The sequence below is a fragment of the Collinsella sp. MSK.8.10 genome, assembly GCF_019041915.1.
Taxonomy (GTDB): Bacteria; Actinomycetota; Coriobacteriia; order Coriobacteriales; family Coriobacteriaceae; genus Collinsella.
In genome coordinates, this window is sequence record NZ_JAHPYF010000008.1 from 57,672 (window position 1) to 115,342 (window position 57,671).

Annotated in this window: 43 protein-coding genes, 1 tRNA gene and 1 other RNA gene (2 of these 45 cut by a window edge); 13 read left to right on the top strand and 32 right to left on the bottom strand. The window is 59.8% G+C overall.

All coding sequences use genetic code 11. From position 1 onward, the window contains the following. A protein-coding gene (locus tag KTF55_RS08770) for an LTA synthase family protein (RefSeq protein ID WP_217108353.1) crosses the window boundary here: on the top strand, positions 1-1,719 show its 3' portion. 582 nt of this gene lie to the left of the window's left edge; only the last 1,719 of its 2,301 coding nucleotides appear in the window; its start codon lies beyond the left edge, outside the window; the stop codon is at positions 1,717-1,719. 548 nt (positions 1,720-2,267) lie between these two features. Here the strand turns inward: KTF55_RS08770 and KTF55_RS08775 are convergent. The 4 genes from KTF55_RS08775 to KTF55_RS08790 all read right to left on the bottom strand — a co-directional run bounded on the left by KTF55_RS08775 (position 2,268) and on the right by KTF55_RS08790 (position 11,561). Beyond that, on the bottom strand, positions 2,268-6,356 hold the full coding sequence (locus KTF55_RS08775) for a fibronectin type III domain-containing protein (RefSeq protein WP_217108354.1): 4,089 nt from the start codon (positions 6,354-6,356) through the stop codon (positions 2,268-2,270). A gap of 801 nt (positions 6,357-7,157) precedes the next feature. Continuing rightward, the gene (bilS, locus tag KTF55_RS08780) at positions 7,158-7,709 is read right to left on the bottom strand and encodes a flavodoxin family protein BilS (protein WP_217108355.1); all 552 of its coding nucleotides are present in this window, start codon (positions 7,707-7,709) and stop codon (positions 7,158-7,160) included. A 126-nt stretch (positions 7,710-7,835) separates the two neighbouring features. Then, a complete protein-coding gene (locus KTF55_RS08785; protein WP_217108356.1) occupies positions 7,836-9,695 on the bottom strand; it encodes an ABC transporter ATP-binding protein in 1,860 nt (619 codons plus the stop codon). Beyond that, on the bottom strand, positions 9,696-11,561 hold the full coding sequence (locus KTF55_RS08790) for an ABC transporter ATP-binding protein (RefSeq protein ID WP_217108357.1): 1,866 nt from the start codon (positions 11,559-11,561) through the stop codon (positions 9,696-9,698). It abuts the gene before it with no gap. Between the two features lie 210 nt (positions 11,562-11,771). On the opposite strand from KTF55_RS08790, the gene KTF55_RS08795 reads away from it, so the two are divergent. Continuing rightward, entirely contained in the window at positions 11,772-12,839 is a 1,068-nt protein-coding gene (locus KTF55_RS08795) for a hypothetical protein (RefSeq protein ID WP_217108358.1), read from the top strand. A gap of 300 nt (positions 12,840-13,139) precedes the next feature. After that, a complete protein-coding gene (locus KTF55_RS08800) occupies positions 13,140-14,129 on the top strand; it encodes a hypothetical protein (RefSeq protein ID WP_217108550.1) in 990 nt (329 codons plus the stop codon). 350 nt (positions 14,130-14,479) lie between these two features. Here KTF55_RS08800 and ffs read toward each other — a convergent pair. Together ffs and tadA are read right to left on the bottom strand one after the other, a co-directional pair. Further along, an RNA gene (gene ffs, locus KTF55_RS08805) (signal recognition particle sRNA small type) lies at positions 14,480-14,575 on the bottom strand. 454 nt (positions 14,576-15,029) lie between these two features. Further along, complete coding sequence (gene tadA, locus KTF55_RS08810; RefSeq protein WP_217108359.1) at positions 15,030-16,811, bottom strand: tRNA adenosine(34) deaminase TadA; 1,782 nt, start codon at positions 16,809-16,811, stop codon at positions 15,030-15,032. A 51-nt stretch (positions 16,812-16,862) separates the two neighbouring features. On the opposite strand from tadA, the gene KTF55_RS08815 reads away from it, so the two are divergent. After that, positions 16,863-16,952: transfer RNA gene (locus KTF55_RS08815), tRNA-Ser, on the top strand. A 3-nt stretch (positions 16,953-16,955) separates the two neighbouring features. On the opposite strand, the gene KTF55_RS08820 is transcribed toward KTF55_RS08815, so the two are convergent. Next, the gene (locus tag KTF55_RS08820) at positions 16,956-17,540 is read right to left on the bottom strand and encodes a TetR/AcrR family transcriptional regulator (RefSeq protein ID WP_158549345.1); all 585 of its coding nucleotides are present in this window, start codon (positions 17,538-17,540) and stop codon (positions 16,956-16,958) included. A 211-nt stretch (positions 17,541-17,751) separates the two neighbouring features. On the opposite strand from KTF55_RS08820, the gene KTF55_RS08825 reads away from it, so the two are divergent. Further along, on the top strand, positions 17,752-18,303 hold the full coding sequence (locus tag KTF55_RS08825; RefSeq protein WP_082421874.1) for a LemA family protein: 552 nt from the start codon (positions 17,752-17,754) through the stop codon (positions 18,301-18,303). A 479-nt stretch (positions 18,304-18,782) separates the two neighbouring features. Here KTF55_RS08825 and KTF55_RS08830 read toward each other — a convergent pair whose 3' ends face one another. Further along, positions 18,783-19,835, bottom strand: a complete 1,053-nt coding sequence (locus tag KTF55_RS08830; protein ID WP_035138743.1) for a branched-chain amino acid aminotransferase — start codon at positions 19,833-19,835, stop codon at positions 18,783-18,785. 289 nt (positions 19,836-20,124) lie between these two features. Further along, entirely contained in the window at positions 20,125-20,772 is a 648-nt protein-coding gene (locus KTF55_RS08835; protein WP_117746503.1) for a DedA family protein, read from the bottom strand. A gap of 223 nt (positions 20,773-20,995) precedes the next feature. Here KTF55_RS08835 and cysE point away from each other — a divergent pair, with 223 nt between their 5' ends. Next, the gene (gene cysE, locus KTF55_RS08840; protein WP_217108360.1) at positions 20,996-21,700 is read left to right on the top strand and encodes a serine O-acetyltransferase; all 705 of its coding nucleotides are present in this window, start codon (positions 20,996-20,998) and stop codon (positions 21,698-21,700) included. 110 nt (positions 21,701-21,810) lie between these two features. On the opposite strand, the gene KTF55_RS08845 is transcribed toward cysE, so the two are convergent. From KTF55_RS08845 to KTF55_RS08860, 4 genes are all read right to left on the bottom strand, one after another. After that, positions 21,811-23,805, bottom strand: a complete 1,995-nt coding sequence (locus KTF55_RS08845) for an ABC transporter ATP-binding protein (protein ID WP_217108361.1) — start codon at positions 23,803-23,805, stop codon at positions 21,811-21,813. 1 nt (position 23,806) lies between these two features. After that, positions 23,807-25,531: an ABC transporter ATP-binding protein gene (locus KTF55_RS08850; protein ID WP_217108362.1), complete on the bottom strand. Its 1,725-nt coding sequence runs from the start codon at positions 25,529-25,531 to the stop codon at positions 23,807-23,809. After that, the gene (locus KTF55_RS08855) at positions 25,531-26,031 is read right to left on the bottom strand and encodes a MarR family winged helix-turn-helix transcriptional regulator (protein ID WP_217108363.1); all 501 of its coding nucleotides are present in this window, start codon (positions 26,029-26,031) and stop codon (positions 25,531-25,533) included. The genes KTF55_RS08850 and KTF55_RS08855 overlap by 1 nt, the downstream gene beginning before the upstream one ends. A 181-nt stretch (positions 26,032-26,212) precedes the next feature. Continuing rightward, complete coding sequence (locus KTF55_RS08860; protein WP_006235631.1) at positions 26,213-26,503, bottom strand: hypothetical protein; 291 nt, start codon at positions 26,501-26,503, stop codon at positions 26,213-26,215. A gap of 294 nt (positions 26,504-26,797) precedes the next feature. Here KTF55_RS08860 and KTF55_RS08865 point away from each other — a divergent pair, with 294 nt between their 5' ends. Next, the gene (locus tag KTF55_RS08865; RefSeq protein WP_217108364.1) at positions 26,798-27,319 is read left to right on the top strand and encodes a nitroreductase family protein; all 522 of its coding nucleotides are present in this window, start codon (positions 26,798-26,800) and stop codon (positions 27,317-27,319) included. Between the two features lie 64 nt (positions 27,320-27,383). Here the strand turns inward: KTF55_RS08865 and KTF55_RS08870 are convergent, their stop codons facing one another. From KTF55_RS08870 to KTF55_RS08880, 3 genes are all read right to left on the bottom strand, one after another. Beyond that, entirely contained in the window at positions 27,384-27,959 is a 576-nt protein-coding gene (locus KTF55_RS08870) for a hypothetical protein (RefSeq protein WP_217108365.1), read from the bottom strand. Between the two features lie 84 nt (positions 27,960-28,043). Further along, positions 28,044-29,261, bottom strand: coding sequence for a helix-turn-helix domain-containing protein (locus KTF55_RS08875; protein WP_217108366.1), 1,218 nt, complete (start codon positions 29,259-29,261; stop codon positions 28,044-28,046). A gap of 266 nt (positions 29,262-29,527) precedes the next feature. Then, positions 29,528-30,562 (bottom strand): YeiH family protein, encoded by a 1,035-nt coding sequence (locus KTF55_RS08880; protein WP_138113569.1) that lies wholly within the window; start codon positions 30,560-30,562, stop codon positions 29,528-29,530. 193 nt (positions 30,563-30,755) lie between these two features. On the opposite strand from KTF55_RS08880, the gene KTF55_RS08885 reads away from it, so the two are divergent. After that, the gene (locus KTF55_RS08885) at positions 30,756-31,457 is read left to right on the top strand and encodes a GntR family transcriptional regulator (protein ID WP_226790702.1); all 702 of its coding nucleotides are present in this window, start codon (positions 30,756-30,758) and stop codon (positions 31,455-31,457) included. 114 nt (positions 31,458-31,571) lie between these two features. On the opposite strand, the gene glmS is transcribed toward KTF55_RS08885, so the two are convergent. Then, complete coding sequence (gene glmS, locus KTF55_RS08890) at positions 31,572-33,419, bottom strand: glutamine--fructose-6-phosphate transaminase (isomerizing) (protein WP_217108367.1); 1,848 nt, start codon at positions 33,417-33,419, stop codon at positions 31,572-31,574. A 300-nt stretch (positions 33,420-33,719) separates the two neighbouring features. On the opposite strand from glmS, the gene KTF55_RS08895 reads away from it, so the two are divergent. After that, the gene (locus tag KTF55_RS08895; RefSeq protein WP_226790704.1) at positions 33,720-34,832 is read left to right on the top strand and encodes a LacI family DNA-binding transcriptional regulator; all 1,113 of its coding nucleotides are present in this window, start codon (positions 33,720-33,722) and stop codon (positions 34,830-34,832) included. Between the two features lie 113 nt (positions 34,833-34,945). Here the strand turns inward: KTF55_RS08895 and KTF55_RS08900 are convergent, their stop codons facing one another. Then, entirely contained in the window at positions 34,946-35,596 is a 651-nt protein-coding gene (locus KTF55_RS08900; protein WP_161115403.1) for an HAD family phosphatase, read from the bottom strand. Between the two features lie 173 nt (positions 35,597-35,769). Here KTF55_RS08900 and KTF55_RS08905 point away from each other — a divergent pair, with 173 nt between their 5' ends. Beyond that, entirely contained in the window at positions 35,770-36,648 is an 879-nt protein-coding gene (locus KTF55_RS08905; protein ID WP_196033268.1) for an ATP-dependent sacrificial sulfur transferase LarE, read from the top strand. Positions 36,649-37,451: 803 nt separating this feature from the next. On the opposite strand, the gene KTF55_RS08915 is transcribed toward KTF55_RS08905, so the two are convergent. The 6 genes from KTF55_RS08915 to KTF55_RS08940 all read right to left on the bottom strand — a co-directional run bounded on the left by KTF55_RS08915 (position 37,452) and on the right by KTF55_RS08940 (position 43,448). Next, complete coding sequence (locus tag KTF55_RS08915; RefSeq protein ID WP_055310174.1) at positions 37,452-37,904, bottom strand: PTS sugar transporter subunit IIA; 453 nt, start codon at positions 37,902-37,904, stop codon at positions 37,452-37,454. A gap of 11 nt (positions 37,905-37,915) precedes the next feature. Next, positions 37,916-38,854 (bottom strand): transketolase family protein, encoded by a 939-nt coding sequence (locus KTF55_RS08920; RefSeq protein ID WP_196033265.1) that lies wholly within the window; start codon positions 38,852-38,854, stop codon positions 37,916-37,918. Further along, positions 38,854-39,684 (bottom strand): transketolase, encoded by an 831-nt coding sequence (locus tag KTF55_RS08925; protein ID WP_156063460.1) that lies wholly within the window; start codon positions 39,682-39,684, stop codon positions 38,854-38,856. The genes KTF55_RS08920 and KTF55_RS08925 overlap by 1 nt, the downstream gene beginning before the upstream one ends. Before the next feature lie 63 nt (positions 39,685-39,747). Next, the gene (gene fsa, locus KTF55_RS08930) at positions 39,748-40,431 is read right to left on the bottom strand and encodes a fructose-6-phosphate aldolase (RefSeq protein WP_006235616.1); all 684 of its coding nucleotides are present in this window, start codon (positions 40,429-40,431) and stop codon (positions 39,748-39,750) included. Between the two features lie 125 nt (positions 40,432-40,556). Next, a complete protein-coding gene (locus KTF55_RS08935; RefSeq protein ID WP_195192740.1) occupies positions 40,557-41,831 on the bottom strand; it encodes a class II D-tagatose-bisphosphate aldolase non-catalytic subunit in 1,275 nt (424 codons plus the stop codon). A 144-nt stretch (positions 41,832-41,975) separates the two neighbouring features. Next, a complete protein-coding gene (locus KTF55_RS08940; protein ID WP_196033257.1) occupies positions 41,976-43,448 on the bottom strand; it encodes a PTS fructose transporter subunit IIC in 1,473 nt (490 codons plus the stop codon). 415 nt (positions 43,449-43,863) lie between these two features. Between KTF55_RS08940 and KTF55_RS08945 the strand changes: the two genes are divergently transcribed. Both KTF55_RS08945 and KTF55_RS08950 read left to right on the top strand, forming a co-directional pair. After that, a complete protein-coding gene (locus KTF55_RS08945) occupies positions 43,864-44,874 on the top strand; it encodes a LacI family DNA-binding transcriptional regulator (protein WP_040359542.1) in 1,011 nt (336 codons plus the stop codon). 119 nt (positions 44,875-44,993) lie between these two features. Beyond that, positions 44,994-45,977 (top strand): DNA/RNA non-specific endonuclease, encoded by a 984-nt coding sequence (locus KTF55_RS08950; protein ID WP_152067555.1) that lies wholly within the window; start codon positions 44,994-44,996, stop codon positions 45,975-45,977. A gap of 127 nt (positions 45,978-46,104) precedes the next feature. Here the strand turns inward: KTF55_RS08950 and KTF55_RS08955 are convergent, their stop codons facing one another. From KTF55_RS08955 to KTF55_RS08970, 4 genes are all read right to left on the bottom strand, one after another. Next, positions 46,105-48,180 (bottom strand): translation factor GTPase family protein, encoded by a 2,076-nt coding sequence (locus KTF55_RS08955; RefSeq protein WP_217108369.1) that lies wholly within the window; start codon positions 48,178-48,180, stop codon positions 46,105-46,107. Positions 48,181-48,490: 310 nt separating this feature from the next. Beyond that, the gene (locus KTF55_RS08960; RefSeq protein WP_226790706.1) at positions 48,491-49,255 is read right to left on the bottom strand and encodes an amino acid ABC transporter ATP-binding protein; all 765 of its coding nucleotides are present in this window, start codon (positions 49,253-49,255) and stop codon (positions 48,491-48,493) included. Positions 49,256-49,428: 173 nt separating this feature from the next. Continuing rightward, on the bottom strand, positions 49,429-50,082 hold the full coding sequence (locus tag KTF55_RS08965; RefSeq protein WP_117806870.1) for an amino acid ABC transporter permease: 654 nt from the start codon (positions 50,080-50,082) through the stop codon (positions 49,429-49,431). Beyond that, positions 50,082-50,942, bottom strand: a complete 861-nt coding sequence (locus tag KTF55_RS08970; protein ID WP_082421872.1) for a transporter substrate-binding domain-containing protein — start codon at positions 50,940-50,942, stop codon at positions 50,082-50,084. The genes KTF55_RS08965 and KTF55_RS08970 overlap by 1 nt, the downstream gene beginning before the upstream one ends. Before the next feature lie 349 nt (positions 50,943-51,291). Between KTF55_RS08970 and rlmD the strand changes: the two genes are divergently transcribed. Beyond that, on the top strand, positions 51,292-52,740 hold the full coding sequence (rlmD, locus tag KTF55_RS08975; RefSeq protein WP_217108370.1) for a 23S rRNA (uracil(1939)-C(5))-methyltransferase RlmD: 1,449 nt from the start codon (positions 51,292-51,294) through the stop codon (positions 52,738-52,740). A 78-nt stretch (positions 52,741-52,818) separates the two neighbouring features. Here rlmD and KTF55_RS08980 read toward each other — a convergent pair whose 3' ends face one another. The 4 genes from KTF55_RS08980 to hpt all read right to left on the bottom strand — a co-directional run. Continuing rightward, positions 52,819-53,640: a phosphatase gene (locus tag KTF55_RS08980; RefSeq protein ID WP_217108371.1), complete on the bottom strand. Its 822-nt coding sequence runs from the start codon at positions 53,638-53,640 to the stop codon at positions 52,819-52,821. Positions 53,641-53,805: 165 nt separating this feature from the next. Next, positions 53,806-54,990 (bottom strand): pyridoxal phosphate-dependent aminotransferase, encoded by a 1,185-nt coding sequence (locus KTF55_RS08985; protein WP_117848583.1) that lies wholly within the window; start codon positions 54,988-54,990, stop codon positions 53,806-53,808. Positions 54,991-55,179: 189 nt separating this feature from the next. Then, positions 55,180-57,261 (bottom strand): ATP-dependent zinc metalloprotease FtsH, encoded by a 2,082-nt coding sequence (gene ftsH / locus KTF55_RS08990; RefSeq protein ID WP_226790708.1) that lies wholly within the window; start codon positions 57,259-57,261, stop codon positions 55,180-55,182. 61 nt (positions 57,262-57,322) lie between these two features. Next, a protein-coding gene (gene hpt / locus KTF55_RS08995) for a hypoxanthine phosphoribosyltransferase (protein ID WP_022093938.1) crosses the window boundary here: on the bottom strand, positions 57,323-57,671 show its 3' portion. It continues 200 nt past the right edge of the window; only the last 349 of its 549 coding nucleotides appear in the window; its start codon lies beyond the right edge, outside the window — the gene reads right to left on this strand; the stop codon is at positions 57,323-57,325.

Below are 57,671 nucleotides of genomic sequence, written 5' to 3' on the forward strand. Positions count from 1 at the left end.
TTCTTCGTTATCACGTTTAAGTCCATGCCCATCCAGCCGGGCGACCTTTCGGCCATCTCCACCGCCGCCGCGGTCGCCGGCACCGGCTACACCTTCTCCATCTCGCTGTTCTGCGTGCTGTCCATGGGCTTTACCGCCATCGCCATGCTGCTGTGCGAGTACGCTGGCCTGGTGGCACCGCACCGTCAGAAGGGCGCCGCCAACGCCAAGCGCATGCTGCTCACCAACCTGCTCGTGGCCGTGCTGTGCCTGGGCGGTGTGACCGCGCATGTTACGCTCATCGACTACTACAACACTCTCGGCATCACCGTCTACACCTGGCGTCCGCTCGAGAGCTACTGGCGCGAGGGCTACCTGCCTGCCTTTATTAGTGCGGCACAGTCCATCAAGCCGCCCAAACCCGCCGACTACTCCGTCGACGATGCCAAGGCCACGCTCAAAAAGTACGCCAAGGCCTACGACAAGTCCGACGCGGCCAAGAGCGACGAGCGCGCCGCCGCCCAGGAGCAGTTCGACAGCGAGAAGCCCACGGTCATCGCCATCATGAACGAGACGTTCTCGGATCTGTCGATCTACCAGAACATGCGCGCCGGCTACGAGGGTCCGCAGTACTTTAAGAGCCTGTCCGACTGCCTCAGCCGCGGCAAGCTCTACGTGAGCGCCTACGGCGGCGGCACCGCCAATACCGAGTTTGAGTTTATGACCGGCAACTCCATGGCCAACCTGGGCTCGGGCGTGTACCCCTACACCATCTACAACATGGAAACGACCGGGAACCTGGCAGAGCAGTTCAAATCGCTCGGCTATTCCACCACGGCTATGCACCCCAATCACGCAACCAACTGGAACCGCGAGAACGTCTACAAGGACTTTGGCTTTGACCAGTTCCTGTCCATCAACGATTTCCAGGGAGCCGACACCTTGCGCGGCATGGTGACCGACCAGGCTACCTACGACAAGATTCTTGAGCTGCTCGACCAGAACGCCGATCCGCAGTTTATCTTCGACGTGACCATGCAGAACCACTCGGGCTACGATACGGGTCTGCTGCCGGTCGACAAGCAGATGCACCTCAACATCGACACGACCGATCTGGACGCCAAGACCGTCGAGGACGGCACGCTCTCCGATGTCGACGAGTATGTCTCGTGCATCGAGCAGTCCGACCAGGCGCTTCGCTACTTCCTCAACGCCCTGAGCAAGCTCGACCGTAAGGTGGTCGTGGTGTTCTGGGGCGACCACCAGCCGTTCTTCCCGTCCAAGTTCAACGATAAGTGGTTTACCGGCGAAGACGATGCCACGCATCAGGAGCGCCTGTGGCAGACCGACTACATCATTTGGGCTAACTACGACGTTGCCGGTTGCGACCAGACGAGCGAGGTCGACGACCTGTCCACCAACTACCTGTCCACCCAGCTTATGCAGCTGATCGGCGCCCCGCTTTCCGACTACCAGAAGGCGCACATGACGCTGCGCGAGTCGCTGCCCGCTATCAACTCGGTGGGCTACGAGGACGCCAGCCTGCGCTGGGCGCTTTCCTCCAACGTCACCGGTGACGACGCCGATGCCGCAGCCGCCACCAAGGCGCGCGAAGATTACGCCAAGATGCAGTACTACGAGATGTTCCGCGACGGCAAGAACGTGTACACCGAGCACTTCCAGACCGAGGCCAACGAGACCGACCCCAACCTGGCACCGGGTACGACCAAGATCAAGTAGCGACCAGCTGCGAGTTCATAACTGAAACGTCTGTCCGGGCGGAGACATATAAGGTTCCCTGCTCGGACAGTCCTGCGCAAGACGGGGGCCACATTAAGTGGCCCCCTTTGCGTGCGGAACTCGCGATGAACCTTACATACCTCCGCCCGGACAGACGCCTTGTTGTTGGGACACGGCTTGTCATAGGGGTATCCGCTGAACATATATAAGTTGAAGGCCACGTTATGTGGCCTTCTTTGTTTGCGGAAAGTGTGTCCCGGAATTCTTGTCTGGAATGGGATGCAGTTTCCGCTTGGGACCCGATTGGGAAAGTGTGTCCCACTATTCAGCTGGATTCCGGGATGTATTTTCCGGTTGAGGCTCGTTGGGAAAGTGCGTCCCACTTTGGGGGCTGATTCTGGGACGTGGTTTCCGGTTGGCTCTCATTGGGAAAGTTCATCCCATTTCTCGGCCTAATTATGGGACGCAGTTTCCGCTTGCGGAGTCTCCACTCAACAGAAAACCCGGGTGGCCTGTTTTTTTGGGTTGTCGATATGTTCGACTGGCTACTAGTGGGTCTTGCGGCGCTTGATCAGCATGATGAGGGCTATCACTACGAGCGTTGCTCCCGCTGCTGCTGCAGTGGCGACTAGGGCGAATGTTTGGTCGCCGGTGTTTGCGAGGTTCTTCGCTGTGGTCGTAGTCTTGACCTTGGTGTCGATCTTAGCTCCGTTGTCGGACTTGGGCTTGTCCGGGTTCGTCGGGGTCTCAGGAGTCTCGGGGTCCTTTGAGCCTTCGGAATCGGTTGGGCCGGCGGTGTTTACCAGCGTATGGTCCAGGAACTTCTTGGCGCCCGCACTTGCCTGTGAGAACAGGCGGCGCGTGCGGATCGGGGTGGCGTTCACCGTTGTGGGCGCCGTCTCCTCGGCCTCGATATTCACGAGCGTCGTGCCGGTGTCGAGGCCCACGTCGTTGTATCCCACGTGGCAGTAATACTGCGCACCGTCATCGTCTGCGGTCAGGTCAATCTCGAGCTTTGAGGCCGTTCCAGCCGCGAGGTTGCCATCGGCACCCACGAGCTTAAACTCTGTCTCGCCGCGGCCCTTGCGGTACCACATATAGGTCGGTGCCAGCCCTGTTTCGCTATCGTCGGCACCGAGTTGCTTCACATGGCCAATCGCCGAGAGCGTCAGGTGGCTTCCCGCCGCGCGCTCAACCGAAGAGTCGTATCCAAGATCCGACCCCTCCGCAGCATCCGCCGCAGGTCCGCTCACGGTCATCGTCATGCCATCGGGCATGGTCTTGACCGTGATGATTGCCGAGCGAATACCTGTTTCGGTCGTGGATCCGTTCTTAACGGCGGCGATGGCGAATCGATACTCCGTATTGGGCTGCAGCCCATCCCACTTGAGCGAGGTCTGCGTGTTGTCGGCAATCTTCCAGCTATTGACGACCGCATCCGCCGCATTGCTCTGCAGCATGCCCACGCCGTAGCTAAAGCCACTCTTGTTTGCGAGTACATCGTCCCAGCTAAACGTAACGCTGGTCGAATCGACGGCGTTTGCCGTAAAGCCCGTCACGGCCGGCGCGTCGGGCATCTCGACGTCCTTAACGTCATAGCCCACGATCCAGAACTGGTCGGTGTCCTTGGTGCCGAGCTTGTCGCCCGAGTCTGCCTCGAACTTGTCGACATCCACCGCGTTGACGCCCAGACGCCACACAAAACCGTACTTGCCCTGCGCGGCCTCGGGCAGGTTGTCGACGGTGCCGCCGTATTCGGTCGATTCACTCGAGGAGTTACCCGTAGTAAAGCCGGCGTTGGCACCAAAGCACAGGCCGCCAAACAACTCGTGCTTTGCGAGCTTCGCGCCCATGACAACGCTGCCGTTCAGCGTCAAGCCGAGCTCGAGCTCCTGCTCCTTGCCCTCCTCGACTTCGATGGTCTGCTCAATGCTCGCCCCCGACTGCGCGGCGGCGCCGTTAAACCCATCGTGCGTGTAGGCGCGCGTTACGCCAGGCTTGCCCAGGCCAAAGGAATCCCCAACGGGAGTCTCGCCGTTGAGCGTCGTTTGATAGGTTCCGGGTTCTCCCGACCGGTTGGTCAAAAAGTAGCTGAGCGGCGTCATATTGTGCTGTTTGGCAATGCGGTCATAGGCCTCGACATTAACGACCGAGGTCTGCGCGCCGAGCGACACGGGCGCCGCCATCACGCCCTTGCCACCAGTTTCCTCATTTTCGATCTCATACTCGTAATAGACCATCGGAATCGTGTAGAGCACGGCCTTGTCACCCTCGCCGGCATGCGACTCATAGCTTACGCTTGCGCTGACCGTGCGCTCGCTCCGGTAGTCATAGCATCCCTCGGCGGCAAAATCGACTGAAGCATTCATCGCGACCAGGGGCGGACCGGTCTGCACCTCGACGGCAACGCCCAACTCGGCGCCAATGGTATAGCCCTGGGATGTCCCCGTGCCCTTTTCCTCTCCGTATGACGTGCCGCCCAACACCAGATAGCCGTATGCCTGCTCCAGATCCTCAACATAGGGCGCATCCTGCAGCACGGCAAGCACGCGCGGGTTGGTATAGACCTTGTAGCGGTCCTTGTACGTGATCTTGACGCTGTCGTTGTCGACATCGGGCAGCGCGAGCGAGATAAATGTGCCGTAGGTAGTGCCGCGACGGTTGCTCTCGCTAATCACCTGCTCCTCGCCGCGGCGCACCTTTCCGTTCTCGTCGAGCGAAAAATGCGAGGCGGTCATCCAATAGTAGTCATCGTTCTTGCGCAGGTCCTCGTCGCGGTGCTTGCCCACCACGGCGATAAAGCTCTCGTTATAGCGGTCCGAACCCGAGACGCTGCCCGCCTTGACGTCGCTGATCCACACCTGCTCTATACCCTTGTGGTCATGCTTGTTGCTGCTGTTGTATTGCTGACCGCTCATGCTCATGGTTCCGACCATGGACCCCAAGCCCTGAGCCCCGCTCTGTGCCGTGTTGCAGGCAAAGTCGCGGAACACATCGCCGCCCACGAGCACCTCGTCGACCGCCAGCTGCTCGGACAGGCCGTCAAGGTTGGCAGTGGCAAGGGCAATAGGCGCCAAGGTGCACGGATAGCGCTTATCCTGAGCGCTATCCTTCCATGCGCTGTTGGGCACATGCATCAGCCCATAGGAGGCGAGGAGCCCGTCTCTGTATTCCTTACAATCGGAAAGCTTGAACTCGCCAGACTCCGAGTCAAAATACGCGTAGCGGTACAGCGCGCCGTACAGCCCCTTGCTGCCGTCAGAAGCGCCGTAATCAAAAGCACTGCGTTGCCAGTCATAGCCCGCAAGAATAAGGCCCGTGACGGTTTCACCCGTCTTCTTTCCTTCTTCATCGTAGGCGGCAAACGTGCCGAACGTCGCATTCGCAGCGACCATGGTCTTGCCGTTCGCGGAGAGGGAGATTGCGCCCGCGTCGCCCAGAGCATCGACATGGACGAGCGCACCCTTGGATGCATCCCACGAAAACAGCTCGCAATGCGTCGACTTATCAATATTCTTCTTGCCGTAGGGTGCCGAGACCACGATGGCGAGGTCATCGCAAAAATCGCGATCGAGGTCGCCGGCCGCTAGCGAAACGACAGGAGCTGACTGAAGCTGCGTCCAGGAGTCGTTCCCGCCCTTGTTGTGCGTGGTGTAGTCCGCGGCGTTACCGGCATCGATCTTGACGACGCTTTGCTTCCAGTTGCCGCCCTCCAAGTCATACATGTCGACTACAGCCTTGCGCACGCCGTTCTCGTCGACATAGCAGCCCGCGTAGACAAAAAGCTCGTCGACGCCGTCGCCATCGACATCGCCCGCCTCGACATCAAAGACGGCGTCGTGCTCTTGCAGGTAACCGGCATCCAGGTACTTAAAACGGCCTTCGTACATCATATTAGTGTTGACCGTCACCGGCAGGTGTGTGTCGAGAGTGCGCGTACGCCCGTTGCTAAACGAGTAGAGGACCAGCTCAACCTTTCCGGCGTATGACTTGCCGTCAATCGTCGTGGAGGAACTGTCGCCGTAGGCACGGAGCTCGGCAACGCGGCTCTTTTTGCCCGTGCTGGCGTCGCTGCAGAACTCAACACTCGTGGCGTGAATGCCCGAGAAACCGTTGTTGTCGTTGGCGAGTACTGTTGAGGACTCATTGTTGCTTAGGTACGACCAGGTGCCGCCACCGTAGTCGCTATGCTTGTAGAGATCGCTGTTCGTATCGAAGTTGTTGACGTTTTGCCAGAACTTTGCGGCGCCCCACACACTTCCATAGCCATCGGTGAGTTTGCTGCTGCCGCCAATGTCACCGCGCTCGACGTTCTCGAGCTTGTCGCGCAGAGTGTAGCGATTGCCATGGCTACCGTTAGCTGCCATATAGACCTCGCTGCGCGTGGCAAACGTCGTGGGGGTATCAGTGGAATAGGGGCCAACGGTATCGGCCGGAATGTCCTCGCTCGTGCCCAGACCCAGGGCTTGATAATCCTGCTCGGTCATATCGGTGATTGCGGGCGCGTCTGCCGCCTGGGCAACCTGGGGCGTGGCCGTGAAGCAGGCGACGCTCGTGGCGATCAACGCAGCAAGCGCCGCCGTCCCAACAAGCGGGATTTTCGACAGCCTACGGATACGGGGGTGTGGAACGTACATGAGGGACCTCGCTTTATTCGAGTGGAGTGGACTCATTTTTGCAAATGATACATCCGATGCCCGATATCACGTGTCTCATTTTCGCCAACGGCGTGTCTCATTTTTGAGAATCCGAGATGCCGCGGAAATCTTATCCCAGCTCAAAGGCCATTTCTGGGATGTATTTTCCGTCGAGTGCCTCATCGGGAAACTGCATCCCATTTCAAGCGTCGATTCCGGGATGCATTTTCCCCTTAGACCCTCAACCGGAAACCGCATCCCACTTTGAGCGCAAATTCCGGGACGCATTTTCCGCTTGAGCCTCATTGGGAAACGGCGTCCCACTTTGAGGGCTGATTGTGGGATGCATTTTCCGGTTTTGCTCTCATTGGGAAAATGCATCCCGTTTCTTGACCGAATAATGGGACGCAATTTCCCGTTGGAGCGCCTTTGGGAAAGTGTGTCCCACTTCGACCGCCCAGAGTGGGATGCACTTTCCGCAAAGCACCTCAACGGGAAACTACGTCCCATTCCAAAGGCAAATTCCGGGACGCATTTTTCGAAAGCCTGCCCATCCGGAAAGCCCGTCCCACTTTGGACGCATCCGGGCACGGAACCATCGACCTATCAGGCCTCCCATCAATAAAGAGGCGTCCTCCCGGACGGCGGGGCACGAAGTTCATCGCGAGTTCCGCACGCAAAGAAGGCCACTTAATGTGGCCTTCGTCTTGCGCAGGACTGTAGAGCAGGGAACTTCGTGCCCCGACGCCCGGGAGGACGTTTCATTTAGAAAGATGGACCGACCGCCGTCAGCGATGGGAGCTACTCCCCCAGCACGGCCTTTTTGGCGGCTGCAGCCATGTTGTCCAGATCTTCCTTGGTGGGATGGTCCTTCGCGGCAACCCAGTTGTCGAGCAGCATCTTAAATCGGGCGTTTTCGGGATCCTGCTCAAGCATTGCCTCGTAGCGCTGCTTGACGGCGGGACCCATCTTGCCTTGGCACATCGCCCAGCCCGCAAGCTCGGCATCGTTGGCCAAATTGGAGGTCACGCGGTCGATAATCTGCTGGTAATAGCTCTGGTCGGCACCAAAACCGCAGGTGCCAAACAAGAAGACGCGCTTGCCGTGCAAGGCGGAGAGCAATGCCGCGACCGAAGGCGTGCACGCACCCTTGTCGCACCAAAAACCGACGAGCACCGTGTCGGCCGCGCAGGCGCCCTGCGCCTCGAGCGCAACCTGATCTGCATCCGCATCGTCGCTCAATGCCGCGGCATGGACAAACTCAACGCCCGCAGCCTGCAGAGCGCGCTTGATCGCGCCCGAAACCATCCTGGTATTACCGCTCTTGCTGTTGACCACCAAAGAGCATGTCATAGTCACGTTGCTCGTTTCCCCCAAAACTAAAGCCACTAATGCAATTTATTAGATGAATATCTTAGTACTAACGTGACAGATGTAAACCACCGTCTGTCGATTGATTAATTTGCCCCACGGCCGTGCTCACTGGGCGAATTGGCTGCGGTAGAGTTCGGCGTAGAAGCCGCCTGCCGCCAGCAGCTCGTCGTGCGTGCCGCGCTCGATAATCTCGCCGTCGCGCATGACCAGAATGCAGTCGGCGTTGCGAATCGTCGACAGGCGGTGCGCTACGACAAAGCTCGTGCGACCGGCCATGAGCTCGTCGAATGCCGCCTGCACTTGCAGCTCGGTGCGCGTGTCGATACTCGAGGTCGCCTCGTCCAGCAGCAAGATAGCCGGGTCGGTGAGCATGACGCGCGCAATGCACAGCAGCTGCTTTTGGCCCTGGCTAAACGTGCCGCCGTCCTCACCGATTACCGTATCGTAGCCGCCTGGTAGCTGCACGATAAACTTGTGCGCGTGCGCGCGCTTGGCGGCTTCGATAACCTGCTCGCGCGTGGCGTCGGGACAGCCGTAGGCGATATTATCCGCCACCGTGCCCTCGAACAGCCACGTATCCTGCAACACCATGCCAAAGGCACGGCGCAGGCTCGCGCGCGTGTAATCACGCGAAGACCGGCCATCGACCATGATGCGTCCGGCATCGATATCGTAAAACCGCAGCAGCAAATTGATGAGCGTTGTCTTGCCACAGCCCGTAGGACCGACCAGGGCAAAACGCATGCCGGGCTTAGCCTCGATGCAGATGTCCTGCAGCAGCTTGCGGTCGGGAACGTAGCTAAAGTCCACGTGTTCAAAGGTCACCTCGCCCTGCGGGGCGGCAAGCTCAACGGCATCTGGCGCATCGGGCTCCTGCTCGCGTGCATCGAGCAGCGCGAACATGCGGCGCGCCGAGGCGTACGCGGTCTGGATCTGCGTAATGACGTTGGTGACCTCGTTGAACGGCTTGGTGTACTGGTTAGCATAGGACAGGAAAATCTGCACGCCGCCCACCGTAAGCGCCGCGGGCACGCCCGTGATCACGCCCACGCAGCCGATCACAGCGACCACGGCATAGATGATGTTGTTAATAAAGCGCGTACCGGGGTTGGAGAGCGAACCCATAAACTGCGCGCGCTCACCCGCGGTGTAGAGCTCGGCATTGAGGGCAGCGAAGCGCGCTTGGGCGTTCGGGCCGTAGGCAAAGGCGTCGACAAGCTTCTGCTCGCCTACGTACTCCTCAATATGACCACCGAGCTGCCCTTGAATACGCTGCTGTGCCGTAAAGCTCTTGTTGGAGAGCTTGGCGATGGCGCCGGCTGCAAAAATGGAAAGCGGCGTGACGAGCACCACCACGAGCGTCATGGTCAGGTTGATGGAAAGCATAAACGCAAGCGTGCCCACGATGGTGATGACGCCGGTGAAAAGCTGGGTAAAGCCCTGCAGCAGACCGTCGCCCACCTGGTCGACATCGTTGACCACACGGCTCATGAGGTCGCCGTGGGCATGGCCGTCGATAAAGCTGAGCGGCATGCGGCTGAGCTTGTCGCTCGCCTCCACGCGCATGTCGCGCACCGTCTCGTAGGACAGGCGGTTGACGCAGTAGCCCTGCAGCCACTGGAAGGACGCTGCTCCCACCACGACGAGCGCGAGTTTGGTGACAAGCGGCAGTAGCGCGTCGAAGCCCACCTGCCCGGCGGCGACGATAAGGTCGATGCCCTCGCCGATGAGAATGGGCGTGTAGAGCTGCAAGATCACCGAGATGGCGGCGCTCACAAACGACGCCGTAAACGAGACGCGGTGCGGGCGAACATAGCCCAGCAGGCGGCGGGTCACCGCGCCCACGGGATAGCGCTCAGGGTCGCCGGGCTGGCGCGGACCGTCGCCCAGGTCGTTGAGGTTATCGTTACCGGACACGTTGGCCGTCATCGTGGCGACCGAACCGGAGGAAGTGTACGGATTCATTTAGCAGCCCTCCTTTGCGCAGACAGATGCAGGGGCGGTCTGGGCGCCTGGGGCGGGCGCGGGCGCCGCACTCCCCTGCTGGCCCTCGAGTTCCTCGCGGCGCAGCTGCGACTGGCAGATCTCTCGGTAGAGCTGGCAGCTTGCATACAGCTCGTCATGCGTGCCCAGGCCCGCAACCGAGCCGTGATCGAGCACGCAGATCATGTCGGCGTCGCGCACGGTCGAGACGCGCTGGCTTACGATCACCGTCGTGAGCGGCAGCCCGCCCTCGACGGCACCGCGCACGCTGCGCTCGCGGATGGCACGGCGAAGCGCCGCGTCGGTCTTAAAGTCGAGTGCCGAGGCGGAGTCGTCCATGATCAGAACCTGCGGCGAACCCACCAGGGCACGCGCGATAGTCAGGCGCTGACGCTGGCCACCGCTAAAGTTCTTGCCGCCCGCCTCGACCGGGGCGTCGAGCCCCTGCGGCTTGTTGCGCACGAACTCGCTCGCCTGCGCCATATCGAGCGCCGCCCAAAGATCCTCGTCGGTTGCCGCCTCGTCGCGCCAGGTCAGGTTGCTGCGGATAGTGCCGCTCACCAGCGACGCACGCTGCGGAACAGTCGCAACCACATGGCGCAGCTGGTCGAGCGGCCAAGCGCGCACGTCGGCACCCATCACGCACACGCTGCCGGTGCCCGCATCGTACAGGCGCGGGATAAGCGAGACGAGCGTGGACTTGCCGCTGCCCGTGCCACCGATAATGCCGAGCGTTTTGCCCAGCGGCAGTTCCAGAGTCACATCGCTCACGGCATTTGCCGCGCCGGCGCCAAACGAGAAGCTCGCATGGTCAAAGCTCAGTGCGGGGACTGGAGCAGCACCACCCGCCAGTTCGCTCGGCTCGGGCAGCGCGACCGGCTGGTTGCCCTCGTCGGTGATGCTCGGCTCGCAGTTGAGCACCTCATTGATGCGCGACGCGCTGGCGCTCGCCTTGGTAAAGACCACGACCAGGTTGGCGACGTACACGATGGAGGTCAGGGTCTGCGTCATGTAGTTCACAAACGCCATGACCTGGCCCTGCGTGAGCTCGCCCACGTTGACCTGGATGCCGCCCACCCACAGGATGGCGCACACGCCCAGGTTCATCACCAAAAACGTGACGGGGTTGAGGATCGACGAGAGCTTGCCCACCGCGATCGCGACACGCGCCTGGTCATCGGCCGCCTGGGCAAAACGCTCGCGCTCGTGACCCTCGCGCACAAACGCCCGGACCACGCGGGCGCCCGAAAGCCCCTCGCGGCAAATAAGCGCGATGCGATCGAGCTTTGCCTGCAGCTGCTTGTAGTACGGGATGCAGTGCGCCATGACAAGCCAAAACACCAGGCCGATGGCGGGCGTGCAAATCAAAAAGATCATGCCGAGCTTAAGGTCGATGGCAAGGGCCGCGACCATGGAGCCCACCGCCAGGAAAGGCCAGCGGATGAGCATGCGCACGCCCAGCGCCACGGCGAGCTGCACCTGGTTGACGTCGTTGGTAATACGCGTAATGAGCGACGGCGTGCCAAAGCGATCGAGTTCGGCATAGCTCAGCTTGTTGATGTGCTGGTAGAGTGCGCCGCGAATGTCAGTACCCATGCCCTGCGAGGTGAGCGCCGCCATCTTCTGGCAAACAAGCGTAAACGAGATGCCGATTACAGCCATGGCGGCGAGCACCATGCCGTAGCGGACGACGGCACTCACGTCGTGCGCACCGATACCTTTATCGATCATCTGGGCAATCACCAGCGGCGTCAGCAGGTCAAAGATCACTTCAATCAACTTGCACGCAGGGCCAATCACCATATACCGGCGAAACTTACCACCAAAACGCCTGAGCAGCTCAATCATGTATAGGCGCTCCCTATCATCATCCACATTCAATTCGAACCATGATAGTACCGCCACCCCAAAAGAAGCGTAAACAACTCGTCATTTCTAACGGGATTCAGTTTTCAGAGGGGTATACGCGCACACCCAGCCAGTGTCGGGTCAACTAGCATGGTATATTTACATTAGTGCTACCAAGTTAGTCGCCGACCCTTGAAATGAGGTGCCGAGATGAACGACATTCTCGCAAGAAGAGCAAGACGAGCAACTGTGGGCATCGCCCTTTCCGCGGCACTTGTCGCGGGAATCGCCCCCGCAACGGCGATCGCGGCAGAAACCAGTTCCCCCACCGGTGCGGCCGTTTCGCAGACGAGCGCCACCAACGGCAATTCGGGCGCCCCGCAGACAGAAGACGCGGCCGCCGCAAAAGAAAAAGCGTATGCAGCCATGCAGGAAGCGCTCAAAAACCTCGAGGCCGCAAAAAACGCCGCAAGTCCCGAGAAAATTGCGAGATTCAATGATGACATTACCCGTTTTCAAGAGTACCGCGAAAAGATGGCGGCGCAAGCCGCCGAAGGGAGGGAACTCCTTCCCACCATGCAAGCGGACGTCGATGCTGCCCAAGCCAAATACGACGGGGCCATCAACCGGGTAAGCGAGCTCCAGGCAGAATTAGAGAAGAAACATGAGATGCTTAAGACACTCGAAGCACTCGGCTACGAGGAGTTTGTCGAAACTACTAAACAGCAAATAAAGCAGTTGCACAGTGAGATCATATCGGCAAAAACGCACGTAAACTATTGCGAAACGGAGCTCCGCGAGTTCCAGTACCGCCTCAGAAGAGAGGAAAGACGAGTTAATGACTGTGAACGTGCTGTAGAGAAATATAAAGCCGATATCGACCGGTTCACAGCCTGGCGAGATGCGCTCCTCGACAATTTGAAAAAAGCGCAAACGGCCTATGACGACGCCTGCAAGGCATACGAAGAGGCAAAGGCCGCGGCAGACAAGGCCACCTCGCCCGAGATAACGAAACCGACCGAGACGACGCCTCCCTCCGGCTCAACGCAACCCGCCGAGGCGACACCGCCCGTTGCCTCACCTGCAACCGGCAAAGACACCCTACCAAGCTCCACCAAGCAGGCGAACTCGAGCAGCGGCAAGCAAGCAAATACGACCGCCGGCAAGCTCGCGAACACGGGCGACACAGCACCGAGCGCAATCGCACTCGCAGCAGTCGCCGCCGCAGGCCTCGGAATAACCGCCACAGCCACACGCCGCATCAAGAACTCAAAATAGCTGCCAGCGGTTATTGTCTTTGCCAATCCACAAGCCAAGAGACAAAAAGAGGCCCGTTTCCCCAACCCAGGGAAACGGGCCTCTTTACTTGAAAAAACAAATGGTAATGCCGCCGTCTCTTGAACCACGCAGCCATCAATGCCCAGACAACACCAGCAAGCCGCGTTCCTTAAGGGATAGATTTAATGGCTGTTAATCAAGGGGCATACGCGCACGCCCGATCAATGGCGGGCAAACCGCCTGATATACTTACATTAGTGCTACCAAGTTAGTCGCCGACCCTTGAAATGAGGTGCCGAGATGAACGACATTCTCGCAAGAAGAGCAAGACGAGCAACTGTGGGCATCGCCCTTTCCGCGGCACTTGTCGCGGGAATCGCCCCCGTAACGGCGATCGCGGCAGAAACCAGCGCCCCCACCGGTGCAGTTGCCTTGCAGACGGAAGACGCGGCCGCCGCAAAAGAAAAAGCGTATGCAGCCATGCAGGAAGCGCTCAAAACCCTCGAGGCCGCAAAAGACGCCGCAAGTCCCGAGAAAATTGCGGAAATCGATGATGACATTGCCGCATTTCAAGAACTCTACGACATGGTGGTGGCGGAAGCCGCCAAACGGAGGGAACCCCTTCCCGCCATGCAAGCGAACGTCGATGCAGCCCAAGCCAAATACGATGAGGCCCACAACCGGACAAGCGGCCTTCAGGCAGAATTAGATAAGGCACTTGAAGCACTCGGCGGCGAGGAGCCCAGCACAGCTATTAAGGAGCATATTAAGCAGTTGCGCATGGAGATCATGACGGCAGAAAGGCGAGAAGAATCTTGTGAAGATGATCTTCACCGCTACCAACGCCGGCTCGAAAGCCAGGAAAAACAGGTTCAGAATTTCGAAAGTGAGGCAAAGGAAGCTAAAGCCCACATCGACGAGGACATAGCCAAGCGAAATGCGCTCCTCGGCGATTTGGAAAAGGCGCAAGCGGCCTATGACGACGCCTGCAAGGCATACGAAGAGGCAAAGGCCGCGGCAGACAAGGCCACCTCGCCCGAGATAACGAAACCGACCGAGACGACAAAACCCTCCAGCTCAGTGCAACCGGCCGAGACGGCGCAGCCCGCCAGCTCGCCCGCGACCGGCAAAGACGCTCCATCGAGCTCCACCAAGCAAGCAAATACGACCACCGGCAAGCTCGCAAACACAGGCGACACAGCGCCGAGCGCAATCGCACTCGCAGCAGTCGCCGCCGCAGGCCTCGGAATAACCGCCACAGCCACACGCCGCATCAGGAACTCAAAATAGCTGCCAGAGCATACCACCTTCGCCAATCCACAAACCCAGAGAGAAAAGAGGCCCGTTTCCCCAACCCAGGGAAACGGGCCTCTTTAACTGCAAAAATTCAAGCAACAGCACCGCCGCCTCTTGAACCACATAGCCATCAATGCCCAGACAACACCAGCAAGCCGCATTCCACAAGGGATAGATTTAAATTAGATAAACGCGCCTTTACGGATGATTTTTGGACGACGGGGCCCGGTCGGCGGCGAGGTGTTTGGTAGTCGAGCGATCCCGCAGGCGAAGCCGAGGACCAGCGAGACACCAAACACCTCGCCGCCGGCCGGGCCATGTCGCGGCACCAAAAAACGCCCGTGCGCTCGATGGATTCGGATGCCCGACAGAGGCTCCTTATGGCTGCTTCCTTCCGGACCTGACCAGATTCGGAACATGTCGTCATCCGAACCCATCGAACGCGCTAGGCGCTCGGTATATCTTACCTGCTCCCGCCCGCCAGAGCAAGGTAGCTAATTTGGGACGGAGCTTTTTTGACTACTTTTGCAGCCCGATTGCCAGAGCAGCCAATGAGTAGTCAAAATAGTCCGATCCCAAAATGACCGGCTTGGTGCCGCACCACAGAAAGGGCCCATCTACTACGTTTAGGCCGCAGGGGTCAACCATAGCCGGCTTTTCGAAAATCGGCAAGCTTTCTACCTGCGGTTTTGTTTTTGCAAATTCCGGGATGGTCGAAGGTGGCCGGTTTAACGTAGTAGATGGTCGCATTTCGTGGCAAACGGTCCGACCCAAGGCACAAGGCGGCCAACCTCGAATGGCCATTCTCGAAGTTGCGGTGGAATACGGACTGAATTGGCCCCTTAAAGGCAAAAACGCTCCGTATTTCACCGCGACTTATCGAGGGGATGGGTTTTAGATACGGCCAAGGTCGTAGGATCGAGCGGCCGCTTCGCCGGCGCAGATGAGGTTGGTTGTGGCTTCTTGCGGATCGAGTGTCTGTTCCAGGCCCATGGGTTTGCGGCAAATCGGCAGTACAAGGTCGATGCCTTGCCCATACACCGCATCCAGGTTATCAGCGCGACCGCCCACGACAGCAATCACCGGCTTGCCATATCGCTTCGCACGACGGGCCACACCCACCGGCGCCTTACCGGCGGCGGACTGCTCATCCATATTGCCCTCGCCCGTTATGACCAGGTCGACATCGCGCACGCGCTCGTCAAACCCCACGAGATCGAGCACCGTCTCCACGCCCGAACGCAGCTCCGCCCCGAGCGCCAGCAACGCCGCGCCCAAGCCACCGGCAGCGCCCGCGCCGGGCACGCCGAGCACCGAGCCAAATGTCCGCGCGCCCTCGGGTGTGCGCAACAACCCCTGGGCTCGAGCTCCGGCAATCGCGGCGTCGAGCAAGCGACCGTAGCCGACCATCCAGCTGTCGCACCTGCGCAGCGTCTCGATGTCGCCCGCCGGCAGACCCTTCTGTCCGCCGAACACCGCAAGCGCGCCGCGACGCCCTACGAGCGGATTATCGACATCCGAAAGCACAACAATACGAGTGCCATCCAAAGCCCGAAGCGCTGGCGCCAAATCAACGCTCGCCGCCCGCTCAAGTCCGGCAAGACCGGGGGCGACATCGCAGCCCTGATCATCGACCACACGCGCGCCCAGCGCCTGCAGCATGCCGGCGCCACCGTCGTTGGTGGCACTGCCGCCCAAGCCAATATAGATAGTCTTTGCGCCCATGCGAACCGCGCGAAGCATGAGCTCGCCCACGCCATAGGTTGTAGCAGCCAGCGCCGACGACTCCGTGCAAGGCGAATACCCAATGCCGGCCGCCTCGGCCATCTCGATGACCGAGGACTCGCGCTCGACATCAACCAGCATCCGGGCAGACACGCGGTCGCCCAAGGGACCTGCCACCTCGCAGGTCACAATCTCACCGCCGCACGCGGCAACGGCATCGAGCGTCCCCTCACCGCCATCCGCCAGCGGCAACGCGGCCACCTGGGCATCGGACCACACACGGCGCACGCCTTCGGCAACCGTCGCCTCCGCCTGCGCACTCGAAACGCTGCCCTTAAAGGAGTCGATCGCCAACAGCACACGGCGGGGTCGGCGGCACGCAGGACCAAAGTCAACCGCCATGCCAGCATCCTCACCGGCACCTGCAAGCGCCGCGGCGTGGGCGGCATGCGCCTCAAGGTTCGGACCGCAGCCACAGCCGCTGCCCCCCGCTCCGCGCAGACCGCCAAAATAGCTACTCAGCAGCTCGCGGCATTCATCCGTCAGGACCCCAGCCGTCACGTTAAACCGATGATTCAGGCGCGAATCGGCATTCAGGTCATACAGCGAACCCAGCGCGCCCGCCTTGGCATCACTCGCGCCATACACGCAACGCCCCACGCGCGCGTTGACCATAAGGCCCGCGCACATGCAGCAGGGTTCCAACGTCACATAAACCGTACAGTCGGAAAGGCGCCAGCGACCGAGCGACCGAGCGGCAGCGCACAGGGCCGCGAACTCTGCATGAGCCGAAGGATCCTGGTCGAGCTCGCGACGATTATGCGCCCTCGCGACGATCTCGCCGTCGCGCACCACCGCGGCTCCGATGGGCACCTCGCCCACCGCCGCGGCGGCTCGCGCCTCCGCCAACGCCTCGCGCATGAACTTCTCGTCGATTTCGGTGATCGTCATCGTTCGCCTTCCCTGTTGCAAATTCAAAACGATGCTATCATTACGACTCACGGAGAGATGGCAGAGCGGTTGAATGCGGCGGTCTTGAAAACCGTTGAGCGCGAGAGCGTTCCGGGGGTTCGAATCCCCCTCTCTCCGCCACTTTTAGTGATGCACCGGTGTCATGGTCCGCTCAAACAGCGCATCGACCACGTCGGCTATCTCAGGTCGACGCTCAAGATCGTGGCCCGATTCCCACCATATCGTGAAAAGTCGAATAATACCGCCGGCGACAAACTCAGACGTCGTCTCGAGTGACACGGGGGCCAGGGCATCCTCGGCAAGCACGTTCATCACACGCTCGCGGATGGAGCGGGCAATGCGGTCGCAAATAACGTTGGTCAACATGCCCGACATGCTGCTTGCCAATATGTTATCCATGAGCTGCTCGTGCGCCAGAATCAAATCCATGGCATCGTCCAAAATCGCGTGCCGAAGCGCGCGCACGTCCTCGGCAGATACCGCGCCGGCCTCATCGGGCTGTTTTTGCGGCAAGCCCGACATGAGCTCATCGATATAAAAGGCAAAGTAATCGTTCTTGTCGCGAAAGTGCTTGTAGAACGTCGTGCGGCGAATCATGGCGCGGTCGCACAGCATGGCAACCGTCAGGTCCTCAAAACGATGCTCCTCGAGAAGCTCGGTGAAGGCATCGAACAGGGCGCGGTAGGTTTTCTTGATGCGAAGGTCCACTGGTATCGCCATCCTCAGGGCAAAGACAACACTCGTCAATCTGTCGCATATCTTACACCTGTACCTCGCGCGCTTTGCCCCGGTGCCAACCCCGCCGAAAACACAACGCTTACCGGAAAGTTCGGCACGGCAAAACGTTGCGGGTATACTAGTAGCGTTATACCAACGGCAGCTGGCGCATGCCGCCGCGGCCATTCGAAACGGAGACATCATGATTACCGTCATCATCGGCATCGTTGTTGTCATTGTGATTGTCTGCGCCATCGCCGGCATCTACAACAACATGGTCACCAAGCGTAACCGCATCGATAACGCCTGGCAGAACATCGATACGCAGCTGCAGCGCCGCAACGACCTGATCCCCAACCTGGTCGAGACCGTCAAGGGCTACGCCAAGCACGAGCAGGAGACGCTCTCCGCCGTGATCAGCGCGCGTAACACCGCCGTCAAGGCCACCACGCCCGAGGCCAAGATGGAAGCCGACAACGTGCTGACCGGTGCGCTGCGCCAGCTCTTCGCCGTAGCCGAGGCCTATCCCGATCTTAAGGCAAACACCAACTTTACGCAGCTGCAGGCATCGCTCGAGGATACCGAGAACAAGATTAGCTATGCACGCCAGAGCTACAACGACTGCGTGCTCAGCTACAACAACGCCATTCAGACGTTCCCGGCTGTCATCTTTGCCGGCATCTTCCAGTTTAAGGAGCGCCAGGGCTTCGAGGCCGCCGAAGCAGCCCGCCAGGCCCCGACCGTCAAGTTCTAGTAGTTTGACAGCGCATCCTTAATCGGCCAAATGCATAAACCGCCCCGTCGAATGCATACTTCGACGGGGCGGTTTCCTTTTTCGCAAAGGTTCCCCTCTAAGCGCCGTGCATTTTTAGGAGTATTCAACATAACCAAGAGCTTCGGGCGCCACGATAAGTGCCAAAGACCGCGAATATCCCTGTAAATCAAACGCTATAAGCCCATAACCCCGCCCATCATCCGTAGAAAACATCGAGAACTCCCGATTTTTTGCCCGAGGTCGGTATGCAGGGGCCTTCGATTGCAGAATACTCGCAAAAATGCACGTCGCCACCACCCCCACATGGCGCGAACCAAAACAAAAGCGCGGCCTTCCTTTCCGGCGCACTCCGCGGGACGAAAAAACCTCCGCCGCACGAAGTGCGCAGCGGAGGTTCTTTCATGTCCGAGGACGCGCCGGAAAGGAAGGTCGCCCTCGGGCCGGACAGCTAAGACAGCTTACGCGACGGTGTAAACCCAGTTGTGCTTATCCTCAACAGCACCAGACTGGATACCAGTCAGGGTCTCGCGGAGCTTCTTCATCACAGGACCGATCTCGGTGTAGCCAGCCGGGAAGGTCACGGTCTCGTCGGCGCCGTAAACCTTGTTGTCGATCTCGCCAACCGGGGAGATGACGGCAGCGGTGCCGCACAGGCCGCACTCGACAAAGGTACCGGCCTTGACCTCGGCCCACTCGACGGGACGCTGGTCAACGGTCATGCCCAGGTCCTGAGCGACCTGAACGAGCGAGCGACGGGTGATAGAGGGCAGGATGGAGTCGGTGTGCGACTGAGGAACGACGAGGGTGCCGTCCTCCTTCACGAACAGGACGTTGGCGCCACCGGTCTCCTCGACATAGGTGCGGGACTCGGAGTCGAGATACAGGTTCTCGGCATAGCCCTCGCGATGGGCCTCCATCGTGGGCTTGAGGGACATGGCGTAGTTCAAGCCGGCCTTGATGTTGCCGGTACCGTGAGGTGCCGCACGGTCATACTCGGAAACGCGCAGCTTGACGGGCTTGAGGCCACCCTTAAAGTACGGACCGACCGGGGTCACGAGAATGCGGAACGTGTACTCAGGAGCGGGAGCCACGCCGATCACGTCACCGGAGCCGATCATAAACGGACGCACGTACAGGGTCGCACCGGAACCGAAGGGCGGAACCCAGGCGGCGTTGGCAGAAACGACCTGCTTGACGGCTTCAACGAACTTGTCCTTGGGGAACGGGGGCATCTCGAGGCGCTGCGCAGAGTTGTACATACGCTCGGCGTTCATGTCGGGACGGAAGCAGACGATGCTGCCGTCCTCGGCGGTGTAGGCCTTCAGGCCCTCAAAGACCTCCTGGCAGTAATGGAAGATGCCGCCGCACTCGGAGACATGCAAGGTGTGGTCGGTGGTCAGGCCGCCCTCGTCCCACTCGCCGTCCTTCCAATGGGCCTCGTAGCTGTAATCGGTCTTCATGTAGCCAAAGCCGAGGCTACCCCAATCGATATCCTTCTTCTCGACAGTCATATGTCGCTCCTTACATACACAGTTGCAAACTCGCGAACCCGCACGCAAGGACCGAGGCCGACCGCGTCGCAACGTCGCACGCCCGGAGCGTAGAGCCGGACGGGACACGCGAGCAGCATCAAAGCCGATGGCACGTCGATTCGCATGCACGAGATTGTACTCCCCGTACGCGTCTGATAAAACGCTTTTCTTTAACTAAGTAAAGTATTTTCATTTGACCGAAACTAAAGAGGCCCGCCACCGTAAGCGGTGACGGGCCTCAACTGCACGGTTTGCGCGCTGGCTCGAGCTACGCGTTCTTTTTGCCCAGCTTAGCCTTAACCAGACCGACCACGGTCGGGATGATCGACACGGCAACGATGCCGATAATCAGCAGCTCAAAGTGCTCCTGCACAAAGGGAATGCCGCCAAAGAAGTAGCCCAGCAGCGTAAAGACCGTCGACCAGGTAATGCCGCCCAGCACGTTAAAGACGACAAAGTTGCGCCAGTGCATGCCGCCCATGCCAGCGATAAAGGGCACAAAGGTGCGGATAAACGGGAAGAAGCGACCCAGGAAGATGGCCAGGTGACCCCACTTGTCCAAGAAGTCCTCGGACTTTTTGATGCGCTCGGGCGTCATGGCCTTGACCTTGCCCGAAGCGATGATCTTGCGGCCAAAGAAGTGACCGATCATAAAGTTGCACTGATCGCCCAAAATGGCAGCGGCCCATGCGGTGGCCAGAAGCGCCACGATGTTAAAGCCGCCGTTGTGGGCAAAGAAACCCGAGGCGAACAGCAGCGAATCACCGGGAAGGAACGGGAAGAACACCACGCCCGTCTCGATAAAGATGATCAGGAACACGCAGCCGTAGGCCATAAGCGGGCCGGCGGCGATCCAGCTGGCGATCGCGGTGCGCGGGTCCTTAAGCAGCTCGGCAATAAAATTGATGAAACCCATGAAGTAAAACCTCTCAGTTGTGGGCGCGGATACGTCCAAGTTGACCAGTATACGGTTGCGGTGCCCCCTCGTGCGCAACCCCACAAAAGCATGACTCCATTACCAGCAAGTTTGCATAACTGACACTTGTAGCGCAAAGCCGCCAAGATTGTCCTTTTTAATCCCTAGCGAATCGCTATACTTTATTGAATCGCATTGCCATGGCGCTAAGGGAGGGCGGCCGGTGAGCTTTATCAATACCATTCGCGAGGACATCAAGACCGTCCAGGCGCAGGACCCCGCCGCGCAAAACGGTCTGGTCGTCTTTCTTTCCTATCCTGGCCTGCACGCCAAGTGGAACCACGTGCCCGAGCACTGGCTGTGGGAGCACGGTCATCGCTCGCTCGCCCGCGTGCTCTCGCAAATCACCCGCCACATCACCGGCGTCGAGATTCACCCTGCCGCGCAGATTGGCAAGCACTTCTTTATCGACCACGCCATGGGCGTCGTCATCGGCGAGACCACCATTGTGGGCGACAACTGTGTGCTCTACCAGGGCGTCACGCTCGGCGGCACCGGCAACGAGACCGGCAAGCGTCACCCCACCCTGGGCAACAATGTCACGGTGGGCACGGGCGCCAAGGTGCTCGGCAACATCCGCATCGGCAACAACGTCAAGATCGGCGGCAACTCGGTCGTCGTTAAGGACGTCCCCGACAACTGCACCGTCGTGGGCGTGCCGGGACGCATCATCAAGCGCAACGGCTGCCGTGTGTTCGAGGAGAGTTTCGACGCCAAGCAGCATCGCGAGTACATGCCCGATGACGCCGCCGAGCAGTCCGCCCTCAACCGCCAGGGCATCACCGAGAATGCCCGCCGCGTCAAGGAACTCGAGCGAGAGGTGGCCGAGCTCAAGGCCCTCGTCGCCAAGCTCGTGGACGAACGCTAGGAACGCAAGCGGCACAAAACGACATCGGCATCAACGCAAAGGCGCGCCAGGGAATTCATCCCCGGCGCGCCTTATTTGTGATGTGGCAAAGAGACTGTCCCTTTGTCACATTATGCGAACTGGCTCAGATAGAGGTCGGCGTAGGCACCCTCGGCAGCCAGCAGCTCCTTATGCGTGCCCTGCTCGATAATGTTGCCGTGATCCATGACCAAGATCAGGTCGGCGTCCACGATCGTCGACAGGCGGTGCGCGATCACAAAGCTCGTGCGCCCGCGCATGAGCGCGTCCATGGCACGACCGATGGCAAGCTCGGTACGCGTATCCACGCTTGAGGTCGCCTCGTCCAGGATGAGAATCGCCGGGTTATTGAGCAGCACGCGTGCGATGGTCAGCAGCTGGCGCTGGCCCTGGCTGATGCTTTCGGCATCGTTGGCCACGCGCGTGTCGTAGCCCTGCGGCATGGTGCGCACAAAGAAGTCGACCTGCGCGGCGCGCGCAGCCGCCACGATCTCCTCACGCGTCGCCTCGGGACAGCCGTAGGCGATGTTTTCGGCAATCGTGCCATCGAACAGCCAGGCGTCCTGCAGCACCATGCCAAACTGCTGCCGTAGCTCGCCGCGGTCCATGCGGCTCGTATCCACGCCGTCGAGCGTAATACGCCCGCCGTCAATCTCGTAGAAGCGCATGAGCAGGTTGATGAGCGTCGTCTTGCCCGCGCCCGTGGTTCCCACCACGGCAATCTTCTGGCCCGGCTCGGCGGTAAACGACACGTCGTGCATAAGCGGCTTGTCGGGCGAATAACCAAAGCGCACGTGCTCAAAGGAGACGCGACCCTCAACGCGACCCGGCAGCTTGGCGGCCTCGTCCGGCAGCGGATCGGCCTCCATCTCGGGCTCATCGAGCAGGTCGAACACGCGCTCCGCACTCGCCAACGCGCTCTGCAGCGAGTTGAAGGTAAACGACAGCTGCGTCATGGGTTCGGACGCCTCGTAGATAAACTGGAAGAACGCCTGGAACACGCCGACGGTCATGTGACCGGCAACCAGCATGCTGCAGCCCACCAGCGCGATCACGATCTGCGCCAAACGGCCGATAAAGCGCACCGCAGGGCCGACGGCATTGATCATAAAGTCGGCCTTGGCACTCACGCGTGCCAGCTCGCCCGAGGCCTGGTGCACCTCGGCAGAACTTTGGCGTTCGCGGTTAAACGCGCGGATCACCAGACGGCCCGAATAGCCTTCCTCGACCGCACTCGTAATCTTGGACACCCACTCCTGGCGCTCGCCCGTCACATCGTGTGTGCGGCGCGAGACGACCTTCGTCACCAGCAGCGACAGTGCCGTAAAGAACAGAAAGACGAGCGTAAGCTGCACGCTGAACACGAACATCACGCTCACAGCACCAACAACCGTGCCGATCGACACGAGCAGCTGCAGCAATCCGCGCTGCATGCTCTCGGACATCTTGTCCAGGTCGTTGGTCGCGCGGCTGACGACCTCGCCGGGACGATGCGCGTCAAAATAGGCGAGCGGCAGACGGTTGAGCTTTTGCGCGATGCGGTTGCGCAGGCGCAGATTGAGACGCTCAGCGACGCTCGACATCAAAAAGCTCTGGAGCGCATAGAACGAGGCAGCGGCAGTCCAGATCATAAAGTAGACGAAAATGGTCTTGCCGCAGTTCTCCCAGGTGATGCTGAAAGTGGTGTCGTTGGCAAACGCCACCTGAATGTGGCCCCACAGCTCATCGATCACGCGGGCGCTATATGCCGGCGCGGCGGTGTTAAAGATGACATAGAACACAATGCTCGCGAACACGATATAGAAGCGCCAATGGTCGCCGGCAGCCTCACTCCACAGGCGGCGCACCGTCGCCCAGGTATCCCGAGGCGTCTCGTCCTCGTCTTCGTCGTCCACGTCGCGCATACGCTCTGCCTCGGCGCGGGCGCGCTCGTCCTCGGCACGTTCGTTTTCCTCGTAGAGCGCTTGGCGGCGAGCCTCGCGCTTGGCGGCGTCATCCAGCTCGGTCGACGCGGCAGCCGTTTCCTCGACCAGTCCCGCGGCAGCGGCGTCATCAACGCCGCCCTGCTTCTTGAGCTCCCCGGTCATGCTACTCACCTCCCTTCATTTGCGATTCCGCGATGGCGCGGTACACCTCGCAGGTTTCCATAAGCTCGCCATGCGTGCCCAAGCCCACGACCTCGCCGTCCTTGAGCACAACGATCTGGTCGGCATGCAAAATAGTCGAGATGCGCTGCGCGATGATGAGCACCGCGGCGTCGCGCGTCTCGTCCTGCAGCGCATGGCGCAGGGCCGCATCGGTCTTAAAGTCCAGGGCCGAAAAACTATCGTCGAAGATATACAGGTCGGCGCGCTTCATGAGCGCGCGAGCAATGGCCAGGCGCTGGCGCTGGCCGCCCGAAAAGTTCGTACCGCCCTGGGCAACCGGGGTATCGAGCCCCTGCGGTTGGTCGAGTACAAAGGTGCTCTGGGCAACCTCAAGCGCGTGAAGCATGTCGCCCTCGGTCGCGCCTTCGTTACCAAAGCGAAGGTTGCTCGCCACCGTGCCCGAGAACAGCCACGCCTTCTGCGGCACATAGGCAATGCGCCCGCGGATTTCATCTTGCGTAAGCTCGCGCAGGTCCACACCATTCAGGCGAATGGAGCCCTTGGTGGCATCGTGGAAGCGCAGCAGAAGCTTTGCCACCGTCGATTTGCCCGAGCCTGTCGAGCCAACGATCGCAGTCGTCTGACCGCGACGGCAGGCAAAGCTCAGGTCGCACAGGGTGTCCTCGTCGGCATCGTCAAAGCGAAACGACATGTGGTCGAACACAGCCACCGCATCGGCTTCGTCTTGGGGCTCGCGCGCCCCGTCATCCAGCGTGCGCTCGCCATCGACGATGCTCGGCTCAATCTCCAACACCTGCTGCGCACGGTTCAGGCACGCGGCAGCACGCGGAAGCGTCAGCACCACCATCTGGGCCATCATCACAAAGAACAGGATCAGAATTGCATACTCCAGCACCGCCGAGATACTCGCAATCTGCATGGCGTGGGCGCCTACGCGGTTGCCGCCCACCCACAGCACCGCCACCTCGGCGATGTTCATCAAAAAGAAGCTTGAGCTGTCGAGGCCCACAAACAGGTGGTTGACTTTGATGGCGTTGGCGGCGTATTCGCTAAACACCTCGTCCAGACGCCGTTCCTCGTGGCGCTCCTTGTTAAACGCACGGATGACGCGCACGCCCACAATATTCTCGCGCAGCACCACGTTCATGCGGTCGATAAAGCCCTGTAGGCGCATAAAAATCGGCGCCGCGTTGGCAACCGTAAAGACCGCCGCCACCAGCACAATCGCAACGACTACGCCCAGAAGCGTGCCCATGGCGGGATCGATAAACCAGGCGAAGATGATGCCCGCCACAGCCAAAAACGGCACGGGCAGCACCAGCTGAATCGTCTGCAGAATCGCCTGCTGAATCACGTTGATGTCGTTGAGCGAGCGCGTGATCATCGATCCGGTGCCAAAGCGCTCAAAATCGCTGGCCGCGAGCTCGAGCGATTTGTCGTACACGGCATTGCGGATATCGCAAGCCACGTTGGCGGCCAGGCGCGCCGAAAGATAGCAGCCCAGCACCGTGCCGCCGCTAGCCATGCTGGTCGCGATAAACATGTATAGGCCGTTGCGTAAAATGTAGTCGATATCGCCCGTGGTAATACCGGTGTTGACCATGTTCGCCAGCATCGTGGGAACCAGCAGCGTACCGACGTTATCCACCAGCAGCACCAGCAGCGTCACTGCGACAAGCCCTCGATAGGGCTTCAAAAACCTCATTAACAGTCGCACGACTCCCCCTCACCTTGATTCTCGGCTTGGCTCTCGGCAGCGATATGCTGCTTAAAGGCATCGCACTCATCGCCGAGCACCTGAGAGAATTTGCCGATCAAGCGCATAATCTCGCGCTGCTCACATGGCTCAAGCGCGCCAAAGGCTCGCTGCTCGGCCTTGAGTGCCGGCAGCGCATAACGCTCGGCAAATCGCCTGCCCTCTTCGGTCAGGCTCACAACCTTGTTCTTACGACTGCCTTCGGCAAACTCCAACGTTGCGAAGCCCCGCGCCGTCAAGGTTTTAATTGCCGATGTGATGGTCTGCTTGCTGTAGAACCATTCGCTTGTCAGACGGCTTACGGCAATACTGCCGCCCGCCGTGCTAGTGTCGACGAGCATCCAATAGGCGCAGTCCGAAAGGCCGCAGGCGCGCGAGAACTCCGAATAGATATGGTCGAGTCCATTGAGCAACCGATCGAAGTCGACCAGCGTAACCGCACTATTCATCTATCCCACCATTCAATTGTCCGATTTTTGACCAATTATGTGTCTCTAGATTAGTCCGAGTTTTGACTATCGTCAACAGGCTCTCCGCAAATGCGTGCATTTTTATGGCCTATCGGCAGAAAAAGACCGCCGGCGCGGGGGCGGCGCCAGCGGTCACGTGAAAATCGGGTTTTATTGCCTGTTAAGCGGCGACGGCCTCATAGACCGTAGCGCCCGAGAAGCTGTCATGCAGGCTCTTGCCGGCAATCCACGGCAGCTCGACGACCTCGCAGACCGTGTTGACCAACTCAGAACAGTCAGTAAAGTGGCCCTTGTCGTTGAGGGCCTCGCAATCCTGAACACGCCAATAGCCATCGGTGTGCGTGATGTAGTACTCGTGATCGTTGATCGACACGAAAGCGCGCGTCTTGGAACGCAGCAGCTTCAGAAATCCTTCGAAATCGGTCTCGACGACATCTCCAGCCTGGAACATGATGTTACCTCCTGGCCCGGCGCCACCACGGCGCATTGATAAACGTTGGTACTCCTTTAGTAAAACCTTTATCAGAGGTTATGCGTTCGTCATTTAGGCAAGTGGTAAAAAACCGCAGGGTAGACGGGATAAAACGTTTAACCATCCCATTTGTTTGTCACATTCTGAAGGTACTTTTATGCAAACCTACTTTCCCAATTGGAATCTATCCTTTTGGCCGGGCAATTGACCGTCTATCGTTTGAGCCCGACGGGTATGAACGGGGCATCTGCAACGCCACCGCAAGGAGACACCATGGAGACTATCGAAGCACTCATTCACCGCCGCAGCTGCCGCAACTACAGCGATCGTCCCGTCGAGGCCGAAAAGCTTGCACGTATTATCGAAGCCGGCCAATATGCACCGAGCGGCATGGGCCGCCAGCCGGTGACGTTTGTCGCCGTCACCGACCCCGCGACCGTCGAGCGTCTCTCGCAGCTCAACGCGCAAGTCATGGGCAGCAACAGCGACCCCTTCTATGGCGCCAAGACCGTTGTGGTGGTGCTGGTTGACCGCAGCGTGCCCACACATCTGGAAGACGGCTCGCTCGCCATGGGCAACTTGCTCAACGCCGCCTATGCACTGGGTGTCGATTCGTGCTGGATTCACCGCGCGCATGAGGTCTTTGACTCGCCCGAGGGCCTGGAGCTGCTGGCCAGCTGGGGCCTGCCCGCCGACGGCAGCCTGCGCGGCGTCGGTAACTGCATTCTTGGCTACGCCGAGGACACGCTACCCGAGGCAAAGCCGCGCCGCAACAACGTGGTGTACGTGAAATAGTACAGGAACGTCAGCAGGGGTAGCTAATTTGGGACGGGGCTATTTTAGCTACCCCACTCGCAACTTATATTGACGTCGCCGTTGTCGTCGTTTCGTTCGTCTGGGCCGTTTCGACGTCGTCGCCTTGCTTGTCTTCGTCCTTTTGCACATCGGCGATGGTGGAGGCCGCCGCAACGATACCGCGCTGGGGCGCGACGCTCGTCTGGGCCTGAGCGCCCTCGACAACTTCTGTACCTACATGCGCGAGCTCGGGCGATTTAAACATTGCGTCCAAGTTGGCGCCACCGCCGGCATATCCGAGCGCAGCGAGCGCGATGACGATCACTGCAACGGCGGCCACGATCGGCACGTAGCGATGCCAGCCGGCGGGATTGAGCCCGCTGCGGCGAGCCGCCCCGCGGCTGATGTAACCGAGCGTTCCGTCGTGCTTGAGCTTTGAGCCCACCACGCGTTTGCGGCCCCACAGCGAGGACTCTGCCTGCATTGCCAAGCGGGCGCTTGCCGAAGGATAGCCGTATTTAGTGCGCTTGAACGAGCCATCAAACCCCGAGGCGTGTTTGCCCCACGTCACCGATGTTGTGCGTCGGTTGACCGGCGCGGCACTCCGCCTTCTGCGGCTCGGTTTTGAAGTCTCAGCCATATGCCCTCGCACGCCGTAACCAAATCGAAACAATAACGCTTTGGACTGTAGCACACGCGTCGCGTGCGGTCACGGGCGCCTCGCTCAACGGTCATCGTCCTTCAGCAAGCGCCACAGCGTTGTACGGCTTATGCCCAGCACCTCCGCCGCACGGGTTCGGTTGCCGTGGAGATGGTCTACAACCAGATGCGCGATATCTCGCTCGGTATCGGCCAGCGGTCGCAGGATATACAGGTCACTTTCAAGCGTCGGGGCGCCAAAGGTTGCGGTCTTAATCACGTCCTCTTGGGCGAGCACTTCCTCCGCCACAGCGCGGTCCACCGTGCCCGTCCCCACCAATATATACAGACGTTCCGAGACCTCGCGGAGCTGCAGATAGTTGCGCGGCCAGCGGTAAGCATCGAGCGTCTTCGTCGCCGCGGCAGACAGCGTAGGCGCTGCCGTCCCAAATGCATCAGCGAGATATTCCAAATAGCGCGCGACCTTCGTCGACGCGGCTCCCTGCTCGGCGATTGCCGGCGCGACGCTCACCGCACAGGCGAAGCGCTCGGTCACAAAGGCGGCTTGATCACTTTCGCCGCCGCCCGGCATGTCATTCGCCGTCAGCACCACATGGCAGCGCGTCGCCAACGCGGTGTCGGTCATCGTGGAGACCAGCTCGCGGAGGCGCTGGGGGCCAACCGCGTTCCAGCCCTCAATGCAAAGGGTCAGCCCCATTTGGAACAACGGCGATTCGACGCTTTTGAGTACATGGCGCCAACCGCGCTCGGTGAGCTCATCGAGCGCAACGGAAACAAAGGGCTGATCGGCAAAAGGACCGTCCAGATAGAGGCGCTTGGCGATCTCGACCTGACCCGCTCCCAGCTCGCCCTCGAGCATAAGAGGCACACCGCGCGCGTAACTCTCTGCAACCGGCGCAGCCACCGAGGCCGCCCCCTCAACGATGCCGTACGCGCTCGATTCGTAGCGGGCCTCAACTTCGTCGGCGTTGAGCCACTCGATGCCCGCATGCGCCGCGGCACCGCGCACCTCGCGGACCACGACGACCCAAAGTCCCCCGCCCTCTTTGTCGGTGGGGCGAACGGTCAGGCTCAGGCGCGCACCCGCACGCCCCATAACCAGACGCGCGCCGTCTCCTATACGGTCGAGGCGCTCAGCTACAAAAGCCGCCACATCCCGCTCAAGCGCCGCGTCATTCATGGTCGAGATCGCGACGTCCCCACGCGCATCGATTGCCAATGCCGAGGCCCCGGCAGCAGCCAGGGCCTCGGTCAAGATGTTCAGCTTGGCATCGCTATCCATGATTTGCCCCTGTCCGCGGCGACATGCAGCCGCCGACGGTCGCACGACCGAGTGTTTCAAAATTGAACGATATTGCTCACCAAACACTATAGGGCAGAAAGCGCCGTCCTGCGAGTATAGGTGTTGCCCCGCATCGCCATCCTGGCGGGGCGATAAGAGCTCTTCGGGACTTATAAACCTGCGGACAAGCCATACCCGCAAGAGCTCCTATCGCTCCACCGTGAGAATGCGCTCACCAGCAACCAGCACGCAAACAAGCTACTTCTCTACCAGATTCCCAGTACGTGTTGCATTCCCAAACTCATGCACGCAATGCCAATCCAGCAGCAAAAGCCCAATGCGATGGGCTTGCCGCCCTTTTTGACCAGCTCGACGATATCGGTATTAAAGCCAATAGCCGCCATGGCCATCACAATAAAGAATTTCGACAGCTCCTTGATGGGCGCCGTAAAGGACGCGGGAAGCTGAAGCACCGTGGTGATCACGCTCGCCAGCACAAAGAACAGCACGAACATGGGAAACGCGCGTTTAAGCGAGAACGTGCTTTTGGCGTCACCGCCGGCCTTGCGCGCCAGATGCATCTGCCAGCATGCGAGAACCAACGTGATGGGAATAATGGCCAGCGTCCTGGTGAGCTTGACCACTGTGGCGCTCTCGAGCACATTGGCGCCGGGGTGCATGCTGTCCCAGGCGCTCGCCGCAGCCGTTACGGACGAGGTGTCGTTGATGGCGGTACCGGCAAACAGGCCAAAGCCCTCGTTGGTCAGCCCGAGCATGCCGCCGAGCGTCGGAAACACGAGCGCCGCGATAACGTTAAACAGGAAGATGACCGAAATGGCCTGGGCAATCTCGCGATCGTCGGCATCGATGACGGGTGCGGTCGCGGCGATGGCGGAACCGCCGCAAATCGACGAACCCACACCCACAAGCGTCGCGATCTTACCTGGCACGTTCATGACGCGGCAGAGCACAAAGGCGATGACAAGCGAGGTCGAGATTGTCGCCACGATAATCGGCAGCGACTGGGCGCCCTTGGACAGAATCTGGGAGAGGTTCATGCCAAAGCCAAGCAGGATAACCGCGTACTGCAAGACTTTTTTGGACGTATAGGTAACGCCGGCGGCGAGCTGTTCGCGACGATTCTTGGGAAAGACGAGCGCCAGGACCATGCCAAAGAGGATGGCAAACACCGGCCCGCCGACCACCTCAACCTGTTTGCCGAGCAACGTCGCGGGAATGGCGATGATCAGGCAGAACAAGACGCCCTTCCAGCGCTCGCGTACGATATTTGCCAGTTGCATATGGGATTCCTTCTTTCTATTTCACGTTTGCGACGGCTTATGATACGGCAACATTGAGTGCAGCCTTGCGCAAACACAGACTAAGATGCCGCAATAGTTCTCAGGCAACAGCCGAATTACCCACCGCGGAGAGCTGATTCGCGGCATAATTAACAACTGACATATGAGTTTGATAGAACAGTTGCGAGGCGCTATGGAAGAATCGATGCACGTCGGCGAGCAGGAAACGAGTCTACAGGACCAGTCCTACCACACCATTCGACGCAAAATCGTCTACCTGGACTACAAGCCGGGCGAAAAGCTGGGCGTCAAGCAGCTTTGCGATGACCTGGACATGGGTCGCACGCCCGTGCGCGAGGCTTTGGTTCGCTTGGCGCAGGAAGGCCTGGTGCGCACCGTGCCCCAGAGCGGTACCTACGTCTCACCCATCAACCTCACCCTTGCCGAGAGTGCCTGTTACATCCGCGAGCATCTGGAAAAGCAGGTGATCGTGGAATGCTGTGCGCGCGCCACGTCGGCTGGCATCGAGCAGCTCGACCGCGCCATCGCGCTGCAGGAAAAGGCCATGGCCGAAGAGGATCGCATCGGCTTCTTTTTGAGCGACAACCTCATGCATCACATGATTTTTAGCATCGCATGTCGCAGCACCGTGTGGTCGTGGCTCGAAGAGACCAATGCCGACCTGGAGCGCTTCCGCTGGCTGCGCGCCGCCACGCAGGTTCTCGACAATCAGGACATCGTGAACGAGCACAAGCAGATTCGCCGCGCTATCGCCGGTCGCGACCCCATCGAAGCGAGCTTTTTGGTCAGCAAGCACCTGCATATGATGTTCCGCAACCAGACCGAGGTTCTGGACCAGTTCCCCGAGTACTTCGAGACCAGCAAGCTCCGCTAACCTGCCAAAAAGGGACAGGTTCATTTTGGCAGGTTTTATCTGGGCAAATGCAGAAAAGGCCCGGCTCCGTCTTGATGCGGAGCCGGGCCTTAGTCGCTAGAACGGCGGAACCAACTATTCCACGGTCACGCTCTTAGCGAGGTTTCGGGGCTGATCGACATCGCAGCCGCGCAGGATGGCGACCTCGCGGGCGAGCAGCTGCAGCGGGACGCTCGCCGTGATGGGGCTGAACACGTCGCGGACTGCTGGCACGCGGATGATGCAGTCGGCGATCTTGTTGATCTCCTCGTCGCCCTCGGTGGCAACGACGATGACCTTGGCGCCGCGCGCCTTGCACTCCATGAGGTTCGACACGGTCTTGTCGTAGGTGGCACTCTTGGTGGCCACAGCGATGACAGGGAAGCCCGGGTCGATCAGGGCAATGGGGCCGTGCTTCATCTCGCCGGCGGCGTAGGCCTCGGCGTGCAGGTAGCTGACCTCCTTGAGCTTGAGCGCACCCTCGTAGGAAATAGCGGCGCCCATGCCGCGACCCACGAACAGTGCGGACTGCGCGTCCTTGCACAGCAGGGCGGCCTCATGCACGGCCTCGGTTTGGGTATCCAAAATCCACTGGATCTGCTCGGCCGTATCGGAAAGCTCGCGGAACAGCATGCGCGCCTGCTTGGTGGTCAGACGGTACTTGACCTGCGCCAACAGCAAAGCCAGCAGCGTGAGGCTCACGACCTGGCCGATGAAGCTCTTGGTCGAGGCGACCGCGATCTCCTTGTTGGCCTTGGTGTAGATGACGCCGTCACTCTCACGCGCCACGGGGCTGCCCACCACGTTGGTGATGCCGAAGACCTTGGCACCCTTAATGCGCGCGTCTCGAATGGCGGCAAGGGTATCGGCCGTCTCGCCCGACTGGGACACGGCAACGACGAGCGTCGTCGGCGTGATGATGGGATTGCGATAACGGAACTCGCTGGCCGCCTCAACCTCGGTGGGGATGCGAGCCCAGCCCTCGATGAGATTCTTAGCAATGAGGCCAGCGTGATAGCTGGTGCCGCAAGCGATCACGTAGACGCGGTCGATGTCGTTGAGCTCCTCGAGCGAAAGGCCCAGCTCGTCGATGTCGAGCTCGCCGGCCGGCGTCATACGACCGACCAGCGTGTCGCGCACGACGCGCGGCTGCTCGTGAATCTCCTTGAGCATAAAGTCGGGATAACCGCCCTTTTCTGCCATGTCCAGGTCCCAGTCGATGTGGGTGACCTTAGGCTCGATAACGTTGCCGGCCTCGTCGGTGTACTCGACGCCTGCGGGCGTGAGCTTGGCAAACTGACCGTCCTCGAGCACCACGACGTCGCGGGTTGCGTCGATGAGCGCGATGACGTCGGAGGCGACATAGGCGCCGGTCTCGCCCGCGCCGACCACGATCGGGGAATCCTTGCGGGCCACGGCGATCACGCCGGGCTCGTCAGCGCACACGGCGGCCAGACCATAGGCACCGACCACGTGGGTGCAAGCCTCGCGCACGGAGGCCATCAGGTCGTGCGTCTCGGCATAAGCCTCTTCGATCAGATGCGCGAAGACCTCGGTATCGGTCTCGCTCTTAAAGTGGTGGCCGCGGCCCTCCAGCTCTTCGCGCAGCTCGGCGAAGTTCTCGATGATGCCGTTGTGGACGATGGCGATACGACCGTCGCAGCTGGTGTGGGGGTGAGCGTTAACGACGGAGGGCTTGCCGTGGGTGGCCCAACGGGTGTGGCCGATACCGCAGGTAGCGTCGCTGTCGATATTGGAAAGCTCGCTCTCCAAGCCCGCGACCTTACCCACGCGGCGGATGACGTCGAGGTGCACCGCGGCGCCCTCGCCCACCTCGAGCGCGACGCCCGAGGAGTCATAGCCGCGATACTCCATACGCTTGAGGCCCGTGACCAGGATGTTCTTTGCAATATCAGAGCCGGTGTAGCCGACAATTCCGCACATAGGATAAATCCCTTCGTCCGCTTGACTGCAAAACGTCCACGCACAGGGGGCGCTGAGACGCATAACGTTCGAGTATTGTACTCACGGAAACGCAAGCTGATATACCAGAAGTGGTATCTCAACTTAGATACCACTCGATGCACACATGCCCAAACCACCACGATGGGGACAGGCGCCTTTGTGGTGGCCTGGGCTCCAGCGTTTCCCCAGATAAAACCTGCCAAAATAAACCTGTCCCTTTTTGGTAGGTTTGGGATGCTACAATCTGCCTTGTACTTGAAACGCATCAAAGGGGCCGCTATGGCAAAGGTAAAAATCAGCGACGTCGCGCGCGAGGCCGGGGTTTCGTTGGGCACGGTTTCCAACGCGCTCAACCACCCCGAAAAGCTGCGCCCCGAGACCCTCAAGCTCATCAACGAGACCATCAATCGCCTTGGCTACCTGCCCAACCAAAGCGCCCGTCAGCTCGCGGGCGGCGCCACCAAGTCCTTTGGCCTGGTGCTCCCCCGTCTCGACCACGGCTTTTCGCTCCAAATCGCCAGCGGCGCCCACAACGAGGCCCGCAAGCACGGCTACGACCTGCTCATCGCCAACGCCGATAATGACGATATTCTCGAGAACCATTACCTGCGCTACTTTATGGGCACCCAGATGTCCGGCGTCATGGTTCAGCCCATGGCGTCCCCCGACTGGCATCCGGCCATGACTAAAATGCCCGTGCCGATCGTCCATCTGGACATCCATTGCTCCGAGCCCGGCTACTACGTAGCGGCCGACAACGAGGCCCAGGGTCGCATCATTGCCGAACTTGCCATCGCCCGCGGCGCACGCCATATCACCGTTGTGGGTAGAGCAGCATTTATGCAACTCACCCTGCGCGTCCTTGGCATTCATAAGGCGCTCGCCCTGCACCCCGATATCAAGATCGAAGTCATCGACGCCGGCGAATGGAATACCGCCGCCGACGGCTACGGCATCGGCGCCCAAATCGCCGCGCGCCCCGCCGACGAACGCCCCGATTTTGTCGTCGGTCTGACCGACGTGCTGGCCTCGGGCGTCATCTCGGCGCTGGTCGACAAAGGCATCGCCGTCCCCGGGCAAGTACGCGTAGCAGGTTGCGATGGCAACCCACTCGCTTGGAGCGGATCGGTCCCGCTCACTACGGTAGCGCCCTCGGGCTACGAGATTGGCCGCAAGGGCGTTCAATTGCTCATGGAGCAAATCGAGAACAAGGTCCCGACAAAGACCAAGCATATCCACGTCAGCTCTGCCGCGCGCACCGTCACCGCGGTCACGGCCATCGAGGACATCAACCGCCAAGAACTCGTGCGGCCGTTCCTGCTGGAACGCGCCAGCACCCAGGCAAGCAGCCAGACCGACGCCACGGCCATCAACCTCGGTGCGTATCTATAGCACACCCGCAAGTATGCTAAGTCGCCGCTCAAGCAAAAGGGGCCCGACCATTGCCGGACCCCTTTTGCTTGAGCGCAAACGTGGGCAATTGCTCGTTTCAACACCGCAATTGTCTAGCGCACGGCCTTGACCGCCGCCGCCAGATCGAACAGCGTATCGAGCACGGCCTCGCAGCCATCCACCACGTCCTGCGGCAGCGGCACGATATCGGGGACGGCGAAGACATGGCATCCGGCCGTGATGCCCGAGACGCAGCCGTTGCGCGAATCCTCGACCACGGCACATTCCTCGGGAGCAAAGCCCGCGCGCTCGCAGGCGAGCAGATACATCTCGGGGTCGGGCTTGCCGTGCACGACGTCCTCGCCACACGTTACCGTTTCAAACTTGTCAAAAAGACCGACCATCTTAAGGTTGCGCTCGGCCGTAACGAGGCGCGACGACGTCGCTAGACCCACGTGATAGCCCGCAGCCAGCAGCTCGTCTAGGCACTCGGCGGCACCGGCCTTAAGTTCCAGTTCGGTCTTGACCATCTCGTCGCGAATCTCCTTGTGGCGACGATAGATCGCCTCGGTGGTTTCGTGGCTGCCATAATGCTTATCAAGGATGTCCATAACATCGGGCAGCGTGCGGCCGATAAACTGATGGATCAGCGCTTCATCAATCGCGAGCCCCAGCTCAGCGGCGCCTGCCTTCCAGGCCTTAATCCCCAAACGCTCGGTATCGACCAGCGTTCCATCCATGTCAAAAATAACAGCCTTGATCATATCGGTCCCCCATCGACTCTCGCTGTCGCGTTGCTGCAACTCTACCGCATTTGGCAACTTGTATATAACGTATATGCCATATTGCACTTTCGTTACACAGATAGAAGTCTTATGGCAAGTAACGCATTAGGATTATAGTTTTCGATCGAGTACTCAACGATAAGGATCGTTTCATGATTTTAGACACCACGGCACCCGCAGAGGAGCTTCAAGACAAGCTATCGGCGCTCGAACAGCTGCTTTTGGCATACAGGCGCGTGGCTATCGGGTTTTCCGGCGGCGTTGACAGCAGCTTTTTGGCCGCCGTATGCGCCCGCGTCATGCCTACCAATACCCTCCTCGTCCATCTCACCACGCCGCTCATCGGCACGCCCGAGCAGGCTTCGTTTGAGCAGTCCGTTGATGGGCAGGCCAATGAGGGGCCGCATTTTAAGCTCCCCGTGCTCAATCTTTCGGTTGATCAGCTGCAGCTCCCCCAAGTAGCCTGCAACGATGCCAATCGCTGCTACCACTGCAAGCACGCCGGCTTTACCGCCATCGTCAACCACGCCAAGTCGCTCGGCTTTCCCACCGTCATCGATGGCAGCAATGCAAGCGATCGCGGTGACTACCGCCCCGGCATGCGTGCGGCAGAAGAGCTCGGCGTACGCTCACCCCTTATGGAGGTCGGCTTTACCAAGGACGAAGAGCGCGAGCTGCTGCGCGCATGGGGTTATCCCGTTTGGAACCTGCCGGCGGGAGCATGTCTTGCCACGCGCGTCCCCACGGGCGAGGAGCTTACGCGCGAGAAGGTCGATTTAATCCGCGCCTGCGAGGATTACCTGCACGATCTTGATCTGGCACAGGTACGCGCGCGCTTGATCGGCGGCTGCATGCATATCGAGGCCGCACCCGCAGATGTCGCCAAGATTGCTGCCCTCGGCGGCAACGCCGTCGATGCCGAGGGCAAAACCCCGCTGCCCGCCGTTATCGAGTCCGCGCTGCGCGAACTGGGCTGCGACCATATCTCCCCCGAGGTCACCCCCTACATCCACGGCAACATGAATCTTTAGGTTACGCCGTTTTACAAACGGCGTAACTGCTCGGCGCTGCGCGGGCCCCGGGCACGGCAATCTGACGTTCAACTTCACGGGCGCGACCAAAAGGTCAGCGCCCGCTTGTTTCACGTCACCTTACCGCACCCGGAGCCCGCTCGCTCGCATATGCTCAACCTGCACTGCGTTAACTGACCTGCCAATAAGGGACAGGTTTATTTTGGCAGGTTTTATCTGGGGAAATATCGCGAGGCAGTCGCCCCCCCTAGCACCCATCTCACTTCGAGAGACACAAGAGGGGCGACTCGCCTGCATCTACTTCTTCCGATAGCGGCGGTTGCGGCTCGTCGACGAACCCATTACTTCGATGAGCCCTTTATCCTCCATTTTTGGCAGATGGTAGCGGACGGACGAATTTTGGCATTCCGTCTCTCTAAAACAATAGATTTATCTCTCTAACGTTTCGTATATCTCTCTAACTTTAGAGAGATAAGCGCCTTGTTTTAGAGAGACATTTAGAGAGATGTATCGAATTCACTGTTAGATTGCCCAATGTTATCTCTTTAACTAGCTTTCTCTTTAGAGAGACATTTAGAGAGACGAGCGCAATCTCTCTAATCAAGGGCTCCACTCTTTAAGGTGCACACTTCCTAACCGTGCCCTAAGTTGCGGTGAAATAACTCACGATTAGCCTGCCAAAAAGCGACAGGTTTATTTTGGCAGGTTTTATCTGGGGAAACGCAAATAGGGCCGTGACACCCATACGGCGTCGCGGCCCTTTTCCTTGGAGAAGGATCAATTGATTGAACGGGATGACCGTTCTAGTCTTCGAGTCCGCTATTGATGAGCTCCGCAATCTCAACGGGATCGGTGCTCGCGCGCACCTTGTCACGGAAGCCGGCGTCCATCAGCATCACGGCAGCCTTGGAGAGCAGACGCAGGTGCGTAGTTCCGGCCTCGCCGGCGGGCACGTACAGCGCGAGCGCAACATCGACGGGCACCCCATCGAAGCTCGGCCATTCAACGGGCTCGGTCAGTTTAAGCACGGCAACGCCCGGCGTGTGGATCGCGTCGCTTTTGGCATGCGGAACGGCAAAACCGGCGACAAGGCCGGTCTCGGCCTCGTTCTCGCGAGCAATGAAGGCGGCCTCTACGGCAGATGCGTCATCGGCAAAGCCGAGCTCGATGGCCTGCTCGGACAAATAATGTAGGGCGTCCTCGCGCGAGGCGGCGGTATACCCGATTGTCACTTGGTTGGCAGATACAAATCCCATGGAAACCTTCCTTACAACACGGACCTGACCGCAGCTTCGATGCCGTCGGCGTCCAAACCGTACTTGTGCAGCAAATCGACCGCAGGGCCGGACTCGCCATACACATCGCGCACGCCGACGCGACGCATCGGCACCGGATGCTGCTCTGCGAGCACCGAGGCCACGGCCTCGCCAAGACCACCGATAATCGAATGCTCCTCGGCGGTGACCACGCGACCGGTCTTCTTGGCGCTGGCAACCACCAGGCGCTCATCAAGCGGCTTGATCGTGTGCATATTGATGACCTCGGCATCGATACCATCGGCAGCGAGCGCCTCGGCAGCCTCAAGCGCCTCGGCGACCATAAGGCCACAAGCGATGATGGTCACATCGGACCCCTCGCGCACGACCACGCCGCGACCAATCTTGAACTCATAGTCCTCGTGATCGTTAATGACCGGCGTTGCCAGGCGTCCGAAGCGCATGTAGACCGGTCCCTCAAACTCATAGGCGGCGCGCACGCAAGCGCGAGCCTCGATGTCATCGGCGGGAACGATTACCGTCATACCCGGGATCGTGCGCATGAGTGCGATATCCTCGCAGCACTGGTGCGTGGCGCCGTCTTCACCGACCGAGATACCCGCATGCGTGGCACCGATTTTGACGTTGAGGTGCGGATAGCCAATGGAATTACGCACTTGTTCGTACGCGCGACCGGCGGCAAACATCGCAAAGGTGCTCGCAAAGGCGACGTGGCCCGTGGTCGCGATGCCGGCGGCGAGCCCCATCAGGTTGCTCTCGGCAATGCCGGCGTCGTAGAAGCGCTCAGGGTGCGCAGCCTTAAACTTACCGGTCTGCGTGGCGGCGGCCAGGTCGGCATCGAGAACCACAAAGTCATCGCGCTCATTGCCCAGCTCGACAAGTGCCTCGCCATAGCTAACGCGCGTGGCGACTTTCTTGACGTCTGCCATTAGAGCTCCTCCCCTGCCGCTGCGAGCTCGGCCATGGCCTGCTCAAACTGTTCATCGTTGGGTGCCTTGCCGTGCCAGCCCACCTGGTTTTCCATAAAGGAGACGCCCTTGCCCTTCACCGTCTCGGCGATAATGGCCACGGGCGAGTCGCTCACTTTGCGGGCCTCGGCAAAGGCGGCGGCAATCTGCGCCATGTCGTTACCGTCGGCGAGCTCGATCACATGCCACTTAAAGGCGCGGAACTTGTCAGCGAGCGGCATGGCCGAGTTAACTTCATCGATTGTGCCGTCAATCTGCAAGCCGTTGTGGTCGACGACGGCAACAAGATTGTCGAGCGCATGGTTGCCGGCAAACATGGCCGCCTCCCACACCTGGCCCTCCTCGCACTCGCCGTCGCCCAGCAACGTGTAGACGCGGTAGCTGTCACCCCAGTGCTTTGCGGCGAGTGCCATTCCAACCGCGGCGGAGATGCCCTGACCGAGCGATCCGGTGGACATATCGATGCCAGGGGCGTCGTTCATGTTGGGATGGCCCTGCAGTCGGCTGCCAATATGACGCAGCGTCTCGAGCTCTTCGACGGGAAAATAGCCGCGATTTGCCAACACCGAATACAGGCCCGGCGCCGCGTGACCCTTGGAGAGCACAAAGCGATCGCGATCGGCCTTGTGAGGGTCGGCAGGATCGATATTCATTTCCTCAAAGTACAGATACGCCATGATGTCGGCAGCACCGAGCGATCCACCCGGGTGTCCCGACTTGGCCGCGTGAACCGCAGTCACGACACCCTTCCTGACCTCATTGGCGACCTTCGCCAGCTCCTGGTTGGTCATACGAATTCCTCTCTTGAGAACAACCCCGGCACCGGATGACGCGATGCCGGGGCAATCCACTCGTTAAGCCTGAGCGACGACCTTCTGCCAGTCAGCCTCAAAAGAGGCGAGGCCCTGGTCGGTCAGCGGATGATGCAGGCACTTCTTGAGAGCGGCCATGGGCACGGTCGCAATATCGGCACCGAGTAGCGCGGCCTGGGTCACGTGGTTGGGCGTACGAACCGAGGCGGTGATGATCTCGACGGTGTCGTCGACGTTCTTGCCCGTCCAGTCGTAGTTCTTAATGCAGGTCACGACGTTGTCGAGCTGCGAGATACCGTCCTCGGCGATGTCATCGAAACGACCGACAAACGGGCTGATGTAGCGAGCACCGGCATTGGCGGCCATAAGGGCCTGCGTCGGCGAGAAGACGAGCGTCATGTTGACGCGCACGCCAGCATCGGCCAGCGCACGGCAGGCGGCAAGGCCGGCCTCGCACACGGGAAGCTTGACCACGATGTTGGGGGCGAGGGCGGCAAGGCGCTTGCCCTCCTCGATCATACCCTCGGCAGTGGTAGCGGTAGACTCGGCGGAAACGGGCAGGCCCTCGCAGAGCTCGGCAATCTTGAGCATATGCGGCTCAAAGTCGGCAAGCTTGCCGCCGGTCTTGGCGTACAGGGACGGGTTGGTGGTAACACCGGCCAGGCAGCCCCAGCTCTTGGCCTCGGCGATCTCGTCCAGATTGGCGGTATCGATAAAGAACTTCATGGTGCAAACTCCTTCGAAGGAATCCAAAACTCAAAAAATAGGACAAAGGGGATGCCCCTTTGTCCTATGTGCCGGGCCTGCGGCTGGGACATGCCCCAGGCCCGGCGTCGCGTAGGAAAAGCTACTTACTCGGCAAGAGCGGCCTCGATGCGGGTCGTGACGCCCTTGAGGTTAAGACCGACGACGTACTGCTTGATCGGGCGCTTGATGTGCTCGATGACAAAGCGCTTGCCGTCGATGTCCTGAGCGGCGAGGTTGCGGTAGAGCTTCTCGACCTGCTCCTTGACCTCGGGATCGTTGAACGCATAGTGACCGGAGACATCCAGGATCTTCAGGCTGAGCTCATCGTCGGCAAGAATGTCGTCGACCTGCAGGTTGACGTCGTCGCCAGTCATCCACTTGCGCCAGCGCTCGGTCTTGATAGCCTTGACCAGCAGGGTGTGATACAGGTCGGAGGGGTCATCGCACAGACCGTTGTCGACCAGGATCTGCTCGGTGGCGCAGAGCTTGAGGTAGGCGCGGGTCTCCTCGGTGCCATACTGCGGAGCAACGTTGGAGGCGGTCACGTGTGCCGGGATGTGCTCGAGCAGCGTCGCGTCGTCCAGATAGTCGGCGTTGTGCTCCTTCAGGCCCACGCCGTAGCGCTTAGCCATGTCGGCGAGCTCGCGGGCATTCTTGAAGTTGTAATGGCCGACCTGCTCGGTCCAACGGGTGAGCGTACCGGTCTGGCCGACGATAAAGGTGGGCATGGGGCAGCCGCGCTTCTCGAGCTCGGGCTGCAGCTGAGAAATGAACTCCTCGTACTTATCGGTAGAGGTCAAGCCGCCATTGGTCTCCTCGGTACCGACCTCATAGGCAACCTCGGGCAGGTTATGCTCGCGACGGTACTGCTCAAGGTAGTCGATAAGATCAATCGTGCGGCGAAGCACCACGTCGAGCGGAATAACCTTGCCGATCTGATAGGGGTCCTTGGTGGGGTCGACCATCAGCAGGTCAAAGCCCGCCTCCATGTCGGCGACGAAGGACTTGCGGGCGAGCTCCATGGCCTCGTCCTCGGGCAGGTGGGCGTTACGCTCCTCGTCGCGCTGCCACGGACCGCCGTGATCGCGGCACAGGTAGTACGGACCGGTGTAACCCACCTCGTCGGCAACCTTCTTGATGTCGGCGGCAAAGCGCGTCTGGTCCCAACCGTTGACGTAGCCGGCGCCCATCTCGTCCATATCGACCTGGTTGCGGCTGGCGATAAACATGGGCGGGAAATCCTCGTCCTTGGCAAGCTCGAACACGGCCTGAATCAGGTTGGGGCTCATGGGGCCAATGCCGACCATGGTTGCGTGATCGCCGCTATCCTGCAGCTTGAGCATGCCCTGAACGGCCTGACGGATGGTGAGGTTGGACATTTTGTTCTCCTTCTCCAGAGGATTTTTGACAAAAGTTCCCTGGGACCCAGATGTGGGCCCTATCAGTACGGATGGATTTTGTTGTGTAGAGGCGGTTGTGCGGAGTCAAATCCATCCCTCCGCACAACCGGAGTCCTTAAAGGTTTACTTGGCCTGCTTGTCGAGCGTGGGCTTCATGGCAATCAGGATTGCAGCGGCGACCACGGCGCCAATCACGATGTCCAGGCAGAACAGCGCGACGTTGTTGGTGGCAAGGGCGACGATAAAGCCACCGTGCGGGACGTAGCAGTCGATGCCCTGGAAGGCGGCAAGTGCCGCACCCACGGCAGAGCCGATGCAAATGCCGGGCAGGGTGTGACCGAGGTCCTTGACCGCGAAGGGGATAGCGCCCTCGGTAATACCGATGCAGCCCATGAACAGCGCGGAGATGCCCATCTGGCGGTCAGCGTCATCGAACTTGTTCTTGGCGATGAGCGCAGCGAGGCCACAGGCGATCGGGGGAACGGCGACGGCGACGCGGAACATACCGTTAGGACCGTAGATACCGGAGGCCATGATGGCCATGGTGAAGGTCGAGGCGGTCTTGTTGATGGGGCCACCCATATCGAAGGCGGTCATAACGCCAATGACCAGACCCAGGACAACTGCGGAACCGCCCTGCAGGCTGCCGAGCACGCCGGTGAGCCAGTCCATCACAAAGCCAAGCGGCGTGGCCAGGATGTAGATATAGGCCATGCCCAGGACAAGCGAGGTCAGAATCGGGATGATCAGGATGGGCATGATGGTCTGGATGGTGTTGTTGACCTTCCAGGTCTTCATCCAGCGGACAAAGTAGCCGCAGATGACCGCCATGATCATGGCGCCCAAGAAGCCGGTCGAAACGCTGTTGCCGTTAGGGGTAACGACTGCGTTGTTGACCAGGTAGCCCAGGACAAAACCGGGGGCGAGCGCGGGCTTGCCAGCCATCGAGTAGGCGATGTATGCCGCAAGCACCGGGATCATCATGGAGATGCCGGCCATGCCGATGGTGTTAAGACTCACCATCAGCGGGTTCGTAACCTCCATGCCGTTGGCGCCGGCGGTACCGGATGCCAGCGAGAAGGCGAGGAACACGCCGCCGATAACGACGATGGGGATAAAATAGGAAACGCCGGTATTGAATGCATTGAGCAGCGTCTTGCCAGGATCGGCAAAGATAGACTGCTTGGACGCCGGTGTCGGGGCCTGCGGGGCAGCGGAGACGGCCTTCTTCTCTGCCTTGGCCTCGGCCTTGGGCGCGTCAACGGCGCCACCCGTCGCCTTGATGATCTCAATGGCCTGGTCGATGATCTTTACCGGATCGGCGATTACATCAGAGGTGCCGACCTTCAGGAACTTGCCCTCGGCCATCTTCTGCTCAAAACGGTCCTCGTTCTCGACACCCACGTCGACGGACTCCAGGACCAGGTCGGCGGAGTCCACGTCTTCCTGCGTGAGCTCATTCTCGATACCCAGGCCACCCTGAGCCTCGACCTTGCACTCGATGCCACGGGCGGCGCATTCATCCTGAATCGCCTTCTGGGCCATATACGTGTGGGCGATACCCACAGTACAGGCGGCAACGCCTACGATCTTCATTGCTTCCCTCTTTTCATAGAGTTGCGTGCGCAAGACACCGTTTGCGGAGGCCTCCGGAGCATCCCCTGCCGTTTGGACTTGCTGTCTTTTCGACAAGAACAATATAGGTGCTCGTTTTTCTTAATGCCAGCTTATTTCGGTAAACGCGCAGGTCAGAGCGTTGGTTATGCGATTTAGTTATGCGTTTAACCAAAAATGAATCCTGCGATTTTGCCCTCGATTTCAAAAGTCAAGAAGTATTTGATTTTCTCGGTAGACGGCAGATGCGCATGCCGGTCACAAATTTCGACCCCACCCGTATGCCGCATTTGTTGCATACTCATATGAAAGGAAAAAGCCGCTCACCGAAGCGTATCCTTCACCAAGACTCAAAGTCATCATGTTGGAAAATGCTCATCTGTCGGAAGGAGTCGCTGTGGCAAAACAGCGCGTTACGATCGCAGACGTCGCTCGAGAGGCGGGAACCTCGACGGCAAGCGTCTCGTATTACCTCAACGACAAACGAGAAAAGCTTAGCGAGAAGACGCAGAACAAAATCGCGCGCGTCATTAAGGAACTCGGATACGTTCCCAACGCCCAAGCGCAGACGCTCACCGGCAAGCAAACCCACGTCATTGCCATCATCATTTTGGATAACACCAACAAATGGGCGGGGCTCGTTCTCAATGGCATGGAGCAGGTCATGCTCCCCGCGGGCTACCAGACGGTCGTTTGCACGAGCAACTTTAACCCCGAGACCGAGCTCATGTACGTCGACAAGATGCTCTCGCTGGGCGTCGATGGCTTTATCATCCAGCCCACGGCAAACTTCAAAGCCGTGCATGACCGCATTAGACGCGCCGGCAAGCCGGTCGTCTTTTTCGATGCGGCCATCTATAGCCCAGGTACCAGCTGGATCAAAACCAACCTTTACGACGGCGTGTACAACGCCACACAGGCACTCCTCGACGCCGGCTACGAAGATTTCTTTTCCATTGCCGCCAACATGACCGAAATGCGCACCCGCATGGAGCGTTTTCAGGGGTATGCCGAGGCGCTGGCAGCGAACGGGCAGCTCTACAAAGCGATTCCCATCGATCACAACAAGCCGTCAATCAACGAGCTCACTGAATACTTTAAATTCAAGTTCAATCCCGCCAAGCGAACCCTTATCTTCGTGCAAAATCAGTGGGCACTTCCCCGTGTCTACAAGGCCCTCCAGCCAATGGCCCATCTGCTTCCGCAGCAAATCGGCCTTTTGGGACTCAACTGCGAAGACTGGACTAATCTCACCACACCGACCGTCTCCACCATCATCGAGCCCGTCGACCAAGAAGGTCGCGAAGCAGCCGAGATGCTGCTCGCCCTACTTGACGGAAGCAGCGAACCCGGCGAGCAGCGCATTCTCGAGTGCAAGCTCAACTGGCTCGACTCCACCTCGATCTAGACCGCGGGACAAATGAATCAGTAGCGTTTGTCTCAAATCTTAAGTATTTGTTCGACAGAACGGCCCTTGCCGGCTCCTGCTAGACTGGTAGATTCCCAACCGTCCATCCAGGAGCCTCAATGTCGCGCAAGCCCGCCTACAAGCAAGCACTTTCCATCGGCACCGCCGTGGTGCTGGGGTTTGCGCTGTTTACGGGATCGCTCGACGGAGCGCCCAAGTTGCTGTCGCCGCAAGGCGATGAGCAGGCGGCGGCTCTGGCCGAAAAACAAAACGAGAGTCCCAGCCGCACCGACGACGAGGCAGACCTGGTCGCTCGGCTCGAATCGGGAACGGCGAGCGCGGCGGACCCTCAAAACAGCCAGGACTCTGGCGATGGCTCCGATTCCGCCGCGACCGACACCGATGACGACGTTTCCGCGGGCAGTGCCGCCACCCCCATCGACGAGGTCGAAAACCCCGACCTCAACCGCGCCCGCGGTGTTTATCTCAGCAGCATTCCCGACTACGCCGGCAACCCCTACGTTGCCCTTCGCGCCGACAGCACGCACCCGCTCGGCACACCATCATTCACGCTCGATGAATACGAGCGCGCTACAGAAGAGGGCTGCTTTAAGAAGTTCTCCAAGCTCGACAGCCTGGGCCGCACCCGCAAAGCGCTCGCCTGCGTGGGCCCCGAATCACTCGGTCAAGGCGAGCGCGGCGATATCTCGCGCATCCATCCTGCCGGTTGGCACCAGCAGCGCTACGACTTTATTCCGGGCCAGAGCCTCTACAACCGCTGCCACCTTATCGCCTGGTCGCTCTGCGGCGAAAACGCCAACCGCAAGAATCTCCTCACCGGCACGCGCTATCTCAACGAGACGGGCATGCTGCCGTTTGAAGAGCAGATTCTCAACTATATTCGCGATACGGGCAACCATGTGCTCTACCGCGTCACGCCTATGTATAACGAAGAGGAACTTGTCTGCCGTGGCATGCGCCTTGAGGCGCAATCGGTCGAGGACCACGGCAAGACCCTCTGCTTCCACGTATATTGCTACAACCTGCAGCCGCACGTGCAGATCGACTACACCACCGGCCGCAATCAGGCCTCGGGAGACTAGGACCGACCAAGCTGCCCCAAAGCCTAAATGATCCGTTTTCCTCCGTCCCCAAGGAATCAAAAAGAGCCGCCCCGGTTACCCAGGGCGGCCCTTTCGTCAGCACCTACATTGCAGACAAAATCACGCGCTACTTGGCGCGACCCTCCTCATAGCGCTCGACCAGCTTGGCTTGAACGTCATAGGGAACCTGCTCATAGCCAGCGGGCTTCATGGTAAAGTCGCCCGTGCCGCGCGTGATAGAGCGCAGGCGCGTCGAATAATCCGTCAGCTCGGCCAGCGGCGCCTGGGCAATGACCACGGTATCGCCGCGCTCATCGGTCTCCATACCCGTCACGCGACCGCGCGAGGCCGAGATGTCACCCATCACGGCACCAGCGTAGCTCTCGGGGATAGTCACCGTGACTTCCTCGATGGGCTCCAGCACCACCGGATCGGCATCGGCGCATGCCTTGCGCAGGCCGATGCGAGCCGCCGCGCGGAACGCCATCTCGTTGGAGTCGACGCTGTGATACGAGCCGTCGTACACAGCCACGCGAATGCCCGTGAGCGGGTAGCCGGCAATGATGCCGTCTTTCATGGTCTCCTGGACACCCTTGTCCACGGCGGGAATCAGCGAGCGCGGAATGCGACCGCCCACGACCTCGTCTACAAACTCGTAGCCGTCGCTCGTACCGTCGGGCCCAATGAGCGGCTCAACGCGCAGCCAGCAGTCGCCATACTGGCCGGCACCGCCAGTCTGCTTCTTGTGGCGGCCCTGTGCGCTCGCCGTGCGGCGGATGGTCTCGCGATACGGAATGCGGATCGGCACGCTTTTGGCCACGACCTTAGTACGGTCCTCCAGACGGTTGAGCAGCACCGAAACCTGCGCCTCGCCCACCGCCGAAATGATGGTCTGGCCGGTCTCCTCATCACGATCGATACTCATGGTCGGGTCGGCCTTGCACGCCTTCTCAATAAACGTGTAGAGCTTCTCCTCGTCACCGCGGTTCTCGGCCTCGATGGCAATGCGGTACTGCGAGTTGGGGAACTTAAACGCCGCCGCCTCGACCTTGCCGGTAATGGAGAGCGTGTCACCCGTCTCTGCCGCCAGCTTGGGCGCCACGATAATGTCGCCGGCATAGGCGTGACCGACCTCGGTCATGTCGCGGCCGCACATCACATACAGGTGAGCCAGACGATCGCTCTTGCGGGTGCGCGCGTTGATCAGCTCAAGGCCCGGCTCAAGCGTGCCCGTCAGCACCTTGATAAAGCTGATGCGGCCCTGCTGCGGATCGGCCAGCGTCTTAAACACAAACGCCACCGGGCGGTCATCGTCGCTCGAAATCTTGAGCGAATCGCCGTCAATGAGCGGCATCTCGCCATAGTCGGTCGGCGCCGGGAAGTACGTCGCGATGTCATCCATCAGCGAGTTGACGCCCTGCTCTTTAATGCAATCGCCCGCAAAGACCGGCACAAAGATGCGCTCGGCGATCGCCTTCGACAGCAGGCCTTCAAGCTCCTCCTGCGTCAGCGTCTCCTCGCCTTCCAGGTACTTCATCATCAGCTCGTCGTCAGCCTCGGCCACCAGCTCGCACAGATGGTCGTGAGCCTCCTCGGCCTGGGCACGATACTCCTCGGGAATCTCCGACTCAACGGCTTCGGTGCCGTTGCAATGGCGCGCCTTCATGCGCACCAGGTCGATAATGCCGTTAAAGTCCTCGCCCTCGCCCCAGGGAAGGGTCACGGCGCCCAAACGCGTACCAAAACGCTCCTGCAGCAGGTCCATCGTGGTCGTAAAGCTGGCCTCGGAACGCGACAGGCGGTTTACGAACACCGCACGCGCCAGACGCAGGTCCTCCGCCGCATACCAAAGCTTAACGGTCGTAGGCTGCGGACCGGCCTCGGCGTCGACCACAAACAGAGCCGTCTCGCAGACGCTCATCGCGGCAAAGGCGTCGCCGATAAAATCGGGGTAGCACGGGGCATCGAGCACATTGATGCGCGCGCCCTTCCAGTCGATCGGCGCGATGGTCGTCGAGATGGAAAATGCACGCTTGACCTCTTCGGGGTCATAGTCGAGCGTGGGCTTGGTGCCGTCGTGGCCGCCCAGGCGGGCGGTCTTGCCGGAAAGGTGGAGCATGGCCTCGGCGAGTGAAGTCTTGCCCACCCCGCCTTGGCCTACGAGCACCACGTTCCTTACGTTACCGGTCTTGGGAGCACCCATGATGACCTCCTTGCAGGGCCGCGCGCAATGCGCGACGCCAACGGGGAGAGTTCGCGGTCGGTGCCATCCCGGGAGCAGCATGGTCGGCAGCCGAGCCGACTCACCCTCCAAATGTCCTATGCCACCACCCTACCCTCACGGGCGGCTGTCCATGCATACCTTTCGGCGCACGTATGAATACAGGCGGCGAGAGGAAGAGACAAGCTTGTGAGGCGATTATTGAACCCCGTCGATGCAAACAAAAAGCCGCCACAGACCGTAAGACCTGCGGCGGCTTCGCCTCAATTAATAGTTGAGTAAATACCTGAGCCTATCCCTCGATACGGCTCAAGAACTCACGGGTGCGCTGCTCACGCGGATGGTCGATGACCTGCTCGGCAGGACCCTCCTCGACAATGCGGCCGCCATCCATAAAGACCACGCGGTCGGCAACATCGCGCGCAAACTGCATTGCGTGGGTCACAATCACCATCGTCATATTCTGCGCGGCAAGGTCTTTAATGACACGCAGCACCTCGGCCGTCAGCTCGGGATCGAGTGCCGAGGTCGGCTCGTCAAAGAACAGGATCTCTGGATCGAGCGCCAAGGCGCGGGCGATACTCACACGCTGTTGCTGGCCGCCCGAAAGCTCACATGGCACCTTGTTCTCGTTGCCCGTAAGCCCCATCTGCGCGATCAACTCGCGCGCACGAGCTTCCGCCTGCTCGCGCGGGCGCTTAAGCACGCGGATCGGCGCGTCGATGATGTTTTTCATCACGGTATAGTGCGGGAACAGGTTGTAATTTTGGAACACCAGGCCGAATCGCGAGCGCGCCTGTTTGAGCACATCGCCCTTCGCATAGACCGCGCCCGAGCCCGCATCCGTCGCGACGGCAAGGTCGCCAAACGAGAGCGAGCCACCGTCGAGCGTCTCGAGCAGCGTGGCGCAGCGCAGCAGCGTGGACTTGCCGCCACCCGAAGGCCCGATAATCGCCACGACCTCGCCACGCTTCACCTCAAGCGAGATATCCTTGAGCACCTCATTGCCGCCAAACGCCTTACGCGCGTTCGATATTTTCATTACCGTTCCGGACATGGGAACCTCCATGTGTTTAAAAAGTCAGCGAGCGTGTGACTGGCGAGGCAATGTGCTCCGAAAGAGGAGCGCCGCGTACTTCTGTACGCAAGCGACGGCTTGAGAAGCAGATTGGCCGTCAGGCACGCGCGCAGCGTCGAGCAGTCCGCCGTTCGTTAGAACGGCGGAACGATCTAGTCATGGTAGTAATCCAATTTTTTCTCGGCGGCGCCCAGCAGCATCTCGACGACGAAGTTAAAGACCCAGTAGATTAGCGCCGCGATCGCAAACGGCACCATGCTCACCTGCGAGGCGACCAGCGCCTTGGCCGTCGAGAACATCTCACCCACGCCAATGGCAAACGCCAGCGACGTGTCCTTGACCAGCGTGATGATCTCGTTGCCCATCGCAGGCAGAATACGCTTGGCGACCTGCGGCATCACGATATACAGAAACGTCTGCATGCGCGAGTAGCCCAGCACCTCGGCAGCCTCGTATTGACCGCGAGGAATGGACTGCAGGCCCGAGCGATAGATCTCGGCAAAGTAACCGGCGTAGTTGATGATGAACGCTACGACGCACGCCGTCCATTTGGAATCGGGCGTGAGCGAAATGCCAAACACGTAGTACGGGGCAAAGTAGATGGCAAACATCTGCAGCATGAGCGGCGTGCCGCGCATGACCGAGATATAGATGCGCGCAATCCAGCGAAGCGGCGCGATTTTGCTCATGCGCATAAACGCCACGGGGATTCCCAGCGGAATCGACCCCAGCAGCGTCAGCACAAACAACTGCAAACTGACCAAGAATCCCTGGCCAAGCATCTGCATCATGACCTGAATAGACATTACTTGAGCACCCAATTATCGAAAGATAGACCATAGCTTGAATACTTGTCGCACAGGTCCTTGACCGTGCCGTCCTCGTAGAGTGCCTTGAGCGACTCGGTCACGGCGTCGGCCGACTTGGTGTCGCCCTTCTTAAAGCCGACGGCGTAGTGCTCGCTGGACAGCGGCTCATCAAGCTGCGTATAAGCATCGGGCTTGGCGGCAAGCTGATACTGGGCAATCGAAAGGTCGCAAGCCACGGCATCGACCGCGCCGCTCTCGAGCTGCATAAAGGCCGTGTTGTACTCGCCGATCGTGTCGAGCGTGGCAAACGTCGCCGCCAGATCCTTCTGGTCACCCTCTAGCACATCCTGCGCAGCGGAATCGGTCTGGGTAATCACGGTCTTGCCGGCAAGATCGTCCCAGCCTTTGATGCCCGCATCCTTCTTGACCACCAGCACCTGCTCATTGAGCATGTACGGCTCGGAGAACGTATAGTCGTCCTCGCGGCCCTCCATGGTAAAGCCGTTCCAGATGCAGTTGATGGCGCCCGAGTTAAGCAGCGTATCCTTGGCGTCCCAATCGATGGCCTCGTATTTGACCTCCCAGCCCTGCTTATCGGCAACGGCCTTGGCAAGGTCGAGGTCAAAGCCCGTGTACTCGCCGTCATCGCCCACAAAGCCGTACGGAGGATAGGACTTATCAAAGCCCACCACGAGCTTCTTGGACTCCGCAGCGCCCTTCACGTCCTTGGCTGCAGCAGAACCGGCAGCGGAACCCTTACCGGCACCACCACCGCAGCCTACCAGGCCAAGACCTAGAACCGTAGCGAGCGAACCGGCTAGACCAACAAACTGACGACGAGACATATCGGTGTTCATGGTATTCCCCTTTGGTAGCACTTTAGTTAGGTAAAGTGAGTCGTGTAACGTCCAGAATCATACACTCTACCTTGATAAAGTACAAGGGAGAGGTTGCCCGGCGTGGGCGGGGAGCGGCGCGTAATTAAGTTTCCTGCTCTACAGTCCTGCGCAAGACGGAAAGCACATTAAGTGCTTTCCTTTGCGTGCGGAACTCGCGATAAACTTAATTACGCGCCGCTCCCCGCCCACGCCGGGCAAACATCGTTGGACTTATCGCTGACATGAAATGGGCGCTTGCATATCGTCTGCTAACTTGGCACGGTACAATGCTTTCAGATTTCAATTTGTAAATTAGTGGGGTTAATTCATGGCAGAATCTCGTGCGGAGCGTAAGGCTCGTCGTGCTTTGATCGAGGCGGCTGAGGGGTCAGAGGAGAAAAAATCTTCTAAGAAATCCAAGTCGTCTCAGGACGCGAAGGGTAAGTCGGCCAAGGGCAAGGCTAAGGCCAAGCGTCCCGGCTCTCGTCGGAACGAGGATAAGGCATCTCAGACTCGCTCCAAGCGCTCGCATAAAGATCGGGTTTCGTCTGCGCGTAAGGCTGTGGACCCCAAGTCTCCTTGTTCCATCATGAAAGCTTGCGGTGGGTGCACGGCGCTCAATCGTCCTTATAAGAAGCAGCTCGCCGCCAAGCAGGCTGCTATGGAGGAGCTTTTTGCTTCGCTTTGCGAGCGTGAGGGCATTGCTGTAGATCCTATTCGTGGCATGGGTGTCACCCTGGGCGACCCGGGCAAATATCCTGCGCCGCGTGGCTTTCGTCATAAGGCTGCCACTCCCTTTGCTCCCGGTAAGGAGGAAGCCGTCCGTTGCGGTTTCTTTGAGCGCGGCACGCACAAGATCGTTGCCGTACCCGAATGCCCCGTCGAGGCACCGGGCGCCCGTCAGATTCTCAACGGCATCGCACGCGAAGCTGAGCGGCTGCATATTCCCGCCTTTAATGAAGACAAGCATCTTGGTTTACTTCGCTATACCGTCGTCCGCTGCGGTTGGCGTACCGACCAGGTCATGGTCACGCTCGTGACCGCTCAGCGCGACTTGCCTCATGCGCAGGAGTTCTTTGAGGCTGTCGCCGCACTCAATCCGCACATCGTCACCGTCGCCCAAAACATCAACGGACGTCCCGGCAACGCCATCCTCGGCGAGGAAACCCGCATTGTATATGGCGCCGAGTGCATGCGCGACCAGCTGCTCGGCTGCGAGTTCGATATCTCCCCCACCGCGTTCTACCAGACCAACCCGCAGCAGACCGAGCTGCTCTATCAGCTCGCGATTGACGGCATGGACCTGCAGCAGGGCGACGTACTCATGGATGCCTATTGCGGTAGCGGAACTATCGGCCTGTGCGCAGCTAAAGATGCCCAGAACAAGGGTATCGGCATTATGCTGCTCGGCGTTGAGCGCAACCCGGCGGGCATTGCCGACGCACGTCGCAATGCCGAGCTCAACGGCCTCACCCGCAGCGCTTGGTTTATGGCCGACGACGCCACCGACTACATCCTGGATGCCGCCGACAACAACGAACGCGTCGACGTTCTTTCCATCGATCCGCCGCGCGCCGGCTCCACGCCCGAGTTCCTCGAAGCTGCCTGCGCGCTTAAGCCGCGCCGCATCACCTATATCAGCTGCAACCCCGTAACTCAAGAGCGCGACCTGCATCAGCTCCTCGACGGAGGCTATCGCCTGCTCAAGATCACGCCCGTCGACATGTTCCCTCACACCGACCACACCGAAACCGTAGCGGTCCTCGAACGCCGCTAACCAACCTCAGTAGATTTTTGGGACAAGAAAGGGGGCGACCCGCCTGGGCCGCCCCCTTCGCTTGGTTTATAAACTCCGCTACATCCCATTGCGCAGATCGCACACGTCGGCTGCCGCCATCTCGCGCAGCAGCGTCTCGCGGTCGCGCGTCACGATCAAATCCAGCGGGAAGTGAATCTCGTCGAGCATCTTGCGCGCGTGATCGAGCTTGCCAATGGCCATGCCAATGTGGGCATCGGTTGACACGCCAATGCCCACGCCCAGCTCGGCGCAGCGCTCGGCGATCTTGCGGCATACGGCCCAATGCTCAGTGTCGACACCGTGTTCAAGACTATGGTTGTTGATCTCGATAATCTTGTGCTTGGCCTTAGCTGCCAACAGCACCTCGTCGATATCGAACGGCACGCCCGAACGCCCCGTGTGACCCAGCATGAACACCTTGGGGTGCTCCAGGGCATTGATATACATCTCGGTCGTCTGGGCCAGCGTCGCGCCTTCAGCAATCTGCGAATTATGCACGCTCGCAACCAAATAATCCAAATTACGCGTAACCAAATCGAACAGCGAATGCTGACGGCTGTACGAATCGCCGGCAATATCGAGCGTGACAGGAGTGTCCTCGCCAAACAGGCTTCCGTCCAGCGAAACGATATCGGCCTCGGCACCACGCAGCACCAGCACGCCGCTCCAAATGCGCGGCCAGATATCCTGGTTGATAAAGAACTGATAACTGCGCAGGTCATTAGGGCAAGCCGTAACCATAGAGCTCAGATGGTCGGCAGATCCGAGCACCTGCAGGCCACGCTCTGCCGCCCAGTACACATTCTCCTCAATGGTCGAATATGCATGCGCAGAGAACATCGTATGGGTATGAATGTCACAAGAAAGCAGGTAGGGCATCAGGTCTCCTTATCTGGCACGGCCGTCGCTTATATTCATTGTACGCATAGCCTTCGATAGTCGTAAAACCACTCCATCCCAAAGACACAACGTCCATGACAACGGGGCCTGGCTTAACACCAAACCCCGTTTCACGTAAAACATTGTAGGCAGAGCGCTTTACTTTTAACGATACTCGTCCGCCAACTGTTTCCAAGCGGGTAGCGAATTGACAATCGTTTCGTAACTCACGCAATAGCCCAGGCGGAACCAACCCGGCATACCAAAGCTGTCCGAGGGAACCGCAAGCAACTCATACTTCTTTGCGCGCTCGCAAAACGCATTCGCATCGGGCTCGAGCGCCTTCACCCACAGGTAGAAAGCACCATCCGGCTCAACATAGGTGTAGCCATACTCCGCTAGTGCGTCGGTAAGCGCGGTGCGGTTGCGTGCATAGGCCTCAACGTCACTCGGCTCATCGATGCAGTCGATAATTACGCGCTGGAAGAGTGCCGGTGCGCATACAAAACCCAGCGTACGGGCAGCACCCGCAACAGCCGGCATCAGACGGGCGGCCTGCGGATTGGTGTTGGGAACCAAGATCCACCCCACGCGCTCACCCGGCAGCGACAGCGACTTGGAATACGAGTAGCACACGATGGTGTGCTCGTAAATCGAGGGCACCCAAGGCACCTCGGCACCGTACACGATTTCGCGGTACGGCTCATCCGAGATGAGCATAATCGGATTCTCGGGATCGCGCTGAGCGTTGGCCTCGCGCAGAACGTTGGCCAGTCGCGTCAGCGTGTCGCATGTATATACGGCACCGGTCGGATTGTTGGGAGAGTCGATGATGACGGCCGCCGTCTTATCGCTGATCGCCTTGAGCACGTTGTCCACGCTCAGCTGGAACGTATCTTCATCGGCGAGCGCCTCAACACACGTACAGCCGGCCTTCTCAATCCAAACGCGATACTCCGGAAAGTACGGGGCGATAACAATAACCTCGTCGCCCGGGTTCGTAACGGCGTTGAGCGTGCAGGTGAGCGAAGCCGCGGCACCCACCGTCATAAAGACGTCTTTGCCCTCATAGCTCGTGCCAAAGCGGCGGTTGAGCGATTCGGCCACAGCGGCACGACATTGCGGCAGGCCCGGTGCGGGCGTGTAGCCGTGCAGCTGGTCGCTCGGCAGCTCCAGGGCCTTCTTAATCGACTCAGCCACGGCAGCGGGCGCCGGAACACTCGGGTTGCCCAGCGAAAAATCGAATACGTTCTCCGCACCGATCTGTGCCTTGCGCTCAAGACCATAGCTAAAGATCTCGCGAATGATGGAGCTTTCCGCACCGCGAGCATACATAGTTTCGTTGATCATCTGTTCCCCTTTCGCATAGGCGCTATTGTACGCTTTAGCCGAGCAAAGTGCCGCAGCAATGTTGATTGGGGACAGACTTAAATGCGTGAAAACGCTCATTTAAGTCTGTCCCCAATCAACAGACGGCCCCATATCGCTCAAAAGAAAAAGCCTCCGCAGGTTTCCCCGCGGAGGCTTTCGCCACAAAGACTATTTGTCGGCGTCGGTGTCGGCATCGGCATCGACGACGGCATGGTCATCGTCAGCATCATCGGATGCGGCTTCGGCATCCTCCTGCATGGCCGCCTGCGCAAAAGCCGCGGCATCGGCCGCCAGCTCCTCCTCGCTCATGCGAGGCGCGCGCTTCTTGGTCGGCATGCCGGCCGCCTTGGCATTGCGCTCCTCCTTGGCCGCCAGGATATCGCCCTCGCGCTCAAGGTAGGCGTCCCACTCATTATCGAGCAGGGCATTCACGGCATCGCCCTCGACAGTCTCGCGCTCAAGCAGCACCTTCGCCATCAGATCGAGCTGATCGCGACGGGCGTCCAGGATCTCGACCGCACGACGATGGGCCTCACGCATAATGCGCTGAACCTCGATATCGATGCGGCGCGCCGTCTCCTCGGAGTAATCCTGGTGATCGGCGTAATCGCGACCAAGGAACACCTGATGTTGCGCCTCGCCAAACACTTGCGTGCCCAGCTCCTCGCTCATGCCCAGGCGCGTGACCATCTCGCGCGCCATCTTGGTTGCGCGCTCCAGATCGTTGCTCGCACCCGACGTAATGTCATCGCACATGAGCTCCTCGGCAACGCGACCGCCCAAGAACACGGCGAGCTCGTCGAGCATCTCGTTCTTAGTCTTGAGGAAGTGGTCCTCCTGCGGAAGCTGCAGCGTGTAGCCCAGAGCCTGACCGCGGCTGACGATCGAGATCTTGTGGACCGGATCGGAGTGCTCCAGGATGTGGCCCACCAGGGCGTGACCGCTCTCGTGGTAGGCAATCGTGGTGCGCTCGGCCTCGGTCATCACGCGACCCTTGCGTTGCGGTCCGGCAATCACGCGCTCCATCGACTCCTCGACCTCGTCCATCGAGATCACGGAACGATGACGGCGAGCGGCCAGCAGCGCAGACTCGTTGAGCAGGTTCGCCAAATCGGCACCAGTAAAGCCAACGGTCATCTGGGCGAGCTTCTCAAACTTAACGTCCTCGTCCATCGGCTTGTTCTCGGCATGCACGCGCAAGATCTGCTCGCGGCCCTTCACATCCGGACGGTCAACCGTAACCTGGCGGTCAAAACGGCCGGGACGCAGCAATGCCGGATCCAGGATGTCAGGACGGTTGGTCGCAGCGATCAGGATGACCGACTCGCTTTCCTCAAAGCCGTCCATCTCGACCAGCAGCTGGTTGAGCGTCTGCTCGCGCTCGTCGTGACCGCCGCCCAAGCCAGCTCCGCGCTGACGTCCCACGGCATCGATCTCATCGATGAAGATGATCGACGGGGCCTGGGACTTGGCCTCCTTAAAGAGGTCACGCACACGGCTGGCGCCGACACCTACGAACATCTCGACAAAGTCGGAACCCGAGATGCTAAAGAACGGCACGCCCGCCTCGCCGGCAACGGCCTTGGCCAGCAGCGTTTTACCGGTTCCCGGAGGGCCAACCAGCAACACGCCACGCGGGATCTTGGCGCCCAGCTTGCGATAGCGATCCGGATCGCTCAAAAAGTCACGGATCTCCTCGAGCTCCTCGACTGCCTCGTCCACGCCGGCAACGTCTTCAAACTTGACCTTGGGGCGTGTGGCCTCGTTGGTCTTGGCGTTGGTCTTGCCAAACTGCATGTTCCTGTTGTTGGCGCCCATCATCTGGCGCATAAAGTAGAACATGATGGCGATAAGGGCGATCGTCGGAAGCACACTCATCGCCAAGTCGCCCCAAAAATCGGGATCGTTGGTGTTGACGATGTACTTGGTATCGGGATGCTCCGCCATGAGCTCGGCAAGCGAATCGGAGCCGACATAGGTCGAGGAGAAGCTCTTGAGCTCGCTCGTATCGCCCTTGTCCTTCTTCGTCTTCCAGTAATGACCCGTCACGCTTCCGTCTTGAACCGTATAGGTCAGATCTTCGACGCGATCCTGCTTGATGGCGCTCACCATCTCGCTCGTCGCGAGCTTAACGGTATTGCTGGAATTGGCAAAGCCGGAGCCCATGTTAAAGAAGGCGTAGCCCAGAAGCGCGCAAGCCAAAATAAAATACAGCCAGCCCGTACGCGTGGGCTTCTTGCCTCCGGGCATCCCCGGGATCTTTGGGTCCCGGGGAGTCTGGGAATTGTTGTCGTTACGGTCGTCGGGCATCTTACGAATAAACCTCCGGTTTCAAAATGCCCAGATACGGAAGGTTGCGATAGCGCTCGGCATAGTCGAGGCCGTAGCCCACCACAAAGGCATCGGGGCAATGGGTTCCAACATACTTGGGCGTGATGGCCGAGACGCGGTCCTCAACGTCCTTCCACAGGAAGGCGGCGACCTCCAGCGAGGCGGGCTTGCGGCTCTCGAGGTTCTTCATCAGATACTTGAGCGTCAGGCCCGAGTCCAGAATGTCCTCGACGATCAGCACGTCGCGACCGCGGATGTCGATATCCAGGTCCTTAATGATACGCACGATACCCGAGGACTTCACACCGTCGCCGTAGCTCGAAACAGCC

Excerpts from the sequence above, each read along its gene's own strand:
- KTF55_RS08775 (WP_217108354.1), bottom strand. The coding sequence starts at position 6,356 with ATGTACGTTCCACACCCCCGTATCCGTAGGCTGTCGAAAATCCCGCTT.
- bilS (WP_217108355.1), bottom strand. The coding sequence starts at position 7,709 with ATGACATGCTCTTTGGTGGTCAACAGCAAGAGCGGTAATACCAGGATG.
- KTF55_RS08785 (WP_217108356.1), bottom strand. The coding sequence starts at position 9,695 with ATGAATCCGTACACTTCCTCCGGTTCGGTCGCCACGATGACGGCCAAC.
- KTF55_RS08790 (WP_217108357.1), bottom strand. The coding sequence starts at position 11,561 with ATGATTGAGCTGCTCAGGCGTTTTGGTGGTAAGTTTCGCCGGTATATG.
- KTF55_RS08795 (WP_217108358.1), top strand. The coding sequence starts at position 11,772 with ATGAACGACATTCTCGCAAGAAGAGCAAGACGAGCAACTGTGGGCATC.
- KTF55_RS08800 (WP_217108550.1), top strand. The coding sequence starts at position 13,140 with ATGAACGACATTCTCGCAAGAAGAGCAAGACGAGCAACTGTGGGCATC.
- tadA (WP_217108359.1), bottom strand. The coding sequence starts at position 16,811 with ATGACGATCACCGAAATCGACGAGAAGTTCATGCGCGAGGCGTTGGCG.
- KTF55_RS08825 (WP_082421874.1), top strand. The coding sequence starts at position 17,752 with ATGATTACCGTCATCATCGGCATCGTTGTTGTCATTGTGATTGTCTGC.
- KTF55_RS08830 (WP_035138743.1), bottom strand. The coding sequence starts at position 19,835 with ATGACTGTCGAGAAGAAGGATATCGATTGGGGTAGCCTCGGCTTTGGC.
- KTF55_RS08835 (WP_117746503.1), bottom strand. The coding sequence starts at position 20,772 with ATGGGTTTCATCAATTTTATTGCCGAGCTGCTTAAGGACCCGCGCACC.
- KTF55_RS08845 (WP_217108361.1), bottom strand. The coding sequence starts at position 23,805 with ATGACCGGGGAGCTCAAGAAGCAGGGCGGCGTTGATGACGCCGCTGCC.
- KTF55_RS08850 (WP_217108362.1), bottom strand. The coding sequence starts at position 25,531 with ATGAGGTTTTTGAAGCCCTATCGAGGGCTTGTCGCAGTGACGCTGCTG.
- KTF55_RS08855 (WP_217108363.1), bottom strand. The coding sequence starts at position 26,031 with ATGAATAGTGCGGTTACGCTGGTCGACTTCGATCGGTTGCTCAATGGA.
- KTF55_RS08860 (WP_006235631.1), bottom strand. The coding sequence starts at position 26,503 with ATGTTCCAGGCTGGAGATGTCGTCGAGACCGATTTCGAAGGATTTCTG.
- KTF55_RS08865 (WP_217108364.1), top strand. The coding sequence starts at position 26,798 with ATGGAGACTATCGAAGCACTCATTCACCGCCGCAGCTGCCGCAACTAC.
- KTF55_RS08870 (WP_217108365.1), bottom strand. The coding sequence starts at position 27,959 with ATGGCTGAGACTTCAAAACCGAGCCGCAGAAGGCGGAGTGCCGCGCCG.
- KTF55_RS08875 (WP_217108366.1), bottom strand. The coding sequence starts at position 29,261 with ATGGATAGCGATGCCAAGCTGAACATCTTGACCGAGGCCCTGGCTGCT.
- KTF55_RS08880 (WP_138113569.1), bottom strand. The coding sequence starts at position 30,562 with ATGCAACTGGCAAATATCGTACGCGAGCGCTGGAAGGGCGTCTTGTTC.
- KTF55_RS08885 (WP_226790702.1), top strand. The coding sequence starts at position 30,756 with ATGGAAGAATCGATGCACGTCGGCGAGCAGGAAACGAGTCTACAGGAC.
- glmS (WP_217108367.1), bottom strand. The coding sequence starts at position 33,419 with ATGTGCGGAATTGTCGGCTACACCGGCTCTGATATTGCAAAGAACATC.
- KTF55_RS08895 (WP_226790704.1), top strand. The coding sequence starts at position 33,720 with ATGGCAAAGGTAAAAATCAGCGACGTCGCGCGCGAGGCCGGGGTTTCG.
- KTF55_RS08900 (WP_161115403.1), bottom strand. The coding sequence starts at position 35,596 with ATGATCAAGGCTGTTATTTTTGACATGGATGGAACGCTGGTCGATACC.
- KTF55_RS08905 (WP_196033268.1), top strand. The coding sequence starts at position 35,770 with ATGATTTTAGACACCACGGCACCCGCAGAGGAGCTTCAAGACAAGCTA.
- KTF55_RS08915 (WP_055310174.1), bottom strand. The coding sequence starts at position 37,904 with ATGGGATTTGTATCTGCCAACCAAGTGACAATCGGGTATACCGCCGCC.
- KTF55_RS08920 (WP_196033265.1), bottom strand. The coding sequence starts at position 38,854 with ATGGCAGACGTCAAGAAAGTCGCCACGCGCGTTAGCTATGGCGAGGCA.
- KTF55_RS08925 (WP_156063460.1), bottom strand. The coding sequence starts at position 39,684 with ATGACCAACCAGGAGCTGGCGAAGGTCGCCAATGAGGTCAGGAAGGGT.
- fsa (WP_006235616.1), bottom strand. The coding sequence starts at position 40,431 with ATGAAGTTCTTTATCGATACCGCCAATCTGGACGAGATCGCCGAGGCC.
- KTF55_RS08935 (WP_195192740.1), bottom strand. The coding sequence starts at position 41,831 with ATGTCCAACCTCACCATCCGTCAGGCCGTTCAGGGCATGCTCAAGCTG.
- KTF55_RS08940 (WP_196033257.1), bottom strand. The coding sequence starts at position 43,448 with ATGAAGATCGTAGGCGTTGCCGCCTGTACTGTGGGTATCGCCCACACG.
- KTF55_RS08950 (WP_152067555.1), top strand. The coding sequence starts at position 44,994 with ATGTCGCGCAAGCCCGCCTACAAGCAAGCACTTTCCATCGGCACCGCC.
- KTF55_RS08955 (WP_217108369.1), bottom strand. The coding sequence starts at position 48,180 with ATGGGTGCTCCCAAGACCGGTAACGTAAGGAACGTGGTGCTCGTAGGC.
- KTF55_RS08960 (WP_226790706.1), bottom strand. The coding sequence starts at position 49,255 with ATGTCCGGAACGGTAATGAAAATATCGAACGCGCGTAAGGCGTTTGGC.
- KTF55_RS08965 (WP_117806870.1), bottom strand. The coding sequence starts at position 50,082 with ATGTCTATTCAGGTCATGATGCAGATGCTTGGCCAGGGATTCTTGGTC.
- KTF55_RS08970 (WP_082421872.1), bottom strand. The coding sequence starts at position 50,942 with ATGAACACCGATATGTCTCGTCGTCAGTTTGTTGGTCTAGCCGGTTCG.
- rlmD (WP_217108370.1), top strand. The coding sequence starts at position 51,292 with ATGGCAGAATCTCGTGCGGAGCGTAAGGCTCGTCGTGCTTTGATCGAG.
- KTF55_RS08980 (WP_217108371.1), bottom strand. The coding sequence starts at position 53,640 with ATGCCCTACCTGCTTTCTTGTGACATTCATACCCATACGATGTTCTCT.
- KTF55_RS08985 (WP_117848583.1), bottom strand. The coding sequence starts at position 54,990 with ATGATCAACGAAACTATGTATGCTCGCGGTGCGGAAAGCTCCATCATT.
- ftsH (WP_226790708.1), bottom strand. The coding sequence starts at position 57,261 with ATGCCCGGAGGCAAGAAGCCCACGCGTACGGGCTGGCTGTATTTTATT.